At 71.6% G+C, this 55,993-nt stretch carries 52 protein-coding genes and 3 pseudogenes (1 of these 55 only partly in view); 18 read left to right on the forward strand and 37 right to left on the reverse strand.

What is annotated here, in order from left to right:
• Positions 1–157 precede the first annotated feature (157 nt).
• A complete protein-coding gene (locus ACFVYR_RS01470; RefSeq protein WP_384247461.1) occupies positions 158–802 on the reverse strand; it encodes a hypothetical protein in 645 nt (214 codons plus the stop codon).
• A 128-nt stretch (positions 803–930) separates the two neighbouring features.
• On the opposite strand from ACFVYR_RS01470, the gene ACFVYR_RS01475 reads away from it, so the two are divergent.
• Entirely contained in the window at positions 931–1,719 is a 789-nt protein-coding gene (locus ACFVYR_RS01475) for an oxidoreductase (protein ID WP_384247463.1), read from the forward strand.
• A gap of 13 nt (positions 1,720–1,732) precedes the next feature.
• On the opposite strand, the gene ACFVYR_RS01480 is transcribed toward ACFVYR_RS01475, so the two are convergent.
• The 4 genes from ACFVYR_RS01480 to ACFVYR_RS01495 form a co-directional block, all read right to left on the reverse strand.
• Positions 1,733–2,632, reverse strand: coding sequence for a LysR family transcriptional regulator (locus tag ACFVYR_RS01480; RefSeq protein ID WP_384247465.1), 900 nt, complete (start codon positions 2,630–2,632; stop codon positions 1,733–1,735).
• 77 nt (positions 2,633–2,709) lie between these two features.
• Positions 2,710–3,915, reverse strand: a complete 1,206-nt coding sequence (locus ACFVYR_RS01485; RefSeq protein WP_384247468.1) for a glycine C-acetyltransferase — start codon at positions 3,913–3,915, stop codon at positions 2,710–2,712.
• A gap of 48 nt (positions 3,916–3,963) precedes the next feature.
• Positions 3,964–4,992 carry an L-threonine 3-dehydrogenase gene (gene tdh / locus ACFVYR_RS01490; protein WP_384247989.1) on the reverse strand — a complete coding sequence of 343 codons (1,029 nt, stop codon included), beginning with the start codon at positions 4,990–4,992 and terminating at the stop codon, positions 3,964–3,966.
• Between the two features lie 123 nt (positions 4,993–5,115).
• Positions 5,116–6,300: a Gfo/Idh/MocA family protein gene (locus ACFVYR_RS01495; RefSeq protein WP_384247470.1), complete on the reverse strand. Its 1,185-nt coding sequence runs from the start codon at positions 6,298–6,300 to the stop codon at positions 5,116–5,118.
• Between the two features lie 260 nt (positions 6,301–6,560).
• On the opposite strand from ACFVYR_RS01495, the gene ACFVYR_RS01500 reads away from it, so the two are divergent.
• Positions 6,561–8,441: a DUF2264 domain-containing protein gene (locus ACFVYR_RS01500; RefSeq protein ID WP_384247472.1), complete on the forward strand. Its 1,881-nt coding sequence runs from the start codon at positions 6,561–6,563 to the stop codon at positions 8,439–8,441.
• A gap of 34 nt (positions 8,442–8,475) precedes the next feature.
• Here ACFVYR_RS01500 and ACFVYR_RS01505 read toward each other — a convergent pair whose 3' ends face one another.
• The 5 genes from ACFVYR_RS01505 to ACFVYR_RS01525 form a co-directional block, all read right to left on the reverse strand.
• Positions 8,476–9,039, reverse strand: coding sequence for a GAF domain-containing protein (locus ACFVYR_RS01505; RefSeq protein WP_384247475.1), 564 nt, complete (start codon positions 9,037–9,039; stop codon positions 8,476–8,478).
• On the reverse strand, positions 9,036–9,629 hold the full coding sequence (locus ACFVYR_RS01510) for an ATP/GTP-binding protein (protein ID WP_384247478.1): 594 nt from the start codon (positions 9,627–9,629) through the stop codon (positions 9,036–9,038). Before ACFVYR_RS01510 ends, ACFVYR_RS01505 begins: the two co-directional genes overlap by 4 nt.
• Positions 9,607–9,978, reverse strand: coding sequence for a DUF742 domain-containing protein (locus ACFVYR_RS01515; protein WP_384247480.1), 372 nt, complete (start codon positions 9,976–9,978; stop codon positions 9,607–9,609). The genes ACFVYR_RS01510 and ACFVYR_RS01515 overlap by 23 nt, the downstream gene beginning before the upstream one ends.
• Before the next feature lie 2 nt (positions 9,979–9,980).
• Complete coding sequence (locus ACFVYR_RS01520) at positions 9,981–10,415, reverse strand: roadblock/LC7 domain-containing protein (protein WP_384247482.1); 435 nt, start codon at positions 10,413–10,415, stop codon at positions 9,981–9,983.
• Positions 10,416–10,498: 83 nt separating this feature from the next.
• The gene (locus ACFVYR_RS01525; RefSeq protein ID WP_384247484.1) at positions 10,499–12,337 is read right to left on the reverse strand and encodes a sensor histidine kinase; all 1,839 of its coding nucleotides are present in this window, start codon (positions 12,335–12,337) and stop codon (positions 10,499–10,501) included.
• A 300-nt stretch (positions 12,338–12,637) separates the two neighbouring features.
• Between ACFVYR_RS01525 and ACFVYR_RS01530 the strand changes: the two genes are divergently transcribed.
• Positions 12,638–13,156 carry a CGNR zinc finger domain-containing protein gene (locus tag ACFVYR_RS01530; RefSeq protein ID WP_384247487.1) on the forward strand — a complete coding sequence of 173 codons (519 nt, stop codon included), beginning with the start codon at positions 12,638–12,640 and terminating at the stop codon, positions 13,154–13,156.
• Between the two features lie 44 nt (positions 13,157–13,200).
• On the opposite strand, the gene ACFVYR_RS01535 is transcribed toward ACFVYR_RS01530, so the two are convergent.
• Complete coding sequence (locus ACFVYR_RS01535) at positions 13,201–14,406, reverse strand: MBL fold metallo-hydrolase (protein ID WP_384247489.1); 1,206 nt, start codon at positions 14,404–14,406, stop codon at positions 13,201–13,203.
• 200 nt (positions 14,407–14,606) lie between these two features.
• The gene (locus ACFVYR_RS01540; protein WP_384247491.1) at positions 14,607–15,440 is read right to left on the reverse strand and encodes an SGNH/GDSL hydrolase family protein; all 834 of its coding nucleotides are present in this window, start codon (positions 15,438–15,440) and stop codon (positions 14,607–14,609) included.
• Positions 15,441–15,662: 222 nt separating this feature from the next.
• Here ACFVYR_RS01540 and ACFVYR_RS01545 point away from each other — a divergent pair, with 222 nt between their 5' ends.
• Positions 15,663–16,451, forward strand: coding sequence for an ArsR/SmtB family transcription factor (locus tag ACFVYR_RS01545; protein ID WP_384247494.1), 789 nt, complete (start codon positions 15,663–15,665; stop codon positions 16,449–16,451).
• A gap of 57 nt (positions 16,452–16,508) precedes the next feature.
• Here the strand turns inward: ACFVYR_RS01545 and ACFVYR_RS01550 are convergent, their stop codons facing one another.
• The gene (locus ACFVYR_RS01550; RefSeq protein WP_384247496.1) at positions 16,509–17,558 is read right to left on the reverse strand and encodes an aldo/keto reductase; all 1,050 of its coding nucleotides are present in this window, start codon (positions 17,556–17,558) and stop codon (positions 16,509–16,511) included.
• Positions 17,559–17,779: 221 nt separating this feature from the next.
• Here ACFVYR_RS01550 and ACFVYR_RS01555 point away from each other — a divergent pair, with 221 nt between their 5' ends.
• Positions 17,780–18,595: a tyrosine-protein phosphatase gene (locus ACFVYR_RS01555; RefSeq protein WP_384247498.1), complete on the forward strand. Its 816-nt coding sequence runs from the start codon at positions 17,780–17,782 to the stop codon at positions 18,593–18,595.
• A gap of 11 nt (positions 18,596–18,606) precedes the next feature.
• Here ACFVYR_RS01555 and ACFVYR_RS01560 read toward each other — a convergent pair whose 3' ends face one another.
• The 18 genes from ACFVYR_RS01560 to ACFVYR_RS01645 form a co-directional block, all read right to left on the reverse strand.
• Positions 18,607–18,723, reverse strand: coding sequence for a DUF6126 family protein (locus ACFVYR_RS01560; protein ID WP_362326896.1), 117 nt, complete (start codon positions 18,721–18,723; stop codon positions 18,607–18,609).
• 53 nt (positions 18,724–18,776) lie between these two features.
• Positions 18,777–19,427, reverse strand: a complete 651-nt coding sequence (locus ACFVYR_RS01565; RefSeq protein WP_384247501.1) for a helix-turn-helix domain-containing protein — start codon at positions 19,425–19,427, stop codon at positions 18,777–18,779.
• 88 nt (positions 19,428–19,515) lie between these two features.
• Positions 19,516–20,901: an aspartate aminotransferase family protein gene (locus tag ACFVYR_RS01570; protein WP_384247503.1), complete on the reverse strand. Its 1,386-nt coding sequence runs from the start codon at positions 20,899–20,901 to the stop codon at positions 19,516–19,518.
• Entirely contained in the window at positions 20,898–22,808 is a 1,911-nt protein-coding gene (dxs, locus tag ACFVYR_RS01575; protein ID WP_384247506.1) for a 1-deoxy-D-xylulose-5-phosphate synthase, read from the reverse strand. The genes ACFVYR_RS01570 and dxs overlap by 4 nt, the downstream gene beginning before the upstream one ends.
• A gap of 85 nt (positions 22,809–22,893) precedes the next feature.
• Positions 22,894–23,916 carry an adenosyl-hopene transferase HpnH gene (hpnH, locus tag ACFVYR_RS01580; RefSeq protein ID WP_384247508.1) on the reverse strand — a complete coding sequence of 341 codons (1,023 nt, stop codon included), beginning with the start codon at positions 23,914–23,916 and terminating at the stop codon, positions 22,894–22,896.
• Between the two features lie 5 nt (positions 23,917–23,921).
• Positions 23,922–24,575 (reverse strand): 1-hydroxy-2-methyl-2-butenyl 4-diphosphate reductase, encoded by a 654-nt coding sequence (locus ACFVYR_RS01585; RefSeq protein ID WP_384247511.1) that lies wholly within the window; start codon positions 24,573–24,575, stop codon positions 23,922–23,924.
• Entirely contained in the window at positions 24,575–26,641 is a 2,067-nt protein-coding gene (gene shc, locus ACFVYR_RS01590) for a squalene--hopene cyclase (RefSeq protein WP_384247513.1), read from the reverse strand. The genes ACFVYR_RS01585 and shc overlap by 1 nt, the downstream gene beginning before the upstream one ends.
• A 134-nt stretch (positions 26,642–26,775) precedes the next feature.
• Complete coding sequence (locus ACFVYR_RS01595) at positions 26,776–27,909, reverse strand: polyprenyl synthetase family protein (protein ID WP_384247516.1); 1,134 nt, start codon at positions 27,907–27,909, stop codon at positions 26,776–26,778.
• Positions 27,906–29,315 carry a hydroxysqualene dehydroxylase HpnE gene (gene hpnE, locus ACFVYR_RS01600; RefSeq protein WP_384247991.1) on the reverse strand — a complete coding sequence of 470 codons (1,410 nt, stop codon included), beginning with the start codon at positions 29,313–29,315 and terminating at the stop codon, positions 27,906–27,908. Before hpnE ends, ACFVYR_RS01595 begins: the two co-directional genes overlap by 4 nt.
• Positions 29,316–29,439: 124 nt before the next feature.
• Positions 29,440–30,390 carry a presqualene diphosphate synthase HpnD gene (gene hpnD, locus ACFVYR_RS01605; protein WP_384247519.1) on the reverse strand — a complete coding sequence of 317 codons (951 nt, stop codon included), beginning with the start codon at positions 30,388–30,390 and terminating at the stop codon, positions 29,440–29,442.
• Complete coding sequence (gene hpnC / locus ACFVYR_RS01610; RefSeq protein ID WP_384247521.1) at positions 30,387–31,286, reverse strand: squalene synthase HpnC; 900 nt, start codon at positions 31,284–31,286, stop codon at positions 30,387–30,389. The genes hpnD and hpnC overlap by 4 nt, the downstream gene beginning before the upstream one ends.
• 348 nt (positions 31,287–31,634) lie before the next feature.
• Complete coding sequence (locus tag ACFVYR_RS01615) at positions 31,635–32,438, reverse strand: ABC transporter ATP-binding protein (protein ID WP_384247992.1); 804 nt, start codon at positions 32,436–32,438, stop codon at positions 31,635–31,637.
• Positions 32,413–33,351 carry an ABC transporter permease gene (locus tag ACFVYR_RS01620; RefSeq protein ID WP_384247523.1) on the reverse strand — a complete coding sequence of 313 codons (939 nt, stop codon included), beginning with the start codon at positions 33,349–33,351 and terminating at the stop codon, positions 32,413–32,415. The genes ACFVYR_RS01615 and ACFVYR_RS01620 overlap by 26 nt, the downstream gene beginning before the upstream one ends.
• Before the next feature lie 95 nt (positions 33,352–33,446).
• Positions 33,447–34,328 carry a glycosyltransferase family 2 protein gene (locus ACFVYR_RS01625; RefSeq protein ID WP_384247994.1) on the reverse strand — a complete coding sequence of 294 codons (882 nt, stop codon included), beginning with the start codon at positions 34,326–34,328 and terminating at the stop codon, positions 33,447–33,449.
• A 35-nt stretch (positions 34,329–34,363) separates the two neighbouring features.
• Entirely contained in the window at positions 34,364–35,143 is a 780-nt protein-coding gene (locus tag ACFVYR_RS01630) for a CDP-alcohol phosphatidyltransferase family protein (RefSeq protein ID WP_079074470.1), read from the reverse strand.
• On the reverse strand, positions 35,121–36,185 hold the full coding sequence (locus tag ACFVYR_RS01635) for an iron-containing alcohol dehydrogenase family protein (RefSeq protein WP_384247525.1): 1,065 nt from the start codon (positions 36,183–36,185) through the stop codon (positions 35,121–35,123). Before ACFVYR_RS01635 ends, ACFVYR_RS01630 begins: the two co-directional genes overlap by 23 nt.
• Positions 36,173–36,910 (reverse strand): sugar phosphate nucleotidyltransferase, encoded by a 738-nt coding sequence (locus ACFVYR_RS01640; RefSeq protein ID WP_384247527.1) that lies wholly within the window; start codon positions 36,908–36,910, stop codon positions 36,173–36,175. The genes ACFVYR_RS01635 and ACFVYR_RS01640 overlap by 13 nt, the downstream gene beginning before the upstream one ends.
• Positions 36,907–38,709: a DUF5941 domain-containing protein gene (locus tag ACFVYR_RS01645; RefSeq protein WP_384247995.1), complete on the reverse strand. Its 1,803-nt coding sequence runs from the start codon at positions 38,707–38,709 to the stop codon at positions 36,907–36,909. The genes ACFVYR_RS01640 and ACFVYR_RS01645 overlap by 4 nt, the downstream gene beginning before the upstream one ends.
• A 362-nt stretch (positions 38,710–39,071) precedes the next feature.
• Between ACFVYR_RS01645 and galE the strand changes: the two genes are divergently transcribed.
• The 7 genes and pseudogenes from galE to ACFVYR_RS01680 all read left to right on the forward strand — a co-directional run.
• Positions 39,072–40,055 carry a UDP-glucose 4-epimerase GalE gene (gene galE, locus ACFVYR_RS01650; RefSeq protein WP_384247529.1) on the forward strand — a complete coding sequence of 328 codons (984 nt, stop codon included), beginning with the start codon at positions 39,072–39,074 and terminating at the stop codon, positions 40,053–40,055.
• 179 nt (positions 40,056–40,234) lie between these two features.
• Positions 40,235–41,173 (forward strand): cation diffusion facilitator family transporter, encoded by a 939-nt coding sequence (locus tag ACFVYR_RS01655; protein WP_384247997.1) that lies wholly within the window; start codon positions 40,235–40,237, stop codon positions 41,171–41,173.
• Positions 41,174–41,374: 201 nt separating this feature from the next.
• Positions 41,375–42,631: pseudogene (locus ACFVYR_RS01660) on the forward strand (GNAT family N-acetyltransferase).
• A gap of 122 nt (positions 42,632–42,753) precedes the next feature.
• Positions 42,754–43,347: an isopentenyl-diphosphate Delta-isomerase gene (idi, locus tag ACFVYR_RS01665; protein ID WP_384247531.1), complete on the forward strand. Its 594-nt coding sequence runs from the start codon at positions 42,754–42,756 to the stop codon at positions 43,345–43,347.
• 51 nt (positions 43,348–43,398) lie between these two features.
• The gene (locus tag ACFVYR_RS01670) at positions 43,399–43,830 is read left to right on the forward strand and encodes a GNAT family N-acetyltransferase (protein WP_384247532.1); all 432 of its coding nucleotides are present in this window, start codon (positions 43,399–43,401) and stop codon (positions 43,828–43,830) included.
• 162 nt (positions 43,831–43,992) lie between these two features.
• Positions 43,993–44,880: a family 16 glycosylhydrolase gene (locus ACFVYR_RS01675; protein WP_384247534.1), complete on the forward strand. Its 888-nt coding sequence runs from the start codon at positions 43,993–43,995 to the stop codon at positions 44,878–44,880.
• A gap of 44 nt (positions 44,881–44,924) precedes the next feature.
• Positions 44,925–45,188 (forward strand): annotated as a pseudogene (locus tag ACFVYR_RS01680) (NAD(P)-binding domain-containing protein); the annotation flags it as partial.
• Here ACFVYR_RS01680 and ACFVYR_RS01685 read toward each other — a convergent pair.
• A pseudogene (locus ACFVYR_RS01685) lies at positions 45,184–45,321 on the reverse strand (NAD(P)-binding domain-containing protein); the annotation flags it as partial. The pseudogenes ACFVYR_RS01680 and ACFVYR_RS01685 sit on opposite strands and share 5 nt — an antisense overlap.
• A 344-nt stretch (positions 45,322–45,665) precedes the next feature.
• Here ACFVYR_RS01685 and ACFVYR_RS01690 point away from each other — a divergent pair.
• Both ACFVYR_RS01690 and ACFVYR_RS01695 read left to right on the forward strand, forming a co-directional pair.
• Positions 45,666–46,190, forward strand: coding sequence for a transglycosylase SLT domain-containing protein (locus tag ACFVYR_RS01690; RefSeq protein WP_384247535.1), 525 nt, complete (start codon positions 45,666–45,668; stop codon positions 46,188–46,190).
• 26 nt (positions 46,191–46,216) lie between these two features.
• The gene (locus ACFVYR_RS01695; RefSeq protein WP_384247537.1) at positions 46,217–47,350 is read left to right on the forward strand and encodes an LCP family protein; all 1,134 of its coding nucleotides are present in this window, start codon (positions 46,217–46,219) and stop codon (positions 47,348–47,350) included.
• Between the two features lie 13 nt (positions 47,351–47,363).
• On the opposite strand, the gene ACFVYR_RS01700 is transcribed toward ACFVYR_RS01695, so the two are convergent.
• Together ACFVYR_RS01700 and ACFVYR_RS01705 are read right to left on the reverse strand one after the other, a co-directional pair.
• Positions 47,364–47,873, reverse strand: a complete 510-nt coding sequence (locus ACFVYR_RS01700; RefSeq protein WP_384247539.1) for an ATP-binding protein — start codon at positions 47,871–47,873, stop codon at positions 47,364–47,366.
• Between the two features lie 93 nt (positions 47,874–47,966).
• Positions 47,967–48,623: an HdeD family acid-resistance protein gene (locus ACFVYR_RS01705; protein WP_384247541.1), complete on the reverse strand. Its 657-nt coding sequence runs from the start codon at positions 48,621–48,623 to the stop codon at positions 47,967–47,969.
• Between the two features lie 112 nt (positions 48,624–48,735).
• Here ACFVYR_RS01705 and ACFVYR_RS01710 point away from each other — a divergent pair, with 112 nt between their 5' ends.
• Entirely contained in the window at positions 48,736–49,488 is a 753-nt protein-coding gene (locus ACFVYR_RS01710; protein WP_384247543.1) for an enoyl-CoA hydratase/isomerase family protein, read from the forward strand.
• 51 nt (positions 49,489–49,539) lie between these two features.
• Here the strand turns inward: ACFVYR_RS01710 and ACFVYR_RS01715 are convergent, their stop codons facing one another.
• Together ACFVYR_RS01715 and ACFVYR_RS01720 are read right to left on the reverse strand one after the other, a co-directional pair.
• The gene (locus ACFVYR_RS01715) at positions 49,540–50,190 is read right to left on the reverse strand and encodes a DJ-1/PfpI family protein (RefSeq protein ID WP_384247545.1); all 651 of its coding nucleotides are present in this window, start codon (positions 50,188–50,190) and stop codon (positions 49,540–49,542) included.
• A 7-nt stretch (positions 50,191–50,197) separates the two neighbouring features.
• The gene (locus ACFVYR_RS01720; protein ID WP_384247547.1) at positions 50,198–51,232 is read right to left on the reverse strand and encodes a GlxA family transcriptional regulator; all 1,035 of its coding nucleotides are present in this window, start codon (positions 51,230–51,232) and stop codon (positions 50,198–50,200) included.
• Between the two features lie 184 nt (positions 51,233–51,416).
• Between ACFVYR_RS01720 and ACFVYR_RS01725 the strand changes: the two genes are divergently transcribed.
• The 3 genes from ACFVYR_RS01725 (at position 51,417) to ACFVYR_RS01735 (ending at position 55,093) form a co-directional block, all read left to right on the forward strand.
• A complete protein-coding gene (locus tag ACFVYR_RS01725; protein WP_384247549.1) occupies positions 51,417–52,307 on the forward strand; it encodes a hypothetical protein in 891 nt (296 codons plus the stop codon).
• A 137-nt stretch (positions 52,308–52,444) separates the two neighbouring features.
• Positions 52,445–52,630, forward strand: a complete 186-nt coding sequence (locus ACFVYR_RS01730) for an LPFR motif small protein (RefSeq protein WP_384247551.1) — start codon at positions 52,445–52,447, stop codon at positions 52,628–52,630.
• A 66-nt stretch (positions 52,631–52,696) separates the two neighbouring features.
• On the forward strand, positions 52,697–55,093 hold the full coding sequence (locus ACFVYR_RS01735; protein WP_384247553.1) for a Tex family protein: 2,397 nt from the start codon (positions 52,697–52,699) through the stop codon (positions 55,091–55,093).
• Between the two features lie 25 nt (positions 55,094–55,118).
• Here the strand turns inward: ACFVYR_RS01735 and ACFVYR_RS01740 are convergent, their stop codons facing one another.
• Positions 55,119–55,993 carry the 3' portion of an ABC-F family ATP-binding cassette domain-containing protein gene (locus ACFVYR_RS01740; protein WP_384247555.1) on the reverse strand. The gene runs 778 nt beyond the window's last position, so the window shows 875 of its 1,653 coding nt (coding positions 779–1,653); the start codon falls outside the window, past its right edge; the stop codon is at positions 55,119–55,121.

The raw sequence follows: 55,993 nt of genomic DNA on the forward strand, positions 1-55,993 counted from the left end.
GGGCGGGGGCCGCGTTTACACACTTGCTATACATTACGGGGCCGTTTTACCTTTTTTTGTTTTTGGTTTTATGGGTGGGCGTCTCTCAGTCGTACGACTGAGAGACGCCTCTCAGGTACGCCCCTCGGGTACGCCCCTCAGGTACGTCCGGACCTGGTCAGCCGGAGACCGACAGCGCCTGCGGGTCGACTTCACAGTGGTCCACCGAGTCGGCGAGGCCGCCGCCACCGATCTCCACCCGGACGGTCGCCTTGTCCCTGCCGGGCACCTTGACCTTCTCGGTCTGCTCGATGATGGTGATCCCGTCCGCGTCCACGAAGGTGACCGAGACGTAGAAGCGGTCCGACCTCGCGTTGCCGTTCGTGACCTTGACGGTCGCGTACGGGGCCGACTTGGTCGCGCATTTCACCAGCGTGGCCTTGGCGTCGTGCCTCGACCCGCCGCCCGGGGAGCTGGAGGCGGTCGAGTGGCTGCCGGGCCGCCGGTTGTAGGTACCGCCGCCCGTGGTGCTCCTGCCGCGGCCGCCGCTCCCGTACGAGTCGCCGTAGTCATCGTCGTCGTCATGGCTCGAACCGCCCGACGTCGTGGAGCCGGACGCCCCGGAGCCGCCGTAGCCGCCGGAGCTGCTCGACGAAGAACTGTCGTGATCCTGACTCGAACTGCTGCAACCGCCTCCGCCACCACCCCCGCTGCCGTGCCGGCTGCTGCCGCCGTGCCCCCGCCCCGTCGTGAACCCGGTCAGCGCGAGTGCAGTGAGCACCAGCGTGGCCGTGACCTTGAGTGTGCGCCCCCGATGTGTCATTCGGTCATCCTACTGAGACCCACGGAGGGACGATCAACGGGTGGCGATGCTTCAACTTCGCCACGTATGGGCCCAGTTCGGGTCAAGTCGTCATATCCGGCGACCGGAGACAGAGGACAGGGACGTTCATGGATCTGCAGCTGACCGGCAAGGCCGCCCTCGTGACCGGCGCGAGCCGGGGCATAGGCCTGGCCACCGTCTCCAGGCTGGTGGAGGAGGGCGCGCGCGTGGTGGCCGCGGCCCGGACGATCACCCCGGAGCTTGCGGCCACCGGCGCGACCGGTATCGCCGTGGACCTGGCCACCGCCGACGGACCCGCCCGCCTGGTGGCCCGGGCCGAGGCGGCCCTCGGCGGGCTCGACCTGCTGGTCAACAACGTCGGCGGCGGCGACGCGGAGGCGGGGTGGACGAGCGGCTTCCTCGCCCTCACCGACCAGCAGTGGTACGACGCGTTCGAGCTGAACTTCTTCGCCGCGGTCCGCACCACACGAGCCGCGCTGCCCCACCTCAGGACCTGTCGGGGCGCCGTCGTCAACATCTCCTCCACCAGTGCGCGGACCCCGCACGCCGGCCCCGTCACGTACAGCACCGCAAAGGCCGCGCTGACCGCGTTCGGCAAGGCGCTGGCCGAGGAGTTCGGCCCGGCGGGCGTGCGGGTCAACACCGTCTCGCCCGGCCCGGTCCGCACGCGGATGTGGGAGGGCGCCGACGGCTACGGGGCGCGGCTCGCCGAGTCCTTGGGCATGCCTCAGGAGCAGCTCCTGACCGAGCTGCCGGCCATCGCGGGCATGGTCACCGGCAGGCTCGCGGAGCCGTGCGAAGTCGCCGCTCTCGTCGCGTACTTGGCGTCGCCCCTCGCCGTCGGCATCACCGGGGCCGACCATGTCATCGACGGAAATTCCGTGAAGACGGCCTGATCGGTCCGGCCGGTCAGGCCGCCGCCTCGCCCAGCGCCTCGAGCACCGGCCGGATCAGTGGATGTTCCTCCGCCCCGCACCGCACCGCCGCGAACACCCTGCGGGTGGGGGCCGCGCCCTCCACGGGGCGGACCACCGCGCCGGACACGTCCATGCCGCGCAGTGCCGAGCGCGGCACCAGGGCGACGCCCGCGCCGGCCGAGGCGAGCGCCACCACTGCCCGGAAGTCGTCCGACCAGTGCTCCAACAGCGGCTGGAAGCCCGCCTGTTCGCAGGCGAGGACGACCACGTCGTGGCAGGGGTTGCCGGTGAAGGGGCCTATCCAGGTGTCCTTGGCGAGTTCGGCGAGGGCCACCCGTTCCGCGTCCGCGAGGCGATGGCCCAGCGGGAGGACCGCGTCGAAGGGCTCCGCGTAGAGGGGGACGCGGGTGAGCCGGGGGTCGTCGGCGCCCGGTGCGCCCCGGTACTCGACGGCGACGGCCACGTCCACCTGCCGGTCGAGGACCATCGGCAGGCTCGCGTCGCCCTCGGCGTCCTGGACACGGACCCGGATGCCGGGCGCGGTGGCGGCGAGGCGGGTCAGGGCGGGGGCGACGACCAGGCCGATGCCGGTGGCGAAGGCGGCGACGGTGACGGTCCCCGCCTCGCCGGAGCTGTACGCGGCGAGCTCGGCCTCGGCGCGCTCCAGCTGGGCCAGGACGGCGTTGGTGTGCGTGAGCAGGATCTCGCCGGCCGCCGTCAGGCGCACACCGCGCGCGGAGCGCTCGACCAGGCGGTGGCCCGTCTCCTGTTCCAGGGCGGTGAGCTGCTGGGACACGGCGGACGGGGTGAGGTAGAGCGCGGCGGCAGCGGCCGTGACCGTGCGGTGGTCGGCCACCGCACGGAGGATGTGCAGCCGCCGCGCTTCGATCATGTTGTCGATTCTCCCAAACCTGCGGCCCCGGGCGCACCACCGGCCCCGCGCCGGTGACCGGCGCGGGGCCGCAGGCGTCAGGCCTCACCCGCCTCCACCAGCTCCGCGCGCGCCGCGACGAACGCGTCGACCGCGCGGTTCACGTCCTCGGTCGAGTGCGCGGCCGACAGCTGGACGCGGATGCGCGCCTTGCCCTGCGGCACGACCGGATAGGAGAAGCCGATCACGTACACGCCGCGCTCCAGGAGCAGCTCGGCCATCCGTCCGGCAACCGCCGCGTCGCCGATCATGACCGGGGCGATGGCGTGGTCGCCGGGCAGGACGTCGAAGCCCTCCTCGGTCATCCGCGAGCGGAAGAGGGCCGTGTTCGCGGCGAGCTGTTCCCGCAGGTCACCGGCCGATTCCAGGAGGTCGAGCACCTTCAGGGAGGCCGCCGCGATCACCGGGGCGAGCGTGTTCGAGAAGAGGTACGGGCGCGAGCGCTGGCGCAGCAGGGCGACGATCTCGGCGCGGGCGGCGACGTAGCCTCCGGAGGCGCCGCCGAGGGCCTTGCCCAGGGTGCCCGTGATGATGTCGACGCGGTCCATGACGCCGTGCAGCTCGGGGGTGCCGCGGCCGCCGGGGCCCACGAAGCCGACGGCGTGCGAGTCGTCGACCATGACCATGGCGTCGTAGCGCTCGGCGAGGTCGCAGATCTCCGCCAGCGGGGCGACGTAGCCGTCCATGGAGAAGACGCCGTCGGTGACGATCAGCTTGCGCCGGGCACCGGACGCCTCCTTGAGCTGCTGCTCCAGGTCGGCCATGTCGCGGTTGGCGTAGCGGAAGCGGCGCGCCTTCGACAGGCGGATGCCGTCGATGATCGACGCGTGGTTGAGGGCGTCGGAGATGACCGCGTCCTCGGCGCCGAGCAGCGTCTCGAAGACGCCTCCGTTGGCGTCGAAGCACGAGGAGTAGAGGATCGTGTCCTCCTGGCCGAGGAACGCGGCCAGGCGCGCCTCAAGCTCCTTGTGCACCTCCTGCGTACCGCAGATGAAGCGGACGGACGCCATGCCGTAGCCCCAGCGGTCCAGGGCCTCGTGCGCCGCCGCGACGACATCGGGGTGGTCGGCGAGGCCGAGGTAGTTGTTCGCGCAGAAGTTCAGGACCTCGCCGGGGCGCCCGCCCGCGGTGACGGCGACCGTCGCGGACTGCGGGGTGCCGATGACGCGCTCGGGCTTGTGCAGTCCGGCGGCGCGGATCTCGTCGAGGGTGGCCTGGAGGTCTTCGCGTACGGAGTCGAACATGCGGGGTTCCTTAAGGAGTCGAGCCGGGAGAGGGCCGAGAAGCGGGCGTCAGGCGGTCCAGTCGAGGATGACCTTGCCGCCGCGGCCGCTCGCCGCGTCGTCGAAGGCGGCCTCGAAGTCGCGGTGGCCGTACCTGCCGGTGATGACGGGCGCCAGGTCGAGGCCGCCTTCGAGCAGCACCGACATCGCGTACCAGGTCTCGAACATCTCGCGGCCGTAGATGCCCTTGATGGTGATCATCGAGGTGACGATCCGCGCCCAGTCGACGGCGAAGTCCTCGGCGGGCAGGCCGAGCATGGCTATCTTGCCGCCGTGGGTCATGTTGGCGACCATGTCGCGCATCGCGTGCGGGTTGCCGGACATCTCCAGGCCGACGTCGAAGCCCTCGCGCAGGCCGAGCTCGCGCTGGCCCGCGGCGATCGACGAGTCCGCCACGTTGAGGGCGAGGCCGGCGCCGACCTTGCGGGCCAGCGCCAGGCGCTCCTCGCTGACGTCGGTGATCACGACGTTGCGGGCGCCCGCGTGACGGGCGACGGCGGCCGCCATCAGGCCGATCGGACCCGCGCCCGTGATCAGTACGTCCTCGCCGACCAGCGGGAAGGAGAGGGCGGTGTGCACGGCGTTGCCGAACGGGTCGAAGATCGCGGCCACGTCGAGGTCCACGGGGACGCGGTGCACCCACACGTTCGACGCGGGCAGCGCGACGTACTCCGCGAAGGCACCGTCCCGTCCGACGCCGAGGCCGACCGTGGCGCGGCACAGGTGGCGCCGCCCGGCCAGACAGTTGCGGCACTTGCCGCACACCAGGTGGCCCTCACCGCTGACCAGGTCGCCCGCCGTGATGTCGGCGACGTCCCGGCCGGTCTCCACGACCTCGCCGACGAACTCGTGCCCGAGCACCAGCGGCGCGGTGATCGTCTGCTGGGCCCAGCCGTCCCAGGACCTGATGTGCAGGTCGGTGCCGCAGATCCCGGTGCGGAGCACCTTGATGAGCACGTCTCCGTGGCCGATGACCGGCTCCGGTACGTCCTTGAGGCTGAGACCCGGCTCCGCCTTCTCCTTGACCAGCGCCTTCAACGCCACGGCTCCCGTCGTACGTCGCTTCTTCCCCCGACGACACAGGAATCTTCCCTACGGAGGCGCCCCGGTCCATCGAGGATTTCTTAAGCGCCGCCGCAGCTTTCCTTCAGACCCTGTGGTTCAACGGGTCTGACCGCGTTCGAAATAGGCGATGAGCTCCGGGTCGAGCGCCGGCACCTCGCGCGGTGTCCCACCGTCCCGCAGCGACTGCGTCGCCCGTACGCCCGCCGCCACCGCCATGCGCGCCGCGACCGGCGAGGTGTCGGTGCGCCCTCCCTCACGTGCGAAACGTACGAACTCGTCGATCAGCAGCGGATCCGCGCCGCCGTGCCCCGCGTCGTCCCTGGCGTCCGGCACCGCGTACTCGGCGTCCGCCTGCGCCCGGTGGCCCGAGCGGCGGGCGTTCCACACCTTGACCGTCGCGCCGGGTCCGTCGCCGAAGTTCTCCAGGCGGCCCGCGTCGCCGATGACGGTGTAGTTGCGCCAGTAGTCGGGGGTGAAGTGGCACTGCTGGTAGGCGGCGAGGACGCCGTTGTCGAGACGCATGTTGACCAGGGAGACGTCCTCGACGTCGATGACGGGGTTGAGGCCGCGCTGGGTGTGCGGCGGCCAGTGGCCGTCCTCGGTGTACCAGTCCTCGGTCTTCGGCTCGCCCGGCGCGCGGCGGTGCGGATTGTCGCCGTAGACCATGAGGTCGCCGAGGGCCTGCACCTGGCGCGTGTAACCGCCCGCGAGCCAGTGGAGCACGTCGATGTCGTGGGCGGCCTTCTGCAGCAACAGGCCGGTGGTATACCGCCGTTCGGCGTGCCAGTCCTTGAAGTACCAGTCGCCGCCGTAGCCGACGAAGTGGCGCACCCAGACCGTCTTGACCGCGCCGATCTCGCCGCGCTCGATGATGTCGCGCATCAGGCGGACCACGGGCATGTGGCGCATGTTGTGCCCGACGTACAGCCGGGTGCCCGTCTCGTACGCGGTCCGCAGGATCTCGTCGCACCCCTCGACGCCGACCTCCAGGGGCTTCTCCACGAAGACGGGCTTGCCTTCGCGCAGCGCCTCGCAGGTGAGCGCCGCATGGGTGTGGTCGGGGGTGAGGACGAGGATCGCGTCGACGTCCGGGTCCTCGACGACCTTGCGGTGGTCGCTGGATATCAGCGCGCCGGGGAAGGCCACGGCCGCCTCGGCCCGGGCCGCGGCGTCGTGGTCGGCCAGCGCGGTGACGCGTGAGCCCGCGTCCGGCCGGTGGGCGGTACGGGCGAGCGAACCGCGCAGTCCGTAGCCGAGAACGCCGAGACGGAGGTCGGTCATGGAACTTCTTTCGCTAGAGCCGGTGTTGCGGATGTGCTTGAACCGGTGTTGCGGGTGTACCTGAACCGGTGTCGCGGATACGCCTGAGCCGGTGTGACGGTGAGCTTGATCCTTCTCTATCCGGCCGCCCCGGCCGCTGTCGAGGCATGTGCACCACGATGAAGCCCTTGATCGGCCCAGCCGGAGACCCTCTTGCGCCTCGCAGCAAGCGCTTACATGCTGTCGCGGAACCACTCGCCCATCGAGGAGCCGCCGCCCCCATGCCCGCACCTCACCTCCCCCTGCCACCCACCGACCGCGTCCGCTCCCCGCTCACCGGCTGGACCCGGGCCCACTGGGAGGCGCTCGCCGACCGGCAGTTGGAGGCCCTGGTCCCGTACGCGACACCGGGCTTCGCGCAGTACCGGCTGCCGGGCCGCAACAGCTGGTCGGGGATCGTCTCGGACGGCCTTGAGGGGTACGCGCGGTCCTTCCTGCTCGCCGCCTTCCGGATCGCCGGAGCGGGCGGCGAGGTGGACCCGCGCCTCGTCGAACGCTACGCACGAGGACTGGCCTCCGGCACCGACCGTGCGAGCGGCGAGGCCTGGCCCGAACTCACCGACTGCTCCCAGCAGATGGTGGAGGCCGCGTCCGTCGCCATCGCCCTGCACGAGACGCGCCCCTGGATCTGGGACAAGCTCGACGCCCGCGTCCGGGAGCGGGTCGTCGACTGGTTCTCCGGCTTCGTCGGCGGCCGGACCTGGGACAACAACTGGCGGCTCTTCCAGGTGGTCTCGGAGCAGTTCCTCGCCTCGGTGGGCGCGCCGTACAGCCGGCCGGACATCGAGGGCGGCCTGGACCGCATCGAGGACTGGTACCGCGGCGACGGCTGGTACAGCGACGGCGACGGGCGGAACTTCGACTACTACATCGGCTGGGCGATGCACCTGTACCCACTGCTGTGGGCCCGGATGGCGGGCGAGGAGGACGGCGGTCGCGCCGAGGTGTACCGCGATCGCCTCGCCCGGTTCCTCGCCACCTACCCGCACTTCTTCGGCGGTGACGGCGCCCCGGTCCACCAGGGCCGCTCCCTGACGTACCGCTTCGCCGCCGCCGCGCCCGTGTGGATGGGCGCCCTCACCGGCTGCACCCCGCTCGCGCCGGGCCTGACCCGGCGCCTCGCCTCCGGTGTCGCGCGGCACTTCGTGGAGCGCGGCGTCCCCGACGAGCGGGGGCTTCTGCCGCTCGGCTGGTACGGGACGTTCCTTCCGGCCACCCAGGCCTACTCGGGCCCCGCCTCGCCGTACTGGGCGAGCAAGGGGTTCCTGGGCCTGCTGCTGCCCGCCGGCCACCCGGTGTGGACGGAGCGCGAACTGCCGCTCCCTGTAGAGGAGTCCGACCAGTACACGGCGCTCCCGCAGCCCGGCTGGCTGCTGCACGGCACGCGGCACGACGGCATCGTCCGCCTGGTCAACCACGGCAGCGACCACAACCCCCTCGAAGGCCCCGCCGACGACGACCCGCACTACGCCAAGTTCGGCTACTCGACGGCGACCGCCCCGGAGACCGCCCCGCGCGCGTGGGGCCGCGCCGTCGACGGCCATCTGGCGCTGCTCGCCCCGGACGGCACGGCCTCGCGCCGCCGCCGCATCCACCCGCTGAGCTGCGCCGGCCGGGTGGCCGCCTCCCGACACGACGCCCAATTCCCCGGCAGCGGTCAGGAGTTCCCCATCGAGACGACGAGCGCGCTGCACGGGCCGTGGGAGATCCGCGTGCACCGGGTGCGGGCGCCCGAGGGAGCGACCGTCCGCGAGGGCGGCCACGCGGTGGCGGACGAGACGCGGCCACACGCCGAGCAGGGCCCCGGCTGGGCGCTCGCCCGCACGGTCACCGGCCTGACCAGCGCGGTCGTCGGCCTGTACGGCTGGGACGAGGAGGCGGGCGTCGCCCGTGAGGTGGCGGCGAACGCGTACGGGCCGCACTCCGCGACTCCGTACCTGACATCCGCGGCCCACCCCGGCGGCGCGAGTGTCCACGTCACCCTGGTCGCCCTGTCCCGGGACGCGGTCCGTCCGCGGGCGCTGCGGGAGTCCATCACCTGCGACGTGGCCGCCGGCCGTGTCCGCGTCCGCTTCCCCGACGGAACCGGACTCGACCTCTGACCCGCTCGACACACCGGGTCCGCTGCGGCCCGCCTCAGATCCCGCCCGCCTCCCTCCGGTGGATCTGCTCGACCAGCTCCGCGGCCATCCGCTTGATCGTGTCGAGCCCCGCCGTGCCCCAACGGCGCGGCTCGACGTCCACGACGCAGACCGTGCCGAGGGCGATCCCCGTACGGTCGATCAGGGGCGCGCCCAGGTACGAGCGGATGCCGCTCTCGTCCACCACCGGGTTGCCCGCGAACCGCGGATAGTCGCGGACGTCCTCCAGGACGAGGGCCTTGCGGCGCACCACGACGTGCGGGCAGTACCCGTGGTCGCGGGCCAAGTAGCGGCGCGCGTCGCCGCCCTCGGGCACCGGTTCCGTACCGAGGCGCGCGCCCTGCGGAGCGTGCAGGCCCGCGAAGAACTGCCGGTCCTCGTCGATGAAGTTGACCATCGAGCAGGGCGCGCCGGTCAGCTCGGCGAGCCGCTCGGCGAAGACGTCGAAGGCCGGGTCGGGGTACTGCCCGATGCCGAGCCCGCGCAGCCGCCGCACCCGCGCGGGAGCCTCCTTGTCGACGGGGGTGAGGAGCAGGTGCCCGGTCGGGTCGTACGTCACGTGTGGGCTCCGTAGCTCGGCGCCGGGGCATGGTTGAGGAGGTGCTTGACCAGGATCAGGAGGGTCTGGATGCCGGAACTGGAGATCCGTGCGTCGCAGCGCACGACGGGCACTTGCGGGTCGAGGTCGATGGCGGACCGTACCTCCTCGGGTTCGTAGCGGTGGGCGCCGTCGAATTCGTTGATCGCCACGATGAAGCCCATGCCGCGCTGCTCGAAGAAGTCCACGGCGGCGAAGCAGTCCTCCAGGCGCCGGGTGTCGGCGAGCACCACGGCGCCGAGGGCTCCTTCGGAGAGCTCGTCCCACATGAACCAGAACCGCTCCTGCCCCGGGGTGCCGAAGAGGTAGAGGACGTGCTCCGGATCGAGGGTGATCCGGCCGAAGTCCATGGCGACGGTGGTCGTGGTCTTGTTCTCCACGCCCGACAGGTCGTCGGTGGCCTCACTGACCGTGGTGAGCAGTTCCTCGGTGCTCAGCGGCGCGATCTCGCTGACCGCGCCCGTGAAGGTCGTCTTGCCGACCCCGAAGCCGCCCGCGATCAGGATTTTGAGTGCAGTGGGGAAGCGGTCAGAGCTGTCGTCGTAGTCCATCGAGCACTGCCTCCAACAGGGACCGGTCGGTGGGGTTGTGGTAGAAGTCCGGGGCCTTCTGGGTGAGGGACCCGCAGTCGAGGAGATCACTCAGGATCACTTTGGTGACGACCGCGGGCAGCTTCAGCTGGGCCGCGATCTCGGCGACGGAGGTGGGCGCCTCGCAGAGGCCGAGGGCGGTGGCGTGCTCGGGTCCGAGGTAGCCGAGCGGGGTGGCGCCGGTGGCCATCACCAGGGAGAGCAGGTCGAGTTGGCTGGTGGGTCTGGTCCGTCCGTTGCTGACGGTGTAGGGGCGGATGAGCCGCCCGGCGGCGTCGTCGAGCCAGGGCCCGTCGTGCGGGGCCGCCACGGTCAGCGCCTCATCGGCGTGGGTTCGCCGGCGGGCTGCCGGGGAGCGGTGATCAGGTACGGGCGCACGCTCTTGACCAGCATCGCCATCTCGTAGCCGAGGACGGCGGCGTCGGCCTCGCGCCCCGCGAGCACGGCCAGACAGGTGCCCGATCCCGCGGTGGAGACGAACAGGAGGGTGGAGTCCAGTTCCACGACGACCTGGCGGACGTCCCCGCCGTCGCCGAAGCGGATGCCCGCGCTGCGCCCGAGCGAGTAGAGGCCCGAGGCCAGGGCCGCCATGTGGTCGGCGCTGTCCGGGTCGAGGCCGTGCACCGACTTCACGAGTCCGTCGGAGGAGAGCAGGACGGCGCTGTGGGTGTGCGGCACGCGCTGCACGAGGCCGCTCATCAGCCAGTCGAGATCGGATACATGGCCGGTCGGCGCATCGCTCGCCATGGTGGATCGACTCCTTGGGGTACAAACGTACGTAGGTCTGCGGGGGCAGAGGTGGTGGGGGGTGCCGGGCCTGCCGGTGCTGGTCAGCCGTCTGCTCCTCGCCCGTCGTGGGGCGTGCCGGCCTCGCGCCCGGGCGGGGTGGGGTCGCGTGCGTCCTGGGCCTGGGCGAGGCCGATGCCGCGCTGGAACGCGGCCATCAGGCCCGGGTCGTGGCCGACGACGTCGCCGCTGTCGGGCCGCGGCGCCGGGGAGTCCCGCAGCTGAGGTGCGATGTGTTCCTGGGCGCGCCGCTTGGGGAGCTGCGGTCTGCCGACGTGTCCGCGTACGGCGCCGTTCAGGGGCGTCGGCGGTGTGACGGTGTGCTCGGCGACGGCCTGCCGGTCCTCGGGCCGGATGCCGGGGGCGGCGTCGGCGGGCGTGGCCCGGTCCTGCCGGGCTCCGCGCACGGGGAGGGGGGCGGGTGAGGAGCCGTTGGCGGTACGCGGCCGGTGGGACGTGGCGGTGGGGGCCGGGCGCGGGGCGGAGCCCGCGTGCGGGCCGGGGGCGGGGCCGGGTGGCGCCTGGGGTGCGGTGGTCGGCCACGCCGGGGCCGGATCGCGTACGCCATCCGGTACGTTCCCCGGCTCCCCCGCGCCCCCGATGTCCCCCGCGCCGCCGTCGAGGGCGCCCCGCACCGCCTCCTCGGCCGCCGGGCGGCGAGCGGCCGGCTCCGGCTGCTGCTCGGCGCCCAGCAGTTCCTGCGGCAGGATCAGTACGGCCTGGACCCCGCCGTAGATGTTGGTCTGCAGGCGCACCGCGACACCGTGCCTGCGGGCGAGGGCGGCGACCACGTAGAGCCCGATGCGGCCGTCCTGCAGCAGATGCGCGACGTTGACCTGGTCGGGGTCGGTGAGCAGCCGGTTCATCCGGTGCTGCTCGGCGGCGGGCATGCCGAGGCCGCGGTCCTCGACCTCGACGGCGAGTCCGGCGGTCACGGCGTTGGCGCGCAGCAGAACCTGGGTGTGCGGGGCGGAGAACACCGTGGCGTTCTCGACCAGTTCGGCCAGCAGGTGGATGACGTCGGCGACGGCGTGGCCGCGCAGGGTGCCGTCGATGGGCGGCACCAGTTTGACGCGCGAGTACTGCTCGACCTCGGCGATCGCCGAGCGCATCACCTCCGTCATGGAGACCGGATTGCTCCACTGGCGGCGCGAGACGGCGCCGCCGAGCACGGCGAGGTTCTCGGCGTGCCGCCGGATGCGGGTCGCGAGGTGGTCGACGTGGAAGAGGCCCTTGAGCAGCTCGGGGTCCTCGACCTCGTTCTCCAACTCGTCGAGCAGGGAGATCTCGCGGTGCACGAGCGACTGCAGGCGCCGGGCGAGATTGACGAAGACCTCGACCTTCTGCTCGCTGCCCGCGTGGCTGGAGAGCTGGGAGGCCTGTACGACGGCGCCGACGGCGACGTCCTGGGCGCGGCTCAGCTCGTCGGCGAGTTGGTCGAACTCGTCGCCGCCCGGACGGGTCCGCGCCGGGGTCGCGGGCTCCGGCGGCCGGCCGCCGCGGCGCAACTGATCGACCAGGCCCTGCAGTTCGGACTGGCCTCGTGCGGTGGCGCGGCGCAGCGCGCCGACCCGGTCGTGCACGGACTTCGCGGCGCGCTCCGCCGCGACGACGGCGGTCGCGATGCCCGCGAGGCCGACCAGGGCCGCGGCGGTGAGCACGCCGAGCAGGGCCGGTCCCGGCCGGGTGCCGGTCGAGCGCAGGGTGAACAGCACGGCCGCGCAGGCGCTCAGGCCCACGGCGACGGCCGGCAGCACCGCGATGCGCAGGAGCTGCGGCCGTATGTGGGTCTCGGGCAGGTTGGCGGCACGACTGCCCGGCCTGCCGTGCCGGCCGCCCTCACGGCGGTCTGTGCGGGCGGCCGGTGCGCGTAGGTGAGACATCTGCGTCCTCGGTACGTTGCGACGAGGGTCCGGCGGTCGAGCCGGTTCCTCTTTGCGGCGCGCTTGCGGCAGCGCCGTGCCGGCCGGCAGGTCGCCACGTCAGCCCTGCGTCGTGATCCCTGCGTCGCCCGACGGCCACACACGGTAGTCGGCAACGCATCATGTGCGGTGGGCAGTTGACAAAGTCAGCGGGGGTGCGTCCCGCTCTGGTATGACACCTCGCACGGGGGTCCGATTCATCTCGTACACAGGCGCGGTTCACGGCGCGTTGCGTGGCGGTCGACCTGTTGTAATGCCCTTATGCACCTCAACCCTTACGGCGAGGGCGCCGTGGATCTGGCCGCCGATCTCGCCAACCGCCGTCCGGTCGGCGTCGATGAGCTCGCGGACCGCTGCCGCGCCGCGGGCCTGACACTGGAACAGCCGATCGAACCCGGCGACTTGGCCCGGACCCAGGAGACCCTGGACGCCTGGGAGAAGGTCGTCGACGCCACCGATGAACAGGAGCGGGCCGAGTTGCTCAACGCCATGCTGGCGTCGGCCGCCGCCTACCCACGGCTGACCGACCACGCGGGCAGCGGCTGGCATCTGCACTACCGCGACGCCCGGCAGCCGCTCGGCGACCTGCTGTTCTCGCTGTTCTCCGTCGGGACGGCACTGCATCTGGCGGGCCGGGGCATGCACCGGCTGCGGCGGTGCGCGGTGACCGAGTGCACCACGATCTTCGCCGACACCTCGCGCACGGGGCGTCGGCGCTACTGCTGCCGGTCCTGCGCCAACCGCGACGCGGTCCGCCGCCACCGCGCTCGCGCCGCGTGAGCACGGGCGGCACGCAGGGGCCGGGACGCCGCGGGACGGGGCGGTTACCCGACGGACGTCGTCTCGTGCTCGCCGTTGTCCGTCCTGGGCGAGGCGACCGCGCGTACGACCAGCGTCGACGCGCCGAGCCAGCCGCCGTCCGGCACGACGGCGACGTCGCGCCACCACAGCGAGCCGGGATGGGAATCCGCGCCCGGCTCGAAGGGCTCGCCGGGGCAGGGCAGCGCGATCGTGGCGCCCGCCCGGCGCGCCGCGGCGACCGTGCCCTCGCCGGGCTCCGACCAGGCGTGCGGGGCGAGGTTGAACGTGGCCCAGTGGATCGGCAGCATGACGCCGCGCGGCGAGCCGCCCTGGAGGTCCAGGTGGGCCTGCATGCCCTCATCGGGCGTCATGTGGATGTCCGGCCACCACTCCGAGTACGCGCCGATCTGGATCATCGTGGCGTCGAACGGGCCGTGCTCCGCGCCGATGTCACGGAAGCCGGGGAAGTAGCCGGTGTCCCCGCTGTGGTACACGCGGTGCTCGGGCCCCGCCACCACCCAGGAGGCCCACAGGGTGTGCTGGGGATTGCGCAGTCCGCGGCCGCAGAAGTGCCGTGCGGGCGTGGCCGTCAGGGTCAGGTCCGCCACCTTCGCCGTCTCGTTCCAGTCCAGCTCGCGGAGCCGGTCCTGCGGCACGCCCCACCGCTCCAGGTGGGCGCCGACGCCGAGCGGCACCGCGAAGACCGTTCCGGTGCGTGCCAGGGCCTTGATCGTGGGCATGTCCAGGTGGTCGTAGTGGTCGTGCGAGATCACCACGGCGTCGACGGGGCCGAGGGCCGCCAGCGGCACCGGCACCGGGTGCAGCCGCTTGGGACCCGCGAAGGAATACGGTGAGCACCGCTCGCCCCACACCGGGTCGAAGAGCACCCGCCGCCCGTCGATCTCCACCAGAACGCTGGAGTGACCCATCCAGGTGACCCGCAGGCCGTCGGAGGGCGGCTTGGCGAGGTCGGCGAGGGTCGTGGGGTGCACGGGGACCGTACCGGCCGGACCGCGGCGCAGCCGCTCCTCCCTGCGGAAGTAGATCTTCGCGAACTCCAGCGACGATCCGGACGGCCTGGTCCGGGCGGCCACGGGATTCTGGAAGGTTCCCTCGGCGACGGAGAAATTCGGCGATCTGCGGATCCGGGCCAGCCGGGCGCCGGCGGGATCCGCACCGAAGGCAGCGGACCGCAGCGAGCGGAACCCGGGGATCAGGGACCGGGACACGGGACCTCCTGAGGGGGGTGGATAGGCCTTTCCATTATGTCCACCGCTCTCCGGCGAGTCCTGCGCGGGCGGTCGGTACGGCGCCAGGGCGCGGGCCGCCAGGACCGCATACGTCGAAGGCGCCCGGGAAGGGCGCCTTCGACGTATGGACGTGCGGATGTCCGCGGAGTCGCTCACTCATGTGGAGTACCGGCTCCCGCTCAGGAAGCGGCCTCTATCTGCATCTTGATGGTGTGCGGGTTGCGAAAGCCCTTCGCCTCCACGTGGTCCCCGGAGCTCTCGCCCCGGATGCGCCGCCCGATCCACGGCACCAGGTACTCGCGGGCCCAGTGGATGTCGTCGCGCCGCAGGTCCAGAGCGCCGCGCGGCGGCAGCGGCGGCCACGCCTGGTCGGGATCGGCGGGCACGTCGAGGCCAAGCACCTGAGCGGCGCGCAGCGCCACGCGCGTGTGCCCCTCGGCGGAGAGGTGCAGCCGGTCGCCGTCCCAGGCACGGCGGTCCTGCACGGTCCTCAGCGACCACAGGTCGAGCACCGGGCAGCCGTACCGGTCGGCGATGGCGCGGACGTGCATGTTGTACGTGGCGATCTTGCCGCGCAGATGCTTGAGCACCGCTACGCCACGGGTGTCGAAGCCGGTGGTCACCATGACCGTGCCGACCGCCGACGAGAGGTCGGCGACGGCCCGCTCGAACCGCTCGGCGACCTCGTCCGGGTCGGTGCCGGGCCGGATGATGTCGTTGCCCCCGGCACAGAACGTCACCAGGTCGGGGGCGAGCTCCTTGGCGCGCGGCAGCTGGTCCTCGACGATCTGGTCGAGGAGCTTGCCGCGGACGGCGAGGTTGGCGTACCGGAAGGTGTGCTCGGGCACCCGGTCGTCCAGCAGGACGGCGAGGCGGTCGGCCCAGCCGACGAAGGTTCCGTCGGGTCCCGGGTCACCCACGCCTTCGGTGAAGCTGTCGCCGACCGCTGCGTAGGAGTTGAAAACGCCGTTGTTGTTGGGGTGATGGATGAAGGATGTCGACTCTGCGCTCACGGAGTAGCATCCTTCACCTCCCTAAGTGACCTACGCCACCGTAGGGAGGGGTTGACGGTGCGTGAGATAAGCCACCGGTCAAGATTCGTCCAACTCGGAATAAGTGCAAGACCCACCTTTCGTCGTCCGCCGCCGCGGCGAACCCCTGCCTTGACATGCAGCCGTTCGGCTGCCAATCATGGAGATGCAGCCTCACGGCTGCCTGACTGGGGGTGACGACGAGTGGACGCGGCGTTCAAGGCGCTGGCCGATCCGAGCCGGCGGCGGCTGCTCGACCGGTTGCGGGACCGCAACGGCCAGACCCTGCGCGAGCTGTGCGAGGGCCTGGACATGGCCCGTCAGTCGGTGAGCAAGCATCTGGCCGTGCTGGAGGCCGCCGAGCTGGTGACCACGGTGCGGCAGGGGCGGGAGAAGCTGCACTACCTGAACGCCGCTCCGATCAACGCCATCGCCGAGCGATGGATCAGTCAGTTCGACCGCGGCCGGGTGCACGCCCTCGCGGACCTGAAGAGAGCATTGGAGCAACCCCCCATGGACAGCAGGACGTTCGTGTACACGACGTACATCCGCACCACCCCCGAGCGGCTCTGGCAGGCGCTGACCGACCCGGCGTTCACCCGTCGGTACTGGGGCGTGAGCTTCACGACCGACTGGGCCGAGGGATCCCCGATGACCTGGACCGAGACCGGGGCCACCACCGAGGACCCCGAGCAGGTCGTCCTCGCCTACGAACCGCACCGCAGGCTGGCCTACACCTGGCACACCTTCAGCAAGCAGTGGGCGGAGGCGAACGGCATCGACGAGGAGCTGCGCGCGCGGCTGGCGAGCGAGCGCCGTTCGACGGTCGCCTTCGACCTGGAGCCGCAGGGCGACCAGGTCAAACTGACCGTCACGCAGGACTTCGACCCGGCAGGCACCCTGCACTCCATGTGCAGCCAGGGCTGGCCGCCCATCCTGTCCAGCCTCAAGTCGCTCCTGGAGACCGGCGAGCCCCTCGGCGCGACCGGCTGAACAGCTCGCTTCGAGAGGTCGGCCAGGAGAACACCACCCCGGTCCTCAGAGCCGCTCTCAGGCGGCGGACCTGGCGTCGGCCGTGCGGCGCCGGAGCGCCGGTGTGGTGAGGGACGGCGGGGACCACACACCGTCCGGAGCGTAGACATCCGTTCCGGGCGGCACGATCTCGTCGATCCGGTCGAGGGCCGCGTCGTCGAGCACCACGGACGCGCCCCCCAGCGTGTTCCGCAACTGCTCCATCGTGCGCGGGCCGATGATCACCGACGTGACGGCGGGATGGGCCAGCGGGAAGGCGACCGCCAGCTCCGGCAGCGAACAGCCCACGTCCTCGGCAACCGCCACGAGCCGCTCCACGGCCTCCAGCTTCGCGGCCGTACGCGGCGCGGCGGGGTCGAAGCGGTCCGGGAACAGGGTGGGGCGTCCGCTGCTCAGATCGAGGTCCCGGCCCTTGCGGTAGCGGCCGGTCAGGAAACCCGAGGCCAGCGGGCTCCAGGTCAGCACGCCCATCCCCAGCCGCTCCGCGACCGGCAGCAGACGGCTCTCGATCCCCCGGGCGAGCAGCGAGTACGGCGGCTGCTCGGTCCTGAACCGCTGCAGCCCTCTGCCCATCGCCACGTGGTGCGCCTCGACGATCTCGTCCGCGGGGAACGTCGAGCAGCCGAACGCCCGGATCTTGCCCTGGCGCACCAGGTCGGTCAGGGCGGAGAGAGTCTCCTCGATGTCGGTCGTGTGGTCCGGCCGGTGCACCTGGTAGAGGTCGATCCAGTCCGTGCCGAGCCGCCGCAGGCTCTCCTCCACCTCGCGGATGATCCAGCGCCGGGAGTTGCCGCCCCGGTTCGGGCCGTCCCCCATGGGGAAATGGACCTTGGTCGCGAGCACCACGTCGTCGCGGCGGCCCTTGAGACCCTTGCCGACGATCGTCTCCGACTCCCCGGCCGAGTACATGTCGGCGGTGTCCACGAAGTTGATCCCCGCGTCCAGCGCGGCGTGCATGATCCGGACGCAGTCGTCGTGATCGGCGTTGCCGATGTAGCCGAACATCATCGTGCCCAGGCAGTAGGGGCTGACCTCGATGCCGGTCCCGCCCAGAACGCGATGGCGCATGCAACTCTCCTCGGCCGGTGTGCTGTTGGGTGCCGCGACTGTACGACCTGGAGCGCACTCCAGGGCAAGGGGTGCCCCGGCCCACGGAGCACCCTTGGGCCCGCTCGCGCGGGTTCACGGGAGAGCCGTACGGAGGGTGATTGCCCCAGGTACCGATGTCGTATCGTCGAAGACGCATTCACCGGCGAGCCGCGCCGGCCCGCAGAGCCCGAGGAGAGCCCGTGACGCAGCAGGTCCCGCCGACAGAGCTGGCAGAGTCGGCAGAGCCCGAGCTCGCCGGAGTGCGCAACTTCCGCGATGTGGGCGGACTGCCGACGGTGGACGGCCGGCGCGTACGCGCGGGCGTGCTGTTCCGCAGCGGTCACCTGGCGCACGCCACCGCGACCGACGCCGCGTTCCTCACGTCCCTGGGCCTGCACACGGTCTTCGACTTCCGCAACGCCGCCGACCAGCGGCTCGAAGGCCCCGACATCGCGCTGCCCGGCGTACGCAACGTGAATCTGCCGCTGACCGACCCGGCCGACGGCGCCGAGTTCTGGAAGATGGTGCGCGACGGCGACCTCGACCAGCTGCGCTCGATCCTCGTCGGCGGCAGGGCCGCGGAGCGGATGATGAGCGCCTACCGCGCGATCATCAAGGAGCGCACCGCCGAGCACGGCAAGGTGCTGCACGCGCTCGCCGAGGACAGCGTGCCCGCCCTGATGCACTGCGCGGCGGGCAAGGACCGCGCGGGCCTCTCCATAGCCGTGACGCTGCTCGCCGTGGGCGTCGAGCGCGACGCCATCGAGGCGGACTACCTCGAGTCGAGTGCGTCGCACCGCCGCTACAAGGTCCAGCGCAGCGACAGCTCCCCGAACGCGATGGCGCCCGAGATCGTGGAGCTCCTCGACCCCCTCTTCGACGCCCGATCCGAGTACCTGGCGGCGGCGTACGAGACGATCGAGGAGACCTGGGGCGATGTCGACACCTACTTGGCCGAGGGCCTGAAGCTGAGCGCCGGGACCCGCGAGCGCCTTCGCGAGCGTCTGCTCGACTGAGCGGGCGGCCCCTACTGGTTCTGCGCGCCCAGCTCGAACAGCAGGTAGATGAAGGCCGCGAAGATGTGGCCCACCGCGACGTAGATGATCAGGCGGACCCAGAGCGCCCTGGGGAACTTCTCCTCCATGGTGCTGGGGTCGGGCCGCCTGGGCCGGAGGGGTTCCTGCTGTTCCGGTTCCGTCATGTCGGGTCTCCCTGAGTGGGGCCGCCGAGGCACAGCGCGGTGGCGGGGCTCTGCAGCAAGGTGTGGACGAAGAGGAGATCGGCGCCGTCCCGGTCGGCGGCGGCGATCCGGTGCGGGGTCAGCGAGTCGAAGTGCGCGCTGTCCCCCGGTCCGAGGGTGTGCGCCGTGTCCCCCAGACGCAGCCGAAGGCGTCCCTTCAGGACGTACAGCCACTCCTCACCGGGGTGGACGCGCACGATGTCGCCCTGCGCCCCGTGCGGCACGTGCACGCGCAGCGCCTGCATGCCGCGTCCCGGGGCGCCCGCCTGCCAGTAGGTCCAGCCACCGGCCCGGGTCGGCTCCATGTCCGAGGCGCGGACCACCGCGTCCCGGTCGGCGACCGTCTCGCCGAGCAGCTCCGAGACCGTCGTACCGTAGACACGTGCGAGCGTGAGCAGCATCGGCAGCGAGGGCTGGCGCTGCCCCGTCTCCAAGCGGGACAGATGGGCGGGCGAGAGCCCGGCGGTACGGGCGGCGGCCTCCAGGGTGAGAGAGGCGCGGCGGCGCAGTTCGCGCAGCTGGGGCGCCACGGCGGGCAGCGCGTCGGCCGCCGGTGACGGCTCGGCGGCCGCCCCGGGATCGGGCTCCGTGGGCTCGGCAGGGCTCATACCCTGATTGAGCCAGAGCTTTGCCCCCCGGGCAAACTTCTTGCCCGAGAGGCAAAATCCGTCGGCTCCGGCGGGTGGCGCCCGGCTCTCAGCGGTTCGCGACCGCCTGCTTCACCAGCGTCCTGCCGAAGTCCCACATCAGGCCGCCACCACTGTGCGCGTCGTCCATCACCGCCGTGAAGGCCGCCACGAACCGGTCCACCTCCCGCTCCCCCACGGTCAGCGGCGGGATCAGCTTGATGACCTCCAGGTGGTCCCCGGAGACCTGGGTCAGGATGCGGTGCTTCTGCAGCAGCGGTACGACGACCATCTGCGCGAAGAGGCCCTTGCGGGCGGCCTGCAGCATCGTCCAGCGTCCGCGCAGCTTCAGCGACTTGGGGCGGCCGAACTCGATGCCGGTCATCAGTCCGCGGCCACGCACCTCGCTCAGCAGCTCGTAGCGGTCCACGAGCGCGGCAAGCCGGGTCTTGAGCAGCTCGCCCGTGACCCGGGCGTTCTCGACGACCTTCTCGTCCTCAAGGACGGAGAGGACGGCGAGACCGGCCGCCATGGCCTGCGCGTTGGAGCCGAAGCTCGCCGAGTGCACGAGCACCCGGTCCATCGACGAGTAGACCTTCTTGAAGATCCAGTCCTTGCCGAGGGTCGCGCCGACCGGCACATAGCCGCCCGACAGCGCCTTGGCCACGCAGACGAGGTCGGGCTCGACACCCTCCTCGTGCTGGTACGCGTAGAAGTCGCCGGTCCTGCCGAGGCCGGTCTGCACCTCGTCGGCGATCAGCAGCGCCTTGTGCCGGTGCAGCAGCTCCTGGGCCTCGCGCAGGTATCCGGGCGGCGCCTCGTGCACGCCCTTGCCCTGGATGGGCTCGACGATGAGCCCGGCGACGTCGCCCTTCCGCAACTCCCGGCGCAGCGCGTCGAGATCGCCGAGCGGCACCGCGGTGTCGGGAAGCAGCGGTGCGAAACCGTCCCGGAATCCGTCCTCGCCGTTGACGGAGAGCGCGCCGGTCGTCAGCCCGTGGAAGGCGTGCGCGCAGTAGAGCACCCTCGGCTTCCCGGTCGCGTACCGCGCGAACTTCAGCGCCGTCTCTACAGCCTCCGTACCGCTGTTGCCGAAGAAGACCCGGTCCAGGTGCGGGCTGTGCGTGAGCAGCCGCTCCGCGAGCAGGCCGGGCAGCGGCTGGCAGTCGAAGCGGGTGAGGTCGGCGAGCGAGGCGTCCAGGACGTCGTGCAGCGCCTTGCGTACGACGGGGTGGTGTCGGCCGAGGCCCATGACGCCGAAGCCCGCGAGCATGTCGAGGTAGTCGTTGCCCTCCGCGTCCCAGAAGTACGCGCCCTCGGCCCGCTCGTAGACCTTGTCGAAACCGATGGTGTGCAGCATTCGCGGCAACTGGTGATTGAGGTGCCGGGCGTGCAGTTCGTACCGCTCGGCGCCGCGCTCGGCGAGGAGACTGCCGAGGTCGAACTCCTTGGTCATGCGCTGTACTCCTTGCCTGAACCCTGCGTCCGCGCGCCCTCCTTGGCCGCGAGCGTGGCGCTGATCCGTCCCGCGATGTCGACCGGGGTGAGCCCGATGTCGGCGAGGACCTCGCCCCGTTTGGCGTGCGCGAGGAACTGCTCGGGGATCCCGAACCGCCGTACGGGCACGTCCACTTCGGCCTCGCCGAGCGCCAGCGCGACCGCGGCGCCGACCCCGGACGCGCGGCTGTTGTCCTCGACGACCGCCACCACCCGGTGCCTCGCGGCGAGCCCGGGCAGCTCGGCGTCGACCGGCTTGACCCAGCGCGGGTCGACGACCGTGCAGCGCAGGCCGCGCGCCCGGAGCAGCTCGGCGGCCTGCAGACAGACGGGCGCCATCACCCCGACCGCGACGAGCAGCACCTCGGGGTCGGCGTCCTGGAGCAGCAGGTCCATGCCGCCGAGCCGGTCCACGGCCGGGATCGCGGGCCCCACCGACTCCTTGGGGAACCGGATCAGCGTCGGCGCGTCGTCCACGGCGACCGCTTCGCGCAGCTGCGTTCGCAGTTGTCCTGCATCGCGCGGCGCGGCGATCCGCAGCCCCGGTACGACCTGGAGGACCGACATGTCCCACATGCCGTTGTGCGAGGCGCCGTCGACACCCGTGACGCCGGCCCGGTCGAGCACGAAGGTGACCCCGCACCGGTGCAGCGCCACGTCCATCAGGAGCTGGTCGAAGGCGCGGTTGAGGAAGGTGGCGTAGACGGCGACGACCGGATGGAGGCCGCCCGTCGCGAGCCCGGCGGCCGACACCGCGGCGTGCTGCTCCGCGATGCCGACGTCCCACACCCGGTCGGGGAAGGCCTCGGCGAACTTGGTCAGGCCGACCGGGCCCGGCATGGCCGCGGTGATGGCGACGACGTCGGCGCGCTCGGCGCCGATGCGGACGATCTCGTCGGCGAACACCGAGGTCCAGGAAGGGCCGTTGGACGGCGCGAGCGGCTCGCAGGTGAGCGGGTCCATGACGCCTACGGTGTGGAAGCGGTCCGCCTCGTCGGCGAGGGCGGGCTCGTAGCCGCGGCCCTTCTCCGTCAGGCAGTGGACGATCACGGGGCCGTGGAAGCGTTTCGCGCGTCGCAGGGCCGACTCGACGGCGCCGATGTCGTGCCCGTCGATCGGCCCGACGTACTTGAGCCCCAGGTCCTCGAACATGCCCTGCGGCGCGAAGGCGTCCTTGAACCCCTTCTTGGCGCCGTGCAGCGACTCGTACAGCGGCTGTCCGACGACGGGCGTGCGCTGGAGTACGTCCTTGCCCCAGGCGAGCACCCGCTCGTACCCGTCCGTCGTACGGAGCGTGGCGAGGTGGTTGGCGAGGCCGCCGATGGTCGGGGCGTACGAGCGTTCGTTGTCGTTGACGACGATGATCAGCGGCCGGTCCTTGGCGGCCGCGATGTTGTTCAGCGCCTCCCAGGCCATGCCGCCGGTGAGCGCGCCGTCCCCGATGACCGCGACGACGTGCCCGCGCTCGCCGAGGACGTCACGCGCCTTGGCGAGGCCGTCCGCCCAGCCGAGCGCGGTCGACGCGTGGCTGTTCTCGACGATGTCGTGTTCGGACTCCTCGCGCGAGGGGTAGCCCGAGAGGCCGCCCTTGCCGCGGAGTTTGGAGAAGTCCTGGCGTCCGGTGAGCAGCTTGTGCACGTAGCTCTGGTGGCCGGTGTCCCACACGAGCCGGTCCACGGGCGACTCGAAGACCCGGTGGAGGGCGATGGAGAGCTCCACCACCCCCAGATTGGGCCCGAGGTGACCGCCCGTCCTGGCGACCGCGTGCACCAGGAACTCCCTGATCTCCCCCGCCAGTTCGTCCAGCTCGGCCCCGGAGAGCCCCTTCAGGTCCCGCGGCCCCCGGATGGTCTCGAGAATGGTCATGCTCGGGCCCCCTCTCTGGTCGGTCCCATCTCACGGCGACGGAGGGCACCCCTGACGGAGTGCCCTCGACCGCCCGTTCATGACGTCACCCGCGGTTTCCCGAGACCGTCTCGCGGGCCGCGCGGATGGACTCCTTGAGGGAGCCCATGGTGGCGAGGACGGCGGTCGGCTCGTACCCGCAGTGGGCCATGCAGTTGGCGCAGCGCGGGTCCTTGCCGCGGCCGTACTTGTTCCAGTCGGTCTCCTCGATGAGCTGGCGGTACGTGGGGACGTAGCCGTCGCTCATCAGGTAGCAGGGGCGCTGCCAGCCGAAGAGCGAGTAGTTCGGGATCGCCCACGCGGTGCACGGGAAGTCCGCCTTGCCCTCCAGGAAGTCCAGGAAGAGCGGCGAGTGGTTGAGCCGCCAGCGCCGCCGGTTGCCGCCGGCGAAGGCCTTCTTGAAGAGCTCCCTGGTCTGCTCGACACCGAGGAAGTGCTCCTGGTCGGGCGCCTTCTCGTAGGCGTAGGCGGGCGAGAGCATCATCTCGTCGACCTGGAGGTCGTCGTTGAGGAAGTTCAGGACCTCGATGATGGTCTGCGGGGTGTCGGTGTTGAAGAAGGTCGAGTTGGTGGTGACGCGGAAGCCGCGCTTCTTGGCCTCCTTGATGGCCTCCACCGCCTCGTCGAACACGCCCTCCTTCGCGACGGACTCGTCGTGCCGCTCCCGCATGCCGTCGATGTGCACCGCGAACGCGAAATACGGCGAGGGCGTGAACTTCTCGATCTTCTTCCGCAGCAGCATGGCATTGGTGCAGAGGAAGACGTACTTCTTCTTCGCCACCAACTGCCGCACGATCTCATCGATCTGAGGATGCATCAGCGGCTCGCCGCCGGCGATGGAGACCATCGGCGCACCCGACTCAAGAACGGCGCCCACGGCCTGGGCCACCGGCATGCGCTGCTTGAGCACACCGGCCGGGTGCTGGATCTTGCCGCATCCCTCGCACTTCAGGTTGCAGGCGAAGAGCGGTTCCAATTCGACGATCAGTGGGAACTTGTCCCGCTTGCGCAGCTTCTGTTCAAAGAGATACGTAGCGACCTTGATGGACTGGCGAAGCGGCATGGCCATCTGGCTCACCTCCGGGGGAGCAGCGAAGAACGGTGCCATTCAAAGAAAGCCGGGAGCACGGCACGGAGAACGCGGAAAGCCGATATTCCACCGCGCACCGTGCCGATGCGGACGAGTTCGTGCTGGGGTGCGTCCACGACCACCCGGACGGCGGCAACGGACCGCCGCCCGGCGTGTACGGCGCTGTGCAGCGTCGCGGCGGACTCCATGTCCACGGCGATCGCGCCGGTGGCCAGGAGGTCACCGCGCTCCGGGCCGCGGACGACGTGGTCGGAACCGGTCAGCGGTCCGGTGTGCACGGCGCGTCCGGGCACGGCCCGCACCAGCTCCTCGACCAGCAGACCGGTTCCCGTACAGGTCGTGCTGCCGCGCGCGTCCCTGGTCTCCTCGGCGACGACGAGGTCGCCGGGGTGCATACCGGGGGCGAGTCCGGCGCAGAAGCCGGTGGCCAGGACGGCCGCGTCGCGCAGGGTTTCCTTGCCGAGCGCACCGCTGACGGCGCGCTCGGCGTTCTTGGGGCCCATGCCGGTGCGCAGCACGGTCATGGTGCCGGGGGCGCCGCTGCGGTCGCCCGTACGCAGGGCGAGGCGCTCGATGCCGAGCGCGCAGGCGATCAGCAGCGGCGCGGGGCCCGGCCGCGGGGCCGGGGTCGCTGTCATCAGCCGCCCTTGCCGGCGTGTGCGGCGGCGCCCGGTGCGAAAGGCTCGCCGTTGACGTACCGGCCGAGCGCGGTGAGCGGGAACACCTGCCGGTACAGGTGGTAGTTGATGGAGAAGTCCCAGGGGAAGCCGGTGCCGGTGAAGTACGGCTCGTCCCAGGAGCCGTCCTCGCGCTGCGCCTCGGCGAGCCAGGCGATGCCCCGCTCCACGGCCCTGCCCTCGCGCTCCCCCGCGGAGAGCAGCGCGAGCAGCGCCCACGCCGTCTGCGAGGCGGACGACGTGCCGTGTCCGACCCAGCCGCGGTCGCGGTAGGAACGCAGGTCCTCGCCCCAGCCGCCGTCGTCGTTCTGCACCGACTCGACCCAGGCGACCGCGCGCCGGATCGCGGGGTGCGATGCCGGTAGCCCGGCGGTGACCAGGGCGGGCACCACCGAACCCGTGCCGTAGATGTAGTTGACGCCCCAGCGCCCGAACCAGGCGCCGTTCTCCTCCTGTTCGGCGAGGAGCCACTCGATGCCGCGCCGGGTGCGCGGGTCGCGGGACCTGCCCTCGACGGCGAGCATCTCCACCACGTGCCCGGTGACGTCGGCGGACGGCGGGTCGATGACCTCGCCGAAGTCGCAGAACGGCAGCCGGTTGGGGAAGGGGCTCGTGTTGTCGACGTCGAACGCGCCCCAGGCGCCGTTCTTCGACTGCATGCCGAGGTTCCAGCGCACCCCGCGCTCGATGGCGTTCTCCAGGCGGGCCTTGTCCGGGTGCGCGACCCGGCGCAGCGCGAGGGCGACCTCGGCGGTGTCGTCGATGTCGGGGTAGTTGTCGTTGTGGAACTCGAACGCCCAGCCGCCCGGCGTCAGTCCGGGCCTGCGCACCGACCAGTCGCCGGGCCGCACGATCTGCTCGCCGAGCATCCAGTCGGCGGCCTTGACCAACTGCGGGTGATCCGGGGGCAGTCCGGCGTCGGCGAGGGCGATGGTGGCCAGACAGGTGTCCCATACCGGTGACTGGCAGGCCTCGATCATGCGGGCGCCGTCCTCGCGCCACACGGCGAACCGGTCGAGGGAGTCGAGTCCGGCCTTGAGGACGGGGTGGTCCAGGTCGTAGCCGAGCAGATGCAGCGCGATGATCGAGTAGACGGCGGGCGGCTGGATCCCGCCCCAGCACCCGTCGTTCTCCTGTCGCTCGATGATCCAGCGCGCGGCGCTGTTCATCGCCGCCTTGCGCAGCCGGCGCGGCGCGACCTTGTGGTAGACGTGCAGCACCTTGTCGAGCCGCTCGAAGACACCATCCCAACTGGCCACGGGGGCGAGGGGCTTGGCGGGGTTGGGGTCGCGCGGGTCGGTGTGCAGTTCGTCGAGGGCGAAGGGCGCGGGGCGCACCGGCCGCTTGGCGGAGACGATGGTGAGCGGCACTATGGTCTGCCGCGCCCAGCAGCCGAAGTCGTAGATGTTGAGCGGGACCCACTTGGGGAAGTAGATGAGCTCCGGCGGGAGTTCGGGCAGGTCGTCCCACTTCCACCAGCCGAAGAGGGCGAGCCAGATCCGGGTGAAGACCCGGGCCGAGGCGATGCCGCCCCGCTCACGGATCCACGCGGAGGCCTTCGCCATGTGGGCCTCGTCGGGCCGGTCGCCGGCCAGGCGCAGCGCCACGTACGCCTCGATGGTGGTGGAGAGTTCGCCGGGCCCGCCGAAGAAGGTGGCCCAGGTGCCGTCGTCGCGCTGCTGGCCGCGGATGAAGAGCGCGGCGGCGCGGGTGGTCGGCTCGTCCCTGATCCCGAGGAACTGGCGCAGGAGGAGGTCCTCGGCGTCCATGGTCACATTGGTCTCGAGGTCGCCCTTCCACCATCCCTGGGCGTCCTGCCGGGAGAGCAGGAATTCGGTGGACCGGCGCATGGCGCGCTCGGCGGCCTCGCGGGTGCCCACGGTCGCGACGGCCGTGTCGCTCCGGTCGACGGGTTCGGCGGGCCGGCCGGCGAGTTCGGTGGACGGGTCGACAAATTCGGTGGGCTGGCTGGCCGAGGCTGCGCGGGGCGGGGCCGCTCCGGTGCTTCCGTCGGTCGTCGCTGTCATGGCTTCCCCTTCGTGCAGTGCGGTGGCTACGTCTGCTGTGGGTCCGCCGTCGGCCGGCGCGACGCGCCGGCCGGCGACTGCCTGGATCTTCGGGGGTCACCCCTCGGAGATCCCGGATGTCCGCGCAATAGTGATCATCTCTCTCGTACGACGACGAAGTCCGCGAGCGCGACGAGCTGCGCCCGCACCCGCTCGGGCATCCGCACGGAGTCCAGCGCCTCGATGGCGATGGCGTGCTGGCGCCGGGCCTCCTTGGCGGTCCACTCGCGGCCGCCCGCCTCCTCGATCAGGGCGGCGCGCGCGGCGAACTCCTCCTCGGAGAAGTTCTCGAACTCACTGCTCTTGGCGTCGGCGGCGAGCAGTTCGCCGAGCCGCTCGGACGCGGGGCCGCCGGCGGCGAGCGCGGCCACCACGGGCAGCGACTTCTTGCGCTGGCGCAGATCGCTCCACGTCTGCTTGCCGGTGGCCTCCGGGTCGCCCCAGATACCCAGCAGGTCGTCCACGGCCTGGAAGGCGAGGCCGAGGTGGTAGCCGTACTTCTCCAGGGTGTCGGCGGTGCGGTCGTCCGCGCCGCCGAGGACGGCGCCGATGGAGACCGCGCAGGCGAGCAGGGCGCCGGTCTTCTTGCCCTCCATCTCCAGGCACTCCTCGACGGTGACCCGGTCGCGGTGCTCGTAGCTGATGTCCTGGGCCTGGCCGTCGATCAGCGCGCGGGTCGCGGTGATGAGGCGGCGGGTGGCGCGGCCCGCCTCGACGGTGCCGAGTTCGAGGAGGATCTCGTTGCCGAGCGCGAAGAGGGCGTCGCCGACGAGGATGGCCTGTGCCGGGCCGTGCACCTTCCACACCGTGTCGCGGTGGCGGCGCTGCTCGTCGCCGTCCATGAGGTCGTCGTGCAGCAGCGAGAAGTTGTGTACGAGCTCGACGGCGACCGCGCCGGGGACGCCGACCTCGGGAGGCGCGCCGGCCGCCTCGGCGGAGAGCAGGGCGAGCGCGGGACGCACGGCCTTGCCGCCGTCGCCGTCGGACGGGTTGCCCTCGGCGTCGATCCAGCCGAAGTGATAGGCGGCGACGGTGTCCATGGGCGGCGCCAGACGGTCCACCGCGGCCCGCAGCACCGGGGTGGCCAGCGTCCTTCCTTGTTCGAGGGTTGAGGTCACGTCCACCGTGTCGGCAGCCGTTTTCTCGGCCGAGGGCACAGTCGGCACAGTTTCTCCTCTTGTTCCGGTGCTGGTTCTCTGGGGACCTGACCCCAGAAGGTCGAGCTTCACGCCGCCGCCTCCTCGAACGAGAAGAGGTGGTCACGGGGGCGGTCCAGGGTGGAGAGGGCCGCCTCGGCCGCGCTGATGCCGCTGCGTACGGCGCCCTCCATGGTCGCGGGCCACCCGGTGGCGGTCCACGCGCCCGCGAGGTACAGGCCGCGGGCCTTGGTGCGGGCACCGGGGCGGAGCCTGCCGACGCCGGGGGTGGGCGCGAACGTCGCCGTGCGCTCGCGGGTGACGAAGAAGTCGCGCACCTCGGCGCCGTGCGCGGCGGGCAACAGCCGCTCGAGCTCGGGGAGATAGCGCTCTCTGAGCGCGGCGACGGGCGCGTCGATCTCGTTCTGCGCGGCCGACTGGGAGAGCGCCAGGTACTGCCCCTCGGCGAGCCCGGACGCCTCGGTCCGGTCGAAGACCCACTGCACGGGGGTGCCGAGGGCGGCGAAGAACGGCCGCTTGAGCACCTTCCTGTCGTACACGACATGGATGTTGAGGATCGGCGCGTTGTCGATGTCGAGCAGCCGGTCGGGCCGGTCGAGCGCGCCGTCCGGGAGGAGATCGTGCGCCTCGTGCTGCGGCACGGCGAGTACGACGCTTTCGGCCTCGATGCTCTCGCCGGGAACGTCCACGCGCCAACCGCCGTTCTCCATACGGGAGATGGAGGTGGCTCGTGTCTTCAGTTCGGTACGGACTCCCGCGGCGTCGAGCGCCCTGCGGGCCAGCTTGTCGTGCAGATCACCGAGAGGCGCGCGGGCCCAGCCGATGTCGGCGGCGCCCGGTTCGGAGAGCAGCCCGGTCTTGAACACCATCGCGGCGAGCCCCAGCGAGGCGTCGCCCGCGACGGCGTTGAGCGTCGCGACGCCCACGAGGTCCCAGAGGGCCTCGATGGCGCGCGCCGACTGGCCGTGCCGGGCCAGCCAGCTGCCGAAGTCCTGGCCGTCGAGCACCGGGTCGGCCGGGTCGAGCTTCTTGAGGGCGAGCGCCGCGCGCCCGACGTTGGCGCGCTCGGCGAGCGACAGATGCGGGTACGTGGCGAGGCTCGACGCCAGATGCAGTGGTACGGGCAGCGCGGTGCGCCGAAGGCGTCCGAGACGGTTCCGGTCGGCGTCGAGCACGGGCACGTCGAGACGTTCCTGCAGGGGCGCGAGGTGCGCCCCCTCGATGCGGTCGAGGAACCACCGGTAGGCGGTGCAGCAGCGCAGATAGACGTGCTGGCCGTTGTCGACGGTCAGCTCGCCGCGCTTGAAGGAGAACGCGAGGCCGCCGAGGCGCGGCCGTCCTTCGAGCAGCGTCACGCGCAGGCCCGCGTCGGCGAGCGCGAGCGCGGCGGTGACGCCCGCGAGGCCGCCGCCGACCACCACGGCGGCCGCCCCTCCGGGGCGGCCTGCGGCGTCCACGTTCAGCCCTTCCGGCTGCATGTCCTCACTCTTCATGCACCCACCCCTTCGGCCGTTGAAGTCTGGGACGCGATCTTGGGGCGGAGGGTTGCGCGCCGCTTCGCGGGCGCCGTCCCAGCTGCCCCGCGAGCACTCCGGGCGCACATCACGCACGCCTCCGGACGGTCTGCCGTGACACGCTCCGCGCGTCGAACCCGGACAGGCCGCGCACCGCGACGTACGCCTTCTCGCGCCCCGGCAGCGAGACACGTCCGCGCAGGACCGCTTCGGGATCACGCTCGATGCGGTCGAGCAGCCTGCGGTAGATGCCGGCCATGGCCGCGACGCAGGCGCCGCTGCGCCGGTCAAGCATGGGCAGCAGGCGGTAGCCCTCGGCGAACAGGGCCCGCGCGCGGCGCACCTCGAAGTGGACGAGGCCCGCGAAGTCGGATCCGGCGGGTGGCTCGGAGCCGGAGAACCCGGCCGCGCAGCCGAACTTGGCGAGGTCGTCGGCGGGCAGGTAGGTGCGGCCGTCCTGCGCGTCCTCGCGAACGTCACGGAGAATGTTGGTCAGTTGGAGCGCGAGGCCGAGCGTGTCGGCATACTCCGGCGCGCGCTCGGCATGGAGCGCCCCGCGTTCGGTGCCGAACACGCCGAGCGAGAGCCGTCCGATGGCCCCCGCCACACAGCGGCAGTAGACCTTGAGGTCCTCCCACGTCTCGTACGTCCCGCCGCGTACGTCCATGAGGACCCCGTCGATCAGCTCGTCGAGGCCGTCCATGGGGATCGGGAAGTGCTGTGCCGCGTGCGCGAGGGCGACGGCCACCGGGTCGGTGTCGTCCTCGGGAACGCCGCCCGCGCGGATCCGGGCAACCAGCGCCCGGGTGTCGTCGAGCCTGGCCGCCTTGGTCTCCGGCGCGAGCGCCCCGTCGCCGATGTCGTCCACCCGCCGCGAGAGGGCGTAGAGCGCGGACATGGCCCGCCGCTTCGGCGCCGGCAGCAGCCTGATGCCGTACGCGAAGTTGCGCGCCTGCTGCCCGGTCACGGTCTCGCAGTAGCTGTACGCGGCGAGCACCGGCGCGGACACGCGCGGATCCGACTCCACTGCCCGGCTCACCCCTCTCCTCGCAGAACTGCACCCGCCTCGCGCAGCATGCGTGGCTTGGTGGGTCTGGGCGGTCCGGGAAGCACGTCGTACCCGGCGGCGGCGATCGCCCGGACCGACGCCCTCCCTCCTGCCACGAATCCGGCCAGCAGCAGCTTCAGCCTGCCGTGGACGCTACCCACCAGGGGGGTGCCTTCATTCAGGAGGCCGCTGACGCGTTCCGCTTCGTAGGCGACGAGGGCGCGCACCGACGCTCCCGCTGTCGGCCGGGACAGATCTGACTCGCTCACGTGGAACCGCTTCATATCCTCAACCGGCAGGTAGATGCGGCCGCGCCGCAGGTCTTCGGCGACGTCCTGGATGTGCTCGACGATCTGCAGCCCGGTGCAGACGGCGTCCGAGCGGCGGATGCGCTCGGGGGTCGCCGTGCCGGTGATGGCCAGGACGAGACGGCCGATCGGGTTCGCGGAGAGGGCGCAGTACGCCACGAGGTCGTCGAAGGTCTCGTAGCGCGTGACGGACTGGTCCTGACGGTTGGCCTCGATCAGGCCGCGAAAGGGCTCCACGGTCAGCGTCCCGCGCTCGGCGGCCGGCCGCAGCGCCCGCACCAGCGGGTGCCCGGCGCCGGAGCCGTCGAAGACCTTGTCGAGGTCGGCCCCGACGGCGTCGAGGAGCCTCAGCGGGTCGTCGGCGCCGGGTCCTTCGAGGCCGAGGTAGCGGGCGTGGCCGGCCTCGGGCGCGAGGTCGCCGTCGCCGATGTCGTCGATGAGGCGGACGACGCCGTAGACGGCCATCAGGTCGTCGCGCCAGGCCCGGGGCAGGAAGAAGGGAGCCACCGGGAAGTTTTCGTCCGCGGCCTTGTCGAGGACGGCGGATGCATCGCGGAGCCGGAGATCATCCGTAGCCATTGCCGTCACATCTCCCGTTCTACACTGCCGACCCAATACATCCCATTTCGGACACGCCGCCCGGCCCCCTGCGAGGCGGACCGTGCTCCGAGCCGGGGCGCCGCGCGATATCGCCCCACTTGCCGCGAATCAGCACCGCTACAGCTTACGTTGTACAACCCCGCGCGCATCGTCGGGGTGTTCAGCGCATCACAACAACACACCGATTGGCGTCAAACTTCCCTGGCCGCCGGGGAGTTGAGTGGCTCAAGAGGCTCCTGGGAACACCATGTCATGACAGTGCCCCGCCGGAATCCTCCCGGCGGGGCACTGTTGTCGAACAAATGCACGTTCGATGGCTCAAACGGGCTACTTGCCCGTGAACTTCTCGTACTCCTTTATGACCTCGTCGGTCGGGCCGTCCATGCGCAGCTCGCCGCGCTCCAGCCACAGCACGCGGTCGCAGGTGTCGCGGATCGACTTGTTGTTGTGGCTGACCAGGAAGACCGTGCCGGCCTCCTTGCGCAGCTCGCGGATGCGGGCCTCGGAGCGCTTCTGGAACTTGCGGTCGCCGGTGGCGAGCGCCTCGTCGATCATCAGGACGTCGTGGTCCTTAGCCGCCGCGATGGAGAAGCGCAGCCGGGCCGCCATGCCGGAGGAGTAGGTGCGCATCGGCAGGGTGATGAAGTCGCCCTTCTCATTGATGCCCGAGAAGTCGACGATCTCCTGGTAGCGCTCCCTGATCTGCTCGCGGGACATGCCCATCGCGAGGCCGCCGAGGATGACGTTGCGCTCGCCCGTCAGGTCGTTCATCAGTGCCGCGTTCACACCGAGCAGCGAGGGTTGGCCGTCGGTGTAGACCTTGCCCTGCTCGGCGGGGAGCAGGCCCGCGATGGCGCGCAGCAGGGTGGACTTGCCGGAGCCGTTCGAGCCGATCAGGCCGATGGCCTCGCCGCGGTAGGCGGTGAAGCTGACACCGCGCACGGCGTGCACCTTGCGCACACCGCGCTCCTCGCCGCGCCGGAGCATGCGGCTGAGCGCGGAGGTCGCGCTGCCCTTGCCCGTCTTCGCGCCGTTGACGCGGTAGACGATGTGCAGTTCGTCGGCGATGACGGTGGGGATGTGCCCCTTGCCGGCGTTCTTGTCGTCAGCCACGGCCGTAACGCTCCTCAGCCTTCCAGAAGTACACGAAGCCGACCACGCCGAGCACGACGGCCCAGCCCACGGCGAAGGCCCACACATGCGGCGGCAGGTAGGAGGAGCCGTAGTCGTCGATCATGGCGAAGCGGATCAGGTCCATGTAGATGGAGGCCGGGTTCCACTGGAGCACGTCCCCGATCCAGCCGGGCACGTCCTTCTTGTCCGCGAGCATCGCCGGGATGCTGAACATGACGCCCGATGCGTACATCCAGGTGCGCATCACGAACGGCATCAGCTGCGCCAGGTCGGGCGTCTTGCTGCCCATCCGGGCGAAGATCAGCGCCAGGCCGGTGTTGAAGACGAACTGCAGCACCAGGGCGGGCAGCACGAGGAGCCAGGAGAAGGTGGGGTAGATCCCGAACCCGACCATGATCAGGACGAGCACGATCATCGAGAAGAGCAGCTGCTGGAGCTGCTGGAGCGCGAAGGAGATCGGCAGTGAGGCCCGCGGGAAGTGCAGGGCCCGCACCAGGCCGAGGTTGCCCGAGATCGCCCGCACGCCCGCCATCACCGAGCTCTGCGTGAACGTGAAGACGAAGACACCCGTCACCAGGAAGGGCACGTAGATCTCGTGCGAAATGCCCTTACGCGCGCCGAGGAGCAGCCCGAAGATGAAGAAGTAGACCGCCGCGTTCAGCAGCGGCGTCGCCACCTGCCACAGCTGGCCGAGCTTGGCCTGGCTGTACTGGGCGGTCAGCTTCGCCTGGGAGAAGGCGAGGATGAAGTGGCGCCGTCCCCAGAGCTGGCGGACGTACTCGAAAAGTCCGGGCCGGGCGCCGCTGACGGTCAGACCGTACTTCTCGGCGAGTTCGGCCCGGGAGAGCCCGTCATCGGGCGACGGGGACGCGGTCACCGCGACTCCGCCGTCATGCGTTGTCTCACTCACGAGTGGAAACTTTCGTCTTCAGATGCGCAGCCGGTCGGGCGTAGGCATGGGCCAGGGACCGGGGTATGGCCCGAATGCTCTCAGACCCGAGCTTGTCAGATGACAGGAGGTCGGCCCAGCCGGGTCAGCCGCCACACCGTACGCCACTTCATGGGCCTGCGAGGTCCGCAGGGCGTGGTCCAGCCCTCCTTGAAGCCGCCGAACCAGGCCTTCAGGGCCGGGCCCGAGGGGCGCCGGGCGAGAGTGAGGAGCAGCCAGACGCCGAGGTAGACCGGGACGAGGAGCGCGGGGAGGTTGCGGCGGGCGAGCCAGACGCGGTTGCGGGCCACCATGCGGTGGTAGACCGCGTGCCGGGAGGGCGCCGTCGTGGGGTGGAGCAGGACCATGTCGGAGCGGTAGTCGATCATCCAGCCGGCGTTCAGCGCGCGCCAGGCGAGGTCGGTCTCCTCGTGCGCGTAGAAGAACTCGCCGGGCAGGCCGCCGACCTCGGCGAGGACCTTGGTGCGGACGGCGTTGGCGCCGCCGAGGAAGGTCGTCACGCGCGAGGAGCGCATCGGGTCGGAGGCCCGCAGGCGCGGCACGTGGCGGCGCTGGGTCTCTCCCGTGTCCGGGTCCGCGATGCGGAAGCTGATGATGCCGAGCTCCGGATCGGCGGCGAAGGCCTCGCGGCACAGCTGGGCCGTGTCCATGGTGGCGAGGAGCCCGTCGTCGTCCAGGAAGAGCAGGATGTCGACGTCGGTGCCGCCGGGGCCGAAGGCCTCGATGCCGACGTTGCGGCCGCCGGGTATGCCGAGGTTCTCGGGCAGCTCGACGGTGCGTACAACCGACGAGGACTCCGCGACGTCCGGCACCGGGGCGCCGTTGCCGACCACGACCACCTCGACCGGGTCGCCGTCCTGCTTGGCGACCGAGTCGAGGAGGGCGCGCAGTTCCTGCGGCCGGTTGCCCATCGTGATGATGACGGCGCCGACCTTCAGCTTCCGTGCCGAGGTGCTCGGGGTGCTCGGGGTTATCACTTCAGCCTGCTCGATACGAGGATGGACACGAGGTGGAGCAGGGTCTGAAGCAGCGCGATGCCCGCGAGCACGGCGACGCCGAGGCGCGAGAAGAACAGGTCGCCCCTGGCCTGGTCCACGAACGCGATCACCAGGATCAGCAGCGACGCCTCGACGCCGAGGATCAGGCGGTGGAACTTGAGCGCCGCGGCGGCCCTGCGGGCCAGCGCCATCCCGGAGGAGCGCGGCTCGGCGGCCGACTCCTTGACCGGCTCCTTGCCCGTCTGGTGGCGGGCGACGCCGACGAGGTCGGTCTCGGCCTTGATCAGGATGGCCCCGAGCGCGGCCAGCGTGCCGAGGAAGGCCCACAGCCAGTCGATGCGTCCCGAGCCCCAGATGTCGGCGGCGCGCAGCCCGAAGCCGACCAGGACCGCGGCGTCGCACAGGTAGGCGGCGACCCGGTCCAGGTAGACCCCGGCCATCGAGTACTGCTTCTTCCAGCGGGCGATCTCGCCGTCGACGCAGTCGAGCAGCAGGTACAGCTGGACCGCGAGCACGCCGAGCACGGCGCCCGTGATTCCCGGCACGAGGAGGGCCGGGGCGGCGAGGGCGCCGGCCACGGTCATCACGTAGGTCAGCTGGTTGGGCGTGACCTTCGTGTTCACCAGGTGCCGGTCGATGCGCAGGGAGACCTCGCGCATGTAGAGCCGGCCCGCCCAGTGTTCGCCGCTCCGCCGGTCCTTCACCCCCGGGGGGTGAACAACCGGGCGGAGCTCAGCTACCGATGGCTTTTGCATAGTCGGCGTATGCGTCCCTGATCTGGTCGGTGGACAGGTCGAGGTGTTCGAGGATCGTGTAGCGGCCGGGCCGGGTCTGCGGAGCGAACTCCACGACCTGGACGAACTCCTCCACGGTGAAGCCGATCTCCGCCGGCAGCACGGGCAGGCCGTGGCGGCGCAGCACCGAGGCCATGTACGCCGACTCCTCGCGGGCACCGCGCAGGTGCATCGCGAACGCCGCGCCCAGGCCGCACTGCTCGCCGTGGCTCGCGGCGCGCTTGGGGAAGAGGAGGTCGAAGGCGTGGTTGATCTCGTGGCAGGCGCCGGACGCCGGGCGGGAGTCGCCCGACACGGACATCGCGATGCCGGTGAGGACCAGGCCCTCGGCCAGGACCTGGAGGAAGCTGTCGTCGCCGACGCCGCCGGGGTGGCGGAGCACGGCCTCGCCGGCCTGGCGCGCCATGGCGGCCGCGAGGCCGTCGATGTCCTCGCCACGCTCGCGGGCTGCGAGTTCCCAGTCCCGGATCGCGGAGATGTTGGACAGGGCGTCGCCGATGCCGGAGCGGACGAAGCGGACGGGCGCCTCACGGATCACATCGAGGTCGATGACGACCGCTATGGGGTTCGGCACACCGTACGAGCCGCGGCCCGCGTCGTTGTCGAGCGTCGCGACGGGCGAGCAGAGGCCGTCGTGCGACAGGTTCGTCGCGACGGCGACCAGCGGCAGGCCGACGCGCGCCGCGGCGAACTTGGCGCAGTCGATGATCTTGCCGCCGCCGAGCCCGACGACCGCGTCGTAGCGGCCCTTCTTCATGGCGTCGGCGAGCTTGATGGCGTCGTCGAGCGTGCCACCGCCCACTTCGAACCACTCGGCGCCCGGCAGCGACTCCATGAGGCGGTCCCGCAGGACCGCACCGGAGCCACCGCTGATGGCGATGGCCAGTTTGCCGGTCGACGAGCAGATCCGCTGGTCGGCGAGGACACCGGCCAGGTCGTTGAGCGCCCCCGGCCGGATGTCGACGACGACCGGCGAGGGGATGAGCCTCGTCAGTACTGGCACGCGATCTCCCGGCCCTTGGCGAGGTCGTCGTGGTTGTCGATCTCGACCCACGAGACGTCGCCGATCGGGGCCACGTCCACCTTGAAACCGCGGTTGACGAGCTCCTGGTAGCCGTCCTCGTAGTAGAGGTCGGGGTCGCGCTCGAAGGTGGTCTTCAGCGCGTCGGCGAGCTCGTCGGCGGCGGAGCCCTCGATGAGGGTGACGCCGATGTACTCACCGGTGGCCTCGGCCGGGTCCATCAGCTTGGTGATGCGCTGCACGCCCTTGGCGTCGTCGACGATGACCTTCATCTCCTCGTCGGCGAGCTGCTTCACCGTGTCGAGGGCGAGGATGATCTTCTGGCCGTTGCCGCGGGCGGCGAGCAGCGTCTTCTCGACGGAGACGGGGTGCACGGTGTCGCCGTTGGCGAGGATCACGTCGTGCTTGATGGCGTCACGGCCGCACCACAGGGAGTAGGCGTTGTTCCACTCCTCGGCCTTGTCGTTGTCGATCAGGGTCAGCTTGAGGTTGTACTTCGCCTCGAGCGCCGCCTTGCGCTCGTAGACGGCCTCCTTCTTGTAACCGACGATGATCGCGACCTCGGTGAGACCGATCTCGGCGAAGTTGCCGAGCGTCAGGTCGAGGATCGTGGTCTCCCCGTCGACGGGCACCAGAGCCTTGGGCAGGGTGTCCGTGTAGGGACGGAGACGCCGTCCGGCGCCTGCGGCAAGGACGAGGCCGATCATGCGGGTTCTCCTTCATCGTGTACGGCGGGTGCGCCACGCTTGTGAGCGGTCACCCAGAAGCGGATGCTCTCGACGAGCACCACGAGTGCCACGGCCACGGCGAGTGCCGTGAGCGCGACGGTGAAATCTGTGGCGGGCAGCAGGGTCGCGGCCAGCGCGACCACGAGGGTCCTGCCGTCCTGGCCGCCGATCGTCCGCACCAGCCAGCGCGGGGGCGCGCCGGTGCCTCCCTTGATGCGGTACACCGTGTCGTAGTGATGGTAGGCGACCGCCGCCACGAGCCCGAAAGCCGCGGGAAGCGCCCCGTTCATATCGGCTTTGGCCGCCAATACCAGAATCGTGCCGTACTCGGCGGCGCGGAAGAACGGCGGGACCAGCCAGTCGAGGGGACCCTTGAGGGGCATGATCAGCGCGAGACCCGAGAGGGCGACGTAGAACGCGGCCGCGACCACGACGGCAGGCCCGCCGTAGGGGGCGGTCAGGCTTGCGGTGACGACCACGGCGCCGCCGACGAAGGCGAGCACCGGGGCGGGCCGCAGCCACGTCCGGGGCCGGAGGGCGGCGAAGGACGAGGCGAGCGGGCCGTTGTCGGCCAGGTCGGCGAGGGCGTGTGCGGCCCGGTCGGTGCGGGTCGCCTTGCGGGTGAGCGAGCGCAGGACGCGTCCTGCCGTGGTGTAGCAGGCGGCGAGCGCGCAGCCGATGAGCAGGACGACAAGGGTGACGCGCGGGGTGGTGACCGCGGTGAGCACGGCGATCATCGCCCAGCGCTCGCCGATGGGCAGCACGATCATCCGGCGCAGCCAGACCGTCCAGCCGACGCTGTCGAGCTTGTCCGAAAGGGCCGCGGTGGGGCTGGTGTTGGCGGTCGCGTCGTGATTCGCCTCGTTGAAGGAGAAGTCCACGACGTGCCGGCAGGTCTGGAGGACCATCGCGCCGAGCGCGAGCGCCCATACGTCGTCACCGCCGCGGGCGGCGCCGAGCGCGAGGCCCGCGTAGTAGGCGTACTCCTTGGCGCGGTCGAACGTCGCGTCCAGCCAGGCGCCCAGCGTCGAGTACTGCAGGGAGTAGCGGGCGAGCTGCCCGTCGGTGCAGTCCAGGACGAAGGAGAGGAGCAGCAGCAGGCCCGCCGCGACGAAGCCGCCGCGCGTGCCGGTCGCCGCGCAGCCCGCCGCGATCAGGGCGGTGAGCAGCGAGGCGGTGGTGACCTGGTTCGGGGTCAGGCCCCGGCGGGCGCACCAGCGGGCGATGTAGCGCGAGTAGGGGGAGATGCAGTACGTCGTGAAGAAGCCGTCTCGCGACTTGACCGCGGTGCGCAGGCGTACGGCCTCGTCGTCGACGGCGGCGACGGCCTGGCGCGCCTCGTTGCGTGCCTGCGGGTCGCTGGGCACGGTGGCGACGAGGGTGCCGAGGTCGGGGCGGTGCACGTCGGTGGCGCCGGACTCCATGGCCGCCGCGATGCCGTCCGGGAGCGTGTCGAGCGTCACGACGCCGCCCGTGTTGCCCACGGTGGCGCGCAGGGCGCGGGTCAGTTCCGTGCGCGCCTCCGGTTTGGCGGTGACGGCGCCGGGCACGGCGCAGGCGGCGAAGCGGGGGTCGGTGAGGCCGAGACGCAGCGCGTGGACGTGTCCGACGAAGCGCGCGTCGACGACCGCGACGCGCTGGTCGCCCGGCACGGCGGCGAGCAGCGTCTCGGCGTCCGCCGCGTCGGAGGCGACCCGCACGTCGAAGCCCAGGGACCGCAGATCGCCTTCGAGCGGCGACCCGGGGACCGGCTGACCGGTGAGGATGGCGGTCGACAGACGAACTCACTCCTTGAGTCCCGGCGCGGCTCGCGCCGGGCACATGCGTAAGGGGAGCGCCCCTGGCCACGGCGGCCGGGCGGCACGTCGGCAGAGGCTATCGGATGATGGGAAGCGGGCGTTCATCACCCGTTCACGCCCCGATAAGAGCCTGTGTCATCACTCCGGCCAGGTGGCGCCCACCCGGCCGGGGTCATGGCACAGGCTCTCAGGGCGGCCTGCGAGGGCCTCGGCCTTCGCGATCATCATGGTGGATGGGGGGCCACGCTCACAAACCGCACCCGCCCCGCGCCCGGCTTGCCCGGATAGCGGCCATAGCGACCACCTGTTCCGCACCGCGCCGTCGCTTAGTGTGGGCGCCCATGACATGGCTGATCACGGGTGGAGCGGGATACATCGGGGCACATGTGGCGCGGGTCATGGCCGGTGCCGGGGAGGGTGTCGTCGTGCTGGACGACATCTCCTCAGGGGTGCCGCAGCGGCTGCCCGCGGACATGCCCCTCGTGCGGGGCTCCTCGCTGGACGGGAAGCTGCTGCGCCGGGTCTTCGCCGAGTACGGCGTCACCGGGGTGGTGCACCTCGCGGCCCGCAAGCAGGTCGGGGAGTCGGTGGAGCAGCCGCTGCGCTACTACCGGGAGAACCTGGGCGGCCTGACGACGCTGCTCGAAGCGGTCGCCGAGGCCGGTATCACGCGGTTCGTGTTCTCCTCGTCGGCCGCGGTCTACGGCAATCCGCCGGACGCGGAGTTCGTGCGGGAGGACACACCCTGCGTCCCGGTGAGCCCCTACGGCGAGACGAAGCTCGCCGGGGAGTGGCTGGTGCGGGCCGCCGGGCGGGCGCACGGCATCGGGACCGTCTGTCTGCGCTACTTCAACGTGGCGGGCGCCGCCTCCCCCGAGCTCGCGGACACCGGGGTCTTCAACGTGATCCCGATGGTCTTCGACCGGCTGATGCGCGACGAGCCGCCGCGGATCTTCGGCGACACCCACCCGACGCCGGACGGCACCTGCGTGCGCGACTACGTCCACGTGTCCGATCTCGCCGAGGCGCACCTGGCGGCGGCCCGCCGTCTCACCGACGGCGCCGAGGGCGATCTGACGGTGAACATCGGGCGGGGCCGTGGCGTCTCCGTACGCGAGCTCGTCACGCTCATCGGCGAGGTGAGCGGGGACACCCGGCCTGCGCTCGTCGAACCGGCGCGGGCGGGCGACTCACCGCGCGCCGTGGCCGACGCCCGCCTCGCGGCCGAGGAGCTGGGCTGGACGGCCAGGCGCGGGGTGCGCGAGATGGTGGAGTCGGCGTGGGCGGGCTGGTGCCTGCACCACCCGGGAGCGCGCCGCGACTGACCGCGCCCACGTCCTGACCTGCACCCTCGCCCTGTCGGCAACCATTGCCATTTCCGCAGGTCAGGGAGATGACAACGGTGTTCAGTGCCGCGTTGCCAGATACCCCCCACCCGTAGTTCACTGTGGTCGCGCGACCAGCGGACGGGGCGGGACCGATGACCGACACGGGAGGCGGCTCCATGGGGGCTGGGCACGATCACGGACACACACACGGGGCACCCGCCACGGGGACCGCGGCCAACGCCTACAAGGGGAGGCTGCGCACAGCCCTCGCGATCACGGTCACGGTCATGGTGGCCCAGATCGTGGGCGGCCTCATGGCGGACTCGCTCGCGCTGGTCGCGGACGCGGCGCACATGGCCACGGACGCCCTCGGCCTCGGCATGGCGCTGCTCGCCATCCACTTCGCGAACCGGCCGGCCACGGAGAACCGCACCTTCGGCTATGCGCGCGCCGAGATCCTCGCCGCGCTCGCCAACTGCCTGCTGCTGCTCGGCGTCGGCGGCTATGTGCTGTACGAGGCGGTCGAGCGGTTCATCACGCCCGCCCGGACCGAGGGCGACCTCGCCATCTACTTCGGCGTCTTCGGCCTCGTCGCCAACATGATCTCGCTGTCGCTGCTGATGCGCGGCCAGCGGGACAGCCTCAATGTGCGCGGCGCCTTCCTGGAGGTCGTGGCCGACACCCTCGGTTCGGTCACGGTCATCGTCGCGGCCGCCGTGATCATGCTCACCGGCTGGCAGGCCGCCGACCCAATCGCCTCGCTCGTCATCGGCGTCATGATCGTCCCGCGCACGGTCAAGCTCCTCAAGGAGACCTTGAACGTGCTCCTGGAGTCGGCCCCCAAGGGTGTCGACATGGCGGAGGTGCGGGCCCACATACTCGCCCTGCCCGGCGTCGAGGACGTCCACGACCTGCACGCCTGGACCATCACCTCGGGCCTGCCGGTGCTCTCCGCGCACGTCGTGGTGAGCACCTGCACCCTCGACTCGATCGGCCACGAGAAGATGCTGCACGAACTGCAGGGATGCCTGGGCGACCACTTCGACGTCGAGCACTGCACCTTCCAGCTGGAGCCGGGCGGGCACGCGGAGCACGAGGCGAAGCTCTGCCACTGAGCCCCGGCTCCGCCTCTCCGGAGCACGGCGCCGTGGTCACCGCCGGTGCTATCCTGGCCAGAGTTCTTGAGTTTCCTGGAGGTGGGTTGATGACTGTCGCGGCCGGCGCTGCCCTGCGCGGCGACACGTACATCCCCGCTTCCCGGGCTCGCACCTGACGCTCCGTACGTCCGCGGGCCCCTCACTCAAGGGTTTCCCACGTTGACCGACCACAGTTCGCTCACCCATGCCTTCTTCGCCCTGCACCGAGGGCTCCACCGGCAGGGCCCCGGCTCCGCCGCCACCACCCGGCGGCTGCTCTCCCTCGCGGGCCCGCTGCCCGCGCGGCCGCGCGTCCTCGACCTGGGTTGCGGCCCCGGCAGGGCCGCACTCCTCCTCGCCGCCGAGGCCGGCGCCGAGGTGACCGCCGTCGATCTGCACGAGCCGTTCCTCGACGAGCTCCACGCGTCCGCGCGGGCTCTCGGGCTCGCCGGATCGATCACCACCCTCAACGCCGACATGGCCGAACTCCCCTTCCCGGACGGCTCGTTCGATCTGGTCTGGGCCGAGAGCTCGGTCTACTCCATCGGCTTCGACACCGCGCTGCGCGCCTGGCGGCGCCTGCTCGCTCCCGGCGGGGCGCTCGTCCTGACCGAGTGCGAGTGGACGACCGCCGAGCCGTCCGCCGCGGCCCGTACCTTCTGGGAGCGGCACTACACCCTCCGTACCGGCGAGGAGAACCTCCGGGCCGCGACCGGTGCCGGGTACCGCGTGCTCGGCGTGCACCCGCAGCCCGAGTCCGACTGGGACGAGTACTACGGGCCGCTTGCCGCGCGCGCGGACGCGGCGGACCCCTCGGCTCCCGGCATGGCCGAGGCGCTCGCCGCCACCCGCGAGGAGATCGCGATGCGGCGCGAGCACGGCACGGAGTTCGGGTACGCGGGCTACGTCCTGCGGCCCACGGACTCCTGGCCGACCCGTCCGGAGACCGCGTAGGACGTCGCCGCGGTGCACACCGTCCACACGGCCGCCTTCGAGACCGAGGCGGAGGCCGACCTGGTCGACGCGTTGCGCGCCGACCCCGGGGCCTGGCTGCCGGGCCTGTCGTACGTCGCCGAGGCGCCCGACGGTTCCGTGGCCGCGCACGCGCTGCTCACCCGCTGCCTGGTGGGCGGGGCGCCCGCGCCGGCGCTCGCTCCGGTGGCCGCACTGCCCGCGCACCAGCGGACGGGGGCGGGGTCTGCGGTCGTCCGCGCGCTGCTCGACGCGGCACGCGCGCGCGGGGAGCGGCTCGTCGTCGTGCTCGGGCATCCCTCGTACTGTCCGCGGTTCGGTTTCAAGCCCGCTTCCGGGTACGGAATCCGGCCAGGTTTCGAGGTGCCCGATGAGGCGATGATGGCGCTCGTACTCGACGGATCCGACGATTCCGCGGGGCCGGCGCGGGGCACGATCCAGTATCCGGCCGCCTTCGGCGTCTGATTCACCGCGCCGGGCGCCCCCTCGGGAGCGCCCGGCGCGGCGGGACATGCGGGCCCTCGAAGTGCCGGGGGCGTCCGGAACGTACGGCAGACTTGGGCTCAGGACCGAAGCGAAGGATGGGTATGCCGACCACACCTGCCACCGCGGCGAACAGTTCGTCGAACGGCACCGGAGAAGCGATCTTGCTCGAACTCGTCGACGAGGACGGCAGGACCATCGGCACCGCGGAGAAGCTCTCCGCGCACCAGGCGCCCGGGCAGCTGCACCGGGCGTTCTCCGTCTTCCTCTTCGACGAACAGGGGCGCCTGTTGCTCCAGCAGCGCGCCCTCGGCAAGTACCACTCCCCCGGCGTCTGGTCGAATACCTGCTGCGGCCACCCCTATCCGGGCGAGGCGCCGTTCGCGGCGGCCGCCCGGCGTACGTACGAGGAGCTCGGCGTCTCGCCGTCGCTGCTCGCCGAGGCGGGCACGGTGCGCTACAACCACCCGGACCCGGACTCGGGGCTCGTGGAGCAGGAGTTCAACCATCTGTTCGTGGGCATGGTGCAGGCTCCGCTGCGTCCGGACGCCGCCGAGATCGGCGGGACCGCGTTCGTGACGGCGGCGGAGCTGGCCGAGCGGCATGAGCGGGAGCCGTTCTCCGCCTGGTTCATGACAGTGCTCGACGCGGCCCGCCCCGCGATCAAGGAGCTGACCGGCCCCTCCGCGGGCTGGTAACCGCGCAACGCCCGGTCGGAGGGGCGGCTCCGGTTCGTTAGCATGTAATGCATGCAAGCTGATGACGACTCTTACGAGCTGCGCACGGGAGTGCCGTCCGTCGAGACTTTCCGCCGCCTGCGGGCCGATGCCGGCCTCTCCGACAGGGCACCCGAGGCCGTCGCGCTCGCCCTGCCGAACACCTGGCACGGGGTGGTGCTCCACCACGCGGGCGAGCCGGTCGGCATGGGCCGGATCATCGGCGACGGCGGGACCGCGTTCCAGCTCGTCGACATCTGCGTGCACCCCGCCCACCAGGGCCGCGGTCTCGGCAGGCGCATCATGGCCGCGCTCACCGGGGAGCTGGAGCGCCGGGCGCCCGCGACCGCGTACGTCTCGCTGATCGCCGATGGCCCGGCGCGCTTCCTGTACGAGAAGTTCGGCTTCACCGACACCGCCGCGCACGACTCGATCGGCATGTTCTGGTCCGGGCCCGCGAGTTGAGCCGAGTTGGTTCGCACCAACTCCTTGACGGGGCTTCGGGGCCTGCCTTAAATCAAGTACTGAACGAAGTGAGCGCGGCAGGTCTCCCGCCGCGTTCACTTTTCGATCACTACTTGTCATGCGCATGCTCCACATTCACCGCCCCCCACGCGAAGCGATGTGATGACCGTGCACGCCTCTTCCCGCCGCCGCACCACGCTCTGCGCCCTCGCCCTGGTCTGCGGCGCCGCGAGCCTGACCGCTCTTCCCCCGGCCTCGGCCGAGCCCGCGCCCCGCTCCCCCGCCGCAGTCTCCACGACGGCCGCCACCTTCACGGACGACTTCGACGGCCCGGCCGGATCGGCGGTCGACGGCGCCAAGTGGCAGACCGAGACCGGCGACAACGTCAACAACCACGAGCGGCAGTACTACACCGCGGGCAACAGGAACGCGGCACTCGACGGCCGGGGCAACCTGGTCATCACCGCCCGCAAGGAGAACCCCGGCAACTACCAGTGCTGGTACGGCCGGTGCGAGTACACCTCGGCCCGGCTGAACACCGCGGGCAGGTTCACGCAGACCTACGGCCACGTAGAGGCGCGGATGAAGGTGCCGCGCGGCCAGGGCATGTGGCCGGCGTTCTGGATGCTCGGCTCCGACATCGGGGGTGTGGGCTGGCCCGCCAGCGGTGAGATCGACGTGATGGAGAACGTCGGCTTCGAGCCCGGCACCGTCCACGGCACGCTGCACGGCCCCGGCTACTCCGGCTCGGGCGGGATCGGCGCGGGCTACACGCTGCCCGGCGGCGAGGCGTTCGCGGACAAGTTCCACACGTTCGCGGTGGACTGGTCGCCGAACAAGGTCAGCTGGTCCGTCGATGGCAAGGTCTACCAGACGCGCACCCCTGCCGACCTCAACGGCAACCGCTGGGTCTTCGACAAGCCCTTCTTCCTGATCCTCAACCTCGCGGTCGGCGGCTACTGGCCGGGCGACCCGAACGGCAGCACCTCGTTCCCCCAGCAGCTCGTCGTCGACTACGTCCACGTGACGACGGGAAGCGGAGAACTCTGAGGCACGCAGCTCGGGCCTAGATCGGGGTCACGGGCCTCGCCGTCATGGGGCGCGACCTCGCCCGCAACTTCGCCCGCAACGGATACGCGGTCGCCCTCCACAACCGCACCGCCGCCGGCACACACCAGCTGATGGCGGAGTTCGGTGAGGAGGCCACCTTCGTGCCGACCGAGACGGCCGAGGAATTCGTGGCCGCCCTCGAACGTCCCCGACGGCTCGTGCCCATGGTGAAGGCGGGCGAGCCGACCGACACCGTGATCAAGGAATTCGCGCCGCTCCTGGGGCCCGGGGACATGATCGTCGACGGTCCAGCACCGGGCCGAGCGAGGCGTACGACTCGGTGCTGCCGCCTGGCATGATGCTCGGTCCGTGCAGCGCGCCCTCCTCGCCGCCCGAGACACCGGCGCCGACGAAGTGGATGCCCTGCTCCCGCAGTGAAGGGGACCGGGCGCTGGACGGCGCAGATCGCGGACCGACGCGTAGACCGTCCTTTCGGTGACCGGGGCCACGTCGGGGAAGCGGTGGCTGTGAACCCACTCATAGGGGGCACGTCACATGCTAAAGGCGGTAGTAGGGGGCCGGGGCCACGGGCGTGGGGCCAGGGGCGTGCGGGGGCGGTCGCGGACGGGTGCCGCTGCGTAAGGGGGTAGTACGTCACACCTTTGCGCCCGGTGGGAAGCGCCGCTAACCCTGTTTGAGGTCTACGGGGCTCGTGGATCCCACCGGGCACAACCGCCCGCTCCGGATCGAGCCCCCTCACGTCCCCCCTGAGGAGTTCCCCCCGCATGGCCATGACCCGGACGCTCAACCGTGCCGCCCGCTTCCGCAAGCTCTCCGTCACCGGCATCGCCACCGCCGGCGCCGCGGCAGCGGCCCTCTCCCTGGCCCCCTCCGCCGCGCACGCCGCGGAGCCGGACAAGGTGAGCACGGTGGCGGCGCACGTGCAGGCGCAGGCGAAGGCGCAGGCCAAGGCCGCCAAGAAGCCGCACGCCGACAACCTCGACGGCTGGATCCGCCAGTCCCTCGACATCATGAAGGCCAAGGGCATCCCCGGCTCCTACGAGGGCCTGCACCGCAACATCATGCGCGAGTCCGCCGGTGACCCGAACGCCCAGAACGGCTGGGACGTGAACGCGCAGAACGGCACCCCGTCCAAGGGCCTGCTCCAGGTCATCCAGCCGACCTTCGACGCCTACCACGTCGAGGGCACCGCAAACTCCCTGACCGACCCGGTCGCCAACATCACCGCGGCCGCCAACTACGCCGCCGACAAGTACGGCTCCATCGACAACGTCGACTCCGCGTACTGAGTCCGGTCGGCGAGGAGAGTCAGCGCATGCCGCACGAGAGCGGGAACGAGCATCCGGCGCATCCGGCCGACGGCCCCGCGGCGCCCGCCTACGGGCCCGCGCGGGTACGGCGCTCCCGGCGCAGGCCCAGGAAGAAGGTGCTGCGCTACGTGGCGTGGGGCGCCCTCGGCGTGACCCTCGTCGGTGGCGGAGGCGTGGCCTATGCCTGGCAGCACCTCAACGGCCAGATCAAGGGCACGGACGTGAACGCCGCCCTCGGCCACGACCGGCCCGCCGGGCAGCGGGACGGATCGATGAACATCCTCCTGCTCGGATCCGACTCACGGGCAGGGACCCACGGTGAGTACGGCAGTGGCGTGAGCGGGGCCCGGGCCGACACGGCGATGGTCCTGCACGTCGACAAGACCCACAAGAAGGCCTCGGTCGTCAGCATCCCGCGCGACACGATGGTGCAGCGGCCCCGGTGCACGCAGTCAGGCGGCGGCGCGGCGGGCGCGCAGCAGGCCATGTTCAACTCGTCGTACCAGGTGGGCGGCCCCGCCTGCACCGTCAAGACGGTCGAGAAGATGTCCGGCGTCCGCATGGACCACTACCTCGAAGTCGACTTCAAGGGGTTCCAGAAGCTTCTGGACGAGCTCGGCGGCGTGGACATCACCACCCGCAAGGCCATCAAGGACCACAACAGCGGTCTCTCCCTGAGCGCCGGCACGCACACGCTGAAGGGCAAGCAGGCGCTCGAGCTCGTCCGCACCCGGCACGGCGTGGGCGACGGCAGCGACCTCGGCCGCATCCAGCTCCAGCAGGCCTTCATCAAGGCGCTGATCCACCGCGTGAACACCGTCGACCCGCTCAGCGACCCGGGCAAGTCCTACGACCTGGCGGACACCGCGACCAAGACCGTCAGCGCCGACTCCGACCTGGCCTCCGCGGACAAGCTCCTCGGGCTCGCCGAGGAGCTGAAGGGCATCAGCCCCGACCGCACCGACATGGTGACGATGCCGGTCACCTACGACGCGCGGGACGCGGGCCGCGTCAAGCCGCTGGACAAGGCCTCGCACGCCGTCTGGAACGCCCTGCGCGAGGACCGGCCCATACCGAAGGACGCCACCCGGGGCTCGGTGGGCGACAGAACCGATTCGCCGGTGTCGGCCGGCTCCTGACCCGGACCCGGATCTAGCCCTGGGGTTTGAGGGGCAGCGCCGCCCAGATGACCTTGCCGCCGCTCGCGGTGTGCTCGGCGTCGCAGGCGCCGCCCGCCTCCTGGGTGATCTCGCGGACGAGGAGGAGTCCCCTGCCGCCCGTCTGGCCGTGGTCCGCCACCAGGGCCGTCGGGCGGTAGGGGTGGTTGTCCTCGACGGAGACCCGCACCCACTCGGCGCCGACCGCGACCTCCACCGCGAGCATCGGTGAGAGCAGGGCCGCGTGCCGCACCGCGTTGGTGACCAGCTCCGAGACGATGAGGAGCAGGCCCTGGACGAGGTCGTCCGAGGCCGGTACGCCCTGCCGCGCGAGGAGGTCGCGCACCGCGTGCCGGGCCTGGGGTACGGAGGCGTCGACGGCGGGGGCGGTGAAGCGCCATACGCCCTCGTAGGGCATCGGTCCGTCACGGCCGGGGAGTGGGCCGGGCCGCCTCCCGCCGTTCTCCATCGTCCGGTCGCCGCCCTTGCGCTCGATTGTCGCCACACATCGAGTGTTGGGAACGCTCTGGTCCGTGCCCCGCCACTGACCAGAAGTCAGCGATTATCGACGCGTTTTGACCGGTGGCGCGTGCCGCCGTCAGTCGGGTGACTGTTCCTGCCCCTGTTGTTCCGCTTTCAAGCGCTCTTCAGGTTGTACGAGGCTGACGATGCGGCGCCCTCCGATGCCCGTGGCGATCAGACCGAGGCCGTCGAAGAGCAGCGCCAGCGAGAAGAAGCACCCGATGACGTACTGACTGCTGCTGGGCCATCCCGCGAGGACCAGGACGCCGATCAGCAGGCCGAAGGCGCCCTGCAGCAGGGTCAGGGCGAACTGCGGGCCGCGTACCACCAGGCTGCCGACCAGGCGGAACACTCCGCCCGTGAGGAAGAGCAGGGCCGCGAACATGGTCAGCGCCTCGGCCGCCACCTCGGGCCTGCGCAGGATCACGACGCCCGCCGCGAGGTTCAGCGCGGCGACCACGACGCCCAGCCAGAAGAAGCTGCTGCCGCGCGACTGGACGGCGTGCAGCAGCCCGACGACACCGCCGATGAGCAGCAGCCAGCCGAAGAGCAGCATCGAGGTCAGCGTGGCGACGCCGGTGTAGACGAGGCCGACGAGCCCGGCCACGGCCAGGATCACGCCCAGCAGGGCGAGCCAGCCGAAGCTGCGGCTCAGCCGGGCGCCCTGCCTGCCGCGGCTGCCGTTCGCGGGTTCGGTGGGCCTGGTGGTCCCGGCGTCCCTGGGTCCGGCCATCGGCGTCTCCCTCTCGCTCGGCGGAGCCTTGTGCGCCCTATGCGCGTTACGCGCCTTATCTCCCCACCCCTCCTTGATCGTACGTTCGAGGAGTGCGGATAGCATCCGGCGCATGGAGCCGCAGCTGAGGCAGACCGTCACGGACGGCGTCGCCACCGTCCTCATCGACCATCCGGCCAAGCGCAACGCCATGACCGCCGACATGTGGCGCCAGGTGCCGCCGCTCTTCGCCGCCCTCGCCGCCGACCCGGCCGTGCGCGCCGTCGTGCTCACCGGCGCGGGCGACACCTTCTGCGCGGGCGCGGACATCTCCTCGCTGCGCGAGTCCCCGGGCGCGGCGCAGGACCTCGCCGTGCGCGCCGAGGAGGCCCTCGCGGCCTTCCCCAAGCCGACGCTCGCCGCGGTGCGGGGCTACTGCGTGGGCGGCGGCGCGCAGCTGGCGGGCGCGTGCGACCTGCGGTTCGCGGACGAGGGCGCCTCGTTCGGCGTCACGCCGGCCAAGCTGGGCATCGTCTATCCGGCGTCGTCCACCCGTCGCCTGGTGTCCCTCGTGGGACCGTCCGCCGCCAAGTACCTGCTCTTCTCCGGTGAGCTGATCGACGCGGAGCGGGCGCTGCGCACCGGCCTGGTCGACGAGGTGCTGCCCGCCGACGGCCTGGACAAGCGGGTCGCGGAGTTCACCCGGGTCCTCGCGGCGCGCTCGCAGCTGACGCAGGCCGCGGCGAAGGAGTTCGCGGCCGGGCGCACCGACCGGGACGCCCACTGGGCCGAGCGGGCACGCGGCAGCGGCGACACCGCCGAGGGTGTCGCCGCCTTCCTGGAGCGCAGGCAGCCGCGCTTCACGTGGACCGTGCGGGCGGACTGAGCCCCGGGCCCGTCCTGCGAAGCCTGGCTGCCCCCACTGCCCCCACTGCCCCTACTTGCCGCCTGCCGCCTCCTGCCCGAAGCGGCTGCGGTCGCGGATCCTGGCGACGAGGTGCGCGGGCGCCTTCTCCGGGGAGCCCGCGTCGTAGGGCGGCTGGGGGTCGTACTCGGTTATCAACTGGACGGTCTGCGCGTGCTCGTCACCCGCGATCCGGCCGGCCAGGGTGAGGCCCATGTCGATGCCCGCGGAGACGCCGGACCCCGTGACGTACTTGCCGTCGAAGACGACCCGCTCCCCCGTCGACTCCACGCCGAGCCGGTCCAGCTCGCCGAGGGCGCACCAGTGGGAGGTGGCGCGGCGGCCCTTGAGGAGACCGGCGGCGGCCAGGGCGAGGGAGCCGGTGCACACCGAGGTCGTCCAGGTGCTCGTCGCGTCGACCGTGCGCAGCCAGTCGAGGAGCGGCTCGTTCTCCATCTGGTCGCTCTGGCCGGGGCCGCCGGGCACCACCACGATGTCGGGGCTGCGCACCTCGGCGAAGGACTTGTCTGCGACGAGGGCGAGGGAGCCGGTGTCGTCACGGACGGGGCCCGCCTGCTCGGCCACGAAGACCGTCTCGTAACCGGGCAGGGAGCTCAGGGTCTGGTAAGGGCCGATGGCGTCCAGGACGGTGAAGCGCTCGTACAGGGCGATGGCGATCTGCATGGGGTCCCTATCGGTTGGCCAGTGGTTGGCGATCGGTCGGCTGTCGGTCGGTTCGACCGGTGGATGTGCCGGGCGGTGCGGGCGGCACCGGATGGAAGCGGCGGCGGTACTCGGCCGGTGCCGTGCCGAGCGTCTTGACGAAGGCGCGGCGCATCGCCTCCGGAGTGCCGTAGCCGCAGGCGCGCGAGACCTGTTCGATGCCGTCGTCGGTGTCCTCGAGCAACCGGCGGGCGTGCTCGACGCGGACGCGCTCGACGTACTTGCCCGGGGTGAGCCCGGTGTCCGCCCGGAAGGCGCGGGCGAAGTGGCGGGGCGAGAGCCGGGCGCGCGCGGCGAGCGCGTCGACCGACAGGTCGTCGGCCGGATGCTCGGTGATCCACTGCTGGACGTCGCGCAGCGGCTCGCGCCGTGCGGTCTGCGCGGCGAGCTGGACGCTGAACTGCGCCTGGTTCCCCGGGCGTCGCAGGAAGACGACGAGGTGGCGGGCGATGGTGAGCGCCACCTCGCGGCCGTAGTCCTCCTCGACGAGCGCGAGCGCCAGGTCGATGCCCGCGGTGACCCCGGCGGACGTCGCGACATGGCCGTCGCGCACGTAGATGGGGTCCGGGTCGACCTCGACCCCCGGGTGGTCCCTGGCCAGCTTCTCGCAGTACGCCCAGTGCGTCGTCGCGCGGCGGCCCTCAAGGAGGCCCGCCTCGGCGAGCCGGATGGCGCCGGTGCAGACCGAGACGAGGCGCTCGGCGCGCGGGCCGTGCTCGCGCAGCCAGTCGGTCAGCGCCCGGTCCGCGGGCCGGGTGCCCGGACCGCCCGGGACCAGCAGCGTGTGCGGCGCGGGCGCGTCGGCGAGCGTGGAGTCCGGGACCAGGGTGAGGCCGCTGGACGTGCGTACGGGGCGGCCGTCCAGGGACGCCGTGCGTACGCGGTAGCCGCTCCCGGGGTCTGTGAGGCAGGCTCCGGCGCCCGCGAAGACCTCCGCGGGTCCGGTGACGTCGAGGCTCTGGACGTCGTCGAAGAGGACGACCAGGACGGTGCGCTGCTCCATGCCCCGATTCTTCGCCCGCCCCACGATGGCCGCAATGACGAGTAGCCCACCATTCCTGCCATCGTGCCTGTCGTTGTTCCGGTCCTCGTTCCGGTCTTCGTTCCGGTCTTCGTCCCTGTCATTCGGTCACACGTCACAGGGACGGACCACGGACGACATACCAACCAGTAGGTACCGTGCTCCCATGACCTCTTCGACGACCTCCTCCACGGCTACGGCACTGCCCCCGCACGCGGGACGCCGCTGTCACAACGTCCTCAACTCCCTGCACTCGACGCACTACTTCTCGCCCGACTCGGCGCGGGAGATGGCCGCGTTCGGCATCACTCACCCCGCAGCCGTCAACTTCGCCCTGCGCGCGGCGGCCCTCGGCGCCGTCGGCCCCGGGACCGTGACCGCCACGTTCTACAACTACAAGTACGAACTCGTCGCCGAGCACGTGCCGGAGGTCTGGAAGAGCGCCACGCCCGAGGAGGCCCGCGGCGCACGCCTGCGTGCCGTCGACACGACGCTGCGCCGGCTCCTCGGCGAGGAGCTCGTCGCCTCGCCCGAGATGGCGGAGGCCGCAGACCTCGCCCTGCGCGCCACCGAGGCCTGCGACCGCGCCGCCCGCCCCCTGTACTCCGCCCACGCCGACCTGCCCGTGCCCGACGCACCGCACCTCGCGTACTGGCACGCGGCGACGCTGCTGCGCGAACACCGCGGCGACGGGCACCTGACCGTACTGCTCTCCGCGGAACTCGACGGCCTGGAGGCCCTGGTGAGCCACACCGCCACCGGCAAGGGCATGACGCCCAAGTGGCACTTCGCCACCCGGGGCTGGAACAGGGCGGAGTGGGACGACGCCGTGCGGCGGCTGCGCGGGCGCGGACTGCTCGACGCCGAGGGCGAGTTGACGGAGGACGGCGTGGCCCTTCGCCGGGACATCGAGGCGGAGACGGACCGCCTCGACCGGGCCCCCTACGAGCACTTGGGCGCCGCGGGCGTCGAGCGGCTGACGGAGCTCGGCACCCTGTTCACCGGGACCGCGCTCCAGGCGGGCGCCTTCCCGGCGGATCTGCTCGGCAAGGGCTGAGGCCCGGTTCGGCCCGGCTTCGCGGGCGCGGTGGCGGGCGTCGGGGCGCGGGAGGGGGTTCAAAGAGGGGCTCCGAGGTACCCGGACGTCTCCTGACCGCCACCCCCGGCCGTGCCGGGAGACGAAAGGGGAGATCCATGTTCCGTGCCATAGCGGATGTGCTGCGCCAGATCGCGAGCGCCATCGCCACCGTCGTCACCCTGCCGTTCCGGGCCGTTGCGCGGCTGTTCGGCGGAGCCTCCCGTTCCGCCGGACGGGGCGGGCGGGGCGGGCGGAGCACCGGCCGGCGCCCCGGGCGGATGGGGCGGACCCGCCGGGTCTGATCCCCCGCCAACGGCGCCACCTGCCACAATTGCCCGGCAACCTCAGCGAGAAGGCGGTACCGGAACGTGGCAGCTTTGAAGACGTCCACCCCTGCGTCCATCGAAGGCAGGATCGCCGAGGAGCTCGGCGTACGGGAGCGGCAGGTGAAGGCCGCCGTCGACCTGCTCGACGGCGGGTCCACGGTGCCCTTCATCGCGCGCTACCGCAAGGAAGCGACCGAGATGCTCGACGACGCGCAGCTGCGCACGCTCGAGGAGCGGCTGCGCTACCTGCGCGAGCTCGAGGACCGGCGCGCCGCGATCCTCGACTCGGTCCGTGAGCAGGGCAAGCTCACCGACGAGCTGGAGGCGCGGATCCGCGAGGCGGACACCAAGGCGCGGCTCGAGGACATCTACCTGCCCTTCAAGCCCAAGCGGCGCACCAAGGCGCAGATCGCCCGCGAGGCGGGCCTCGAGCCGCTGGCCGACGGGCTGCTCGGCGACCCGACGGTGGAACCGCTGGCGGCCGCCACGGCGTTCGTGGACGCCGACAAGGGCGTCGCCGACCCGCAGGCCGCCCTCGACGGGGCCAGGGCGATCCTCGCCGAGCGGTTCTCGGAGGACGCCGACCTGATCGGCGAACTGCGCGAGCGCATGTGGGTACGCGGCCGTCTCGCCGCCAAGGTCCGCGAGGGCAAGGAGGAGGCGGGCGCCAAGTTCGCCGACTACTTCGACTTCGCCGAGCCCTTCACCGAGCTCCCCTCGCACCGCGTCCTCGCGATGCTGCGCGGCGAGAAGGAGGAGGTGCTCGACCTCACCCTGGAGCCCGAGGAGCCCTCCGCCACACCGGGGGCCCCTTCCACGTACGAGGGGATCGTCGCCCAGCGCTTCGGCATCGCCGACCGTGGCAGGCCGGGCGACAAGTGGCTGCAGGACACGGTGCGCTGGTCCTGGCGGACCCGGATCCTCGTCCACCTCGGGATCGATCTGCGGCTGCGCCTGCGGACCGCCGCCGAGGACGAGGCGGTACGGGTCTTCGCCTCGAACCTGCGCGACCTGCTGCTCGCGGCGCCCGCCGGTACGCGCGCCACGCTGGGCCTTGACCCGGGGTTCCGCACGGGCGTGAAGGTGGCCGTCGTCGACGCCACCGGCAAGGTCGTCGCGACCGACACGATCCACCCGCACGTCCCGGCCAACAAGTGGGACCAGTCCCTGGCCACGCTCGCGAAGCTCGCCAAGGAGCACGCGGTCGACCTCGTGGCCATCGGCAACGGCACGGCCTCGCGCGAGACCGACAAGCTCGCCGCCGAGCTCATCGACAAGCACCCCGAGCTGAACCTCACGAAGGTGATGGTCTCCGAGGCCGGCGCCTCCGTGTACTCCGCCTCGGCCTTCGCCTCCCAGGAGCTGCCCGACCTCGACGTGTCGATCCGCGGTGCGGTCTCCATCGCCCGGCGCCTGCAGGACCCGCTGGCCGAGCTGGTGAAGATCGACCCGAAGTCGATCGGGGTCGGCCAGTACCAGCACGACCTCTCCGAGATGAAGCTGTCGCGTTCGCTCGACGCCGTCGTCGAGGACTGTGTGAACGGCGTCGGCGTGGACGTGAACACCGCGTCCGCCCCGCTCCTCGCCCGGGTCTCCGGCATCGGCACGGGCCTCGCGGAGAACATCGTCGCCCACCGCGACGCCAACGGCCCCTTCAAGAGCCGCAAGGGCCTCAAAGACGTGGCCCGGCTCGGCCCGAAGGCGTACGAGCAGTGCGCGGGCTTCCTCCGCATCCGTGGCGGCGACGACCCGCTGGACGCGTCCAGCGTGCACCCGGAGGCGTACCCCGTCGTACGCAGGATGGTGAAGTCGGCGGGCGGCGACGTCGGTTCGCTGATCGGCAACACGGGGGCGCTGCGCTCGCTGCGGCCGGACGACTTCGTGGACGACGCCTTCGGCCTGCCGACCGTCACGGACATCCTGAAGGAGCTGGAGAAGCCGGGCCGCGACCCGCGCCCCGCCTTCAAGACGGCGACCTTCAAGGAAGGCGTCGAGAAGCTCTCCGACCTCGCCGCCGGGATGGTGCTCGAAGGGGTCGTCACGAACGTCGCCGCGTTCGGGGCGTTCGTCGACGTGGGCGTGCACCAGGACGGCCTCGTGCACGTGTCCGCCATGTCGAAGACGTTCGTCAAGGACCCGCGGGACGTCGTCAAGCCCGGCGACATCGTCAAGGTGAAGGTCATGGACGTCGACATCCCGCGCAAGCGGGTCTCGCTGACGCTGCGCCTGGACGACGAGACGGGCGGCGGGGCCGCCTCCGGCGGAGAGCAGCCGAAGCGGGGCGGCGGCCGGCCGCCCCAGCAGCGGCAGGGCGGCCGTGGTGGCGGTGGTGGCGGTCAGCGCGGGCAGAAGCCGCAGCGGCAGGGCCCGCCGCCCGCCAACGACGCGATGGCCGAGGCGTTGCGGCGGGCCGGTCTGGTGGATCCCAAGCGGCGCTGAGGCGCTGCCAGGGGGTGCGTGGAGGTCAGAGTGACAGTTCGGTCACTTTGCCCTCCGCCACCTCCAGGCGGCGTGTCACCTGGACCGCGTCGAGCATCCTGCGGTCGTGCGTGACCAGCAGCAGCGTGCCCTCGTAGGACTCCAGGGCCGACTCCAGCTGCTCGATCGCGGGCAGGTCGAGGTGGTTCGTCGGCTCGTCGAGGACGAGCAGGTTGACGCCGCGGCCCTGGAGCAGGGCGAGGGCCGCGCGCGTCCGCTCGCCGGGCGAGAGCGTGGCCGCCGAGCGCAGCACGTGTTCCGCCTTGAGGCCGAACTTGGCGAGCAGCGTGCGGACTTCGGCCGGCTCGGTGTCGGGGACCGCCGCGCAGAACGCGTCGAGCAGGGACTCCTCGCCGTGGAACAGCGCGCGGGCCTGATCGACCTCGCCCACCAGGACGCCCGATCCGAGGGCCGCGTGGCCCGCGTCCAGCGGAAGGCGTTCCAGGAGCGCGGCGAGCAGCGTCGACTTGCCCGAGCCGTTCGCCCCGGTGATGGCCACCCGGTCCGCCCAGTCGATCTGCAGCGTGAGGGGACCCAGCGTGAACGCGCCCCTGCGCACCTCCGCGTCGCGCAGGCTCGCGACGACCGAGCCGGAGCGCGGGGCCGCCGCGATCTCCATGCGGAGCTCCCACTCCTTGCGGGGTTCCTCGACGACGTCGAGGCGCTCGATCATGCGCTGCGTCTGCCGGGCCTTGGCCGCCTGCTTCTCGCTGGCGTCGCTGCGGAGGTTCCGGCCGATCTTGTCGTTGTCGCCGCCCGCCCTGGCCTTGCGGCGGGCGTTCTTCACGCCCTTGTCCGACCACGAGCGCTGCATCTGGGCGCGGCTCTGGAGCGCCGACTTCTTGTCGGCGTACTCGTCGT

Origin of the sequence: Streptomyces sp. NPDC058284, from assembly GCF_042881135.1 — a bacterium.
In the GTDB taxonomy this organism is placed as follows: Bacteria; Actinomycetota; Actinomycetes; order Streptomycetales; family Streptomycetaceae; genus Streptomyces.

Coding starts and splice junctions, on each gene's coding strand:
- ACFVYR_RS01470 (WP_384247461.1), bottom strand. CDS start 802: ATGACACATCGGGGGCGCACACTCAAGGTCACGGCCACGCTGGTGCTC.
- ACFVYR_RS01475 (WP_384247463.1), top strand. CDS start 931: ATGGATCTGCAGCTGACCGGCAAGGCCGCCCTCGTGACCGGCGCGAGC.
- ACFVYR_RS01480 (WP_384247465.1), bottom strand. CDS start 2,632: ATGATCGAAGCGCGGCGGCTGCACATCCTCCGTGCGGTGGCCGACCAC.
- ACFVYR_RS01485 (WP_384247468.1), bottom strand. CDS start 3,915: ATGTTCGACTCCGTACGCGAAGACCTCCAGGCCACCCTCGACGAGATC.
- ACFVYR_RS01495 (WP_384247470.1), bottom strand. CDS start 6,300: ATGACCGACCTCCGTCTCGGCGTTCTCGGCTACGGACTGCGCGGTTCG.
- ACFVYR_RS01500 (WP_384247472.1), top strand. CDS start 6,561: ATGCCCGCACCTCACCTCCCCCTGCCACCCACCGACCGCGTCCGCTCC.
- ACFVYR_RS01510 (WP_384247478.1), bottom strand. CDS start 9,629: ATGGACTACGACGACAGCTCTGACCGCTTCCCCACTGCACTCAAAATC.
- ACFVYR_RS01520 (WP_384247482.1), bottom strand. CDS start 10,415: ATGGCGAGCGATGCGCCGACCGGCCATGTATCCGATCTCGACTGGCTG.
- ACFVYR_RS01525 (WP_384247484.1), bottom strand. CDS start 12,337: ATGTCTCACCTACGCGCACCGGCCGCCCGCACAGACCGCCGTGAGGGC.
- ACFVYR_RS01530 (WP_384247487.1), top strand. CDS start 12,638: ATGCACCTCAACCCTTACGGCGAGGGCGCCGTGGATCTGGCCGCCGAT.
- ACFVYR_RS01550 (WP_384247496.1), bottom strand. CDS start 17,558: ATGCGCCATCGCGTTCTGGGCGGGACCGGCATCGAGGTCAGCCCCTAC.
- ACFVYR_RS01560 (WP_362326896.1), bottom strand. CDS start 18,723: ATGGAGGAGAAGTTCCCCAGGGCGCTCTGGGTCCGCCTGATCATCTAC.
- ACFVYR_RS01565 (WP_384247501.1), bottom strand. CDS start 19,427: ATGAGCCCTGCCGAGCCCACGGAGCCCGATCCCGGGGCGGCCGCCGAG.
- ACFVYR_RS01570 (WP_384247503.1), bottom strand. CDS start 20,901: ATGACCAAGGAGTTCGACCTCGGCAGTCTCCTCGCCGAGCGCGGCGCC.
- dxs (WP_384247506.1), bottom strand. CDS start 22,808: ATGACCATTCTCGAGACCATCCGGGGGCCGCGGGACCTGAAGGGGCTC.
- hpnH (WP_384247508.1), bottom strand. CDS start 23,916: ATGGCCATGCCGCTTCGCCAGTCCATCAAGGTCGCTACGTATCTCTTT.
- ACFVYR_RS01585 (WP_384247511.1), bottom strand. CDS start 24,575: ATGACAGCGACCCCGGCCCCGCGGCCGGGCCCCGCGCCGCTGCTGATC.
- shc (WP_384247513.1), bottom strand. CDS start 26,641: ATGACAGCGACGACCGACGGAAGCACCGGAGCGGCCCCGCCCCGCGCA.
- hpnE (WP_384247991.1), bottom strand. CDS start 29,315: ATGCAGCCGGAAGGGCTGAACGTGGACGCCGCAGGCCGCCCCGGAGGG.
- hpnC (WP_384247521.1), bottom strand. CDS start 31,286: ATGGCTACGGATGATCTCCGGCTCCGCGATGCATCCGCCGTCCTCGAC.
- ACFVYR_RS01630 (WP_079074470.1), bottom strand. CDS start 35,143: ATGCAAAAGCCATCGGTAGCTGAGCTCCGCCCGGTTGTTCACCCCCCG.
- ACFVYR_RS01640 (WP_384247527.1), bottom strand. CDS start 36,910: ATGATCGGCCTCGTCCTTGCCGCAGGCGCCGGACGGCGTCTCCGTCCC.
- galE (WP_384247529.1), top strand. CDS start 39,072: ATGACATGGCTGATCACGGGTGGAGCGGGATACATCGGGGCACATGTG.
- ACFVYR_RS01655 (WP_384247997.1), top strand. CDS start 40,235: ATGGGGGCTGGGCACGATCACGGACACACACACGGGGCACCCGCCACG.
- idi (WP_384247531.1), top strand. CDS start 42,754: ATGCCGACCACACCTGCCACCGCGGCGAACAGTTCGTCGAACGGCACC.
- ACFVYR_RS01670 (WP_384247532.1), top strand. CDS start 43,399: ATGCAAGCTGATGACGACTCTTACGAGCTGCGCACGGGAGTGCCGTCC.
- ACFVYR_RS01675 (WP_384247534.1), top strand. CDS start 43,993: ATGACCGTGCACGCCTCTTCCCGCCGCCGCACCACGCTCTGCGCCCTC.
- ACFVYR_RS01690 (WP_384247535.1), top strand. CDS start 45,666: ATGGCCATGACCCGGACGCTCAACCGTGCCGCCCGCTTCCGCAAGCTC.
- ACFVYR_RS01695 (WP_384247537.1), top strand. CDS start 46,217: ATGCCGCACGAGAGCGGGAACGAGCATCCGGCGCATCCGGCCGACGGC.
- ACFVYR_RS01705 (WP_384247541.1), bottom strand. CDS start 48,623: ATGGCCGGACCCAGGGACGCCGGGACCACCAGGCCCACCGAACCCGCG.
- ACFVYR_RS01710 (WP_384247543.1), top strand. CDS start 48,736: ATGGAGCCGCAGCTGAGGCAGACCGTCACGGACGGCGTCGCCACCGTC.
- ACFVYR_RS01715 (WP_384247545.1), bottom strand. CDS start 50,190: ATGCAGATCGCCATCGCCCTGTACGAGCGCTTCACCGTCCTGGACGCC.
- ACFVYR_RS01720 (WP_384247547.1), bottom strand. CDS start 51,232: ATGGAGCAGCGCACCGTCCTGGTCGTCCTCTTCGACGACGTCCAGAGC.
- ACFVYR_RS01725 (WP_384247549.1), top strand. CDS start 51,417: ATGACCTCTTCGACGACCTCCTCCACGGCTACGGCACTGCCCCCGCAC.
- ACFVYR_RS01730 (WP_384247551.1), top strand. CDS start 52,445: ATGTTCCGTGCCATAGCGGATGTGCTGCGCCAGATCGCGAGCGCCATC.